The organism is Butyrivibrio sp. FC2001, from assembly GCF_000424125.1.
GTDB lineage: Bacteria > Bacillota > Clostridia > Lachnospirales > Lachnospiraceae > Butyrivibrio.
Map to the genome: position 1 here is coordinate 115,343 of NZ_AUJH01000014.1, position 57,671 is coordinate 173,013.

49 protein-coding genes and 2 tRNA genes (2 of these 51 running past the window's edge) are annotated in these 57,671 nt (G+C 43.0%); 47 read left to right on the plus strand and 4 right to left on the minus strand.

The genetic code is table 11. From position 1 onward, the window contains the following. Positions 1-426, plus strand: partial view of a DUF4364 family protein gene (locus G601_RS0108595; RefSeq protein WP_026491255.1) — the 3' portion only. It extends 90 nt beyond the left edge of the window; the window shows 426 of its 516 coding nt (coding positions 91-516); the start codon falls outside the window, past its left edge; the stop codon is at positions 424-426. Positions 427-634: 208 nt separating this feature from the next. Beyond that, on the plus strand, positions 635-2,164 hold the full coding sequence (locus G601_RS0108600) for a diguanylate cyclase domain-containing protein (protein ID WP_026665090.1): 1,530 nt from the start codon (positions 635-637) through the stop codon (positions 2,162-2,164). On the opposite strand, the gene G601_RS0108605 is transcribed toward G601_RS0108600, so the two are convergent. Next, positions 2,138-3,322, minus strand: a complete 1,185-nt coding sequence (locus G601_RS0108605; RefSeq protein WP_051205692.1) for a substrate-binding domain-containing protein — start codon at positions 3,320-3,322, stop codon at positions 2,138-2,140. The genes G601_RS0108600 and G601_RS0108605 overlap by 27 nt on opposite strands. 258 nt (positions 3,323-3,580) lie before the next feature. On the opposite strand from G601_RS0108605, the gene G601_RS0108610 reads away from it, so the two are divergent. The 22 genes from G601_RS0108610 (at position 3,581) to lgt (ending at position 24,326) form a co-directional block, all read left to right on the plus strand. Next, positions 3,581-3,653: transfer RNA gene (locus G601_RS0108610), tRNA-Thr, on the plus strand. 550 nt (positions 3,654-4,203) lie between these two features. Beyond that, complete coding sequence (locus G601_RS0108620; protein WP_026665093.1) at positions 4,204-5,292, plus strand: hypothetical protein; 1,089 nt, start codon at positions 4,204-4,206, stop codon at positions 5,290-5,292. A 182-nt stretch (positions 5,293-5,474) separates the two neighbouring features. Continuing rightward, entirely contained in the window at positions 5,475-6,110 is a 636-nt protein-coding gene (locus G601_RS0108625; protein WP_026665094.1) for a hypothetical protein, read from the plus strand. Positions 6,111-6,114: 4 nt separating this feature from the next. After that, positions 6,115-6,411 carry a hypothetical protein gene (locus tag G601_RS0108630; RefSeq protein WP_022760917.1) on the plus strand — a complete coding sequence of 99 codons (297 nt, stop codon included), beginning with the start codon at positions 6,115-6,117 and terminating at the stop codon, positions 6,409-6,411. 722 nt (positions 6,412-7,133) lie between these two features. After that, positions 7,134-7,298 carry a hypothetical protein gene (locus G601_RS26090; protein ID WP_207638034.1) on the plus strand — a complete coding sequence of 55 codons (165 nt, stop codon included), beginning with the start codon at positions 7,134-7,136 and terminating at the stop codon, positions 7,296-7,298. A 254-nt stretch (positions 7,299-7,552) separates the two neighbouring features. Next, positions 7,553-8,407, plus strand: coding sequence for a MerR family transcriptional regulator (locus G601_RS0108640; RefSeq protein WP_026665095.1), 855 nt, complete (start codon positions 7,553-7,555; stop codon positions 8,405-8,407). Positions 8,408-8,799: 392 nt separating this feature from the next. Continuing rightward, entirely contained in the window at positions 8,800-9,957 is a 1,158-nt protein-coding gene (locus tag G601_RS0108645) for a helix-turn-helix domain-containing protein (RefSeq protein ID WP_026665096.1), read from the plus strand. A gap of 40 nt (positions 9,958-9,997) precedes the next feature. Continuing rightward, positions 9,998-10,417: a GNAT family N-acetyltransferase gene (locus G601_RS0108650; RefSeq protein WP_026665097.1), complete on the plus strand. Its 420-nt coding sequence runs from the start codon at positions 9,998-10,000 to the stop codon at positions 10,415-10,417. A gap of 37 nt (positions 10,418-10,454) precedes the next feature. Next, positions 10,455-10,955, plus strand: a complete 501-nt coding sequence (locus tag G601_RS24910; protein WP_051205693.1) for an NUDIX hydrolase — start codon at positions 10,455-10,457, stop codon at positions 10,953-10,955. A 117-nt stretch (positions 10,956-11,072) separates the two neighbouring features. Then, positions 11,073-11,573, plus strand: coding sequence for an HAD domain-containing protein (locus tag G601_RS0108660; RefSeq protein ID WP_026665098.1), 501 nt, complete (start codon positions 11,073-11,075; stop codon positions 11,571-11,573). A gap of 494 nt (positions 11,574-12,067) precedes the next feature. Continuing rightward, positions 12,068-12,664, plus strand: a complete 597-nt coding sequence (locus tag G601_RS0108670) for a 5' nucleotidase, NT5C type (protein ID WP_026665100.1) — start codon at positions 12,068-12,070, stop codon at positions 12,662-12,664. 64 nt (positions 12,665-12,728) lie between these two features. Beyond that, positions 12,729-14,162: an MBOAT family O-acyltransferase gene (locus tag G601_RS0108675; RefSeq protein ID WP_026665101.1), complete on the plus strand. Its 1,434-nt coding sequence runs from the start codon at positions 12,729-12,731 to the stop codon at positions 14,160-14,162. 2 nt (positions 14,163-14,164) lie between these two features. Continuing rightward, positions 14,165-15,223, plus strand: coding sequence for a hypothetical protein (locus G601_RS0108680; protein ID WP_026665102.1), 1,059 nt, complete (start codon positions 14,165-14,167; stop codon positions 15,221-15,223). A 164-nt stretch (positions 15,224-15,387) separates the two neighbouring features. Then, a complete protein-coding gene (locus G601_RS24915; protein ID WP_026665103.1) occupies positions 15,388-17,454 on the plus strand; it encodes a hypothetical protein in 2,067 nt (688 codons plus the stop codon). Continuing rightward, entirely contained in the window at positions 17,451-17,903 is a 453-nt protein-coding gene (locus tag G601_RS0108690) for a hypothetical protein (RefSeq protein ID WP_026491245.1), read from the plus strand. Before G601_RS24915 ends, G601_RS0108690 begins: the two co-directional genes overlap by 4 nt. Before the next feature lie 76 nt (positions 17,904-17,979). Next, positions 17,980-18,621 carry an endonuclease III domain-containing protein gene (locus G601_RS0108695; protein ID WP_026491244.1) on the plus strand — a complete coding sequence of 214 codons (642 nt, stop codon included), beginning with the start codon at positions 17,980-17,982 and terminating at the stop codon, positions 18,619-18,621. A gap of 83 nt (positions 18,622-18,704) precedes the next feature. Then, positions 18,705-19,508, plus strand: a complete 804-nt coding sequence (locus G601_RS22580; protein WP_207638035.1) for a putative ABC transporter permease — start codon at positions 18,705-18,707, stop codon at positions 19,506-19,508. A gap of 14 nt (positions 19,509-19,522) precedes the next feature. Next, positions 19,523-20,812, plus strand: a complete 1,290-nt coding sequence (locus G601_RS0108705) for a M18 family aminopeptidase (protein ID WP_035790564.1) — start codon at positions 19,523-19,525, stop codon at positions 20,810-20,812. A 49-nt stretch (positions 20,813-20,861) separates the two neighbouring features. Continuing rightward, positions 20,862-22,166, plus strand: coding sequence for an SseB family protein (locus G601_RS0108710; protein WP_026665105.1), 1,305 nt, complete (start codon positions 20,862-20,864; stop codon positions 22,164-22,166). 122 nt (positions 22,167-22,288) lie between these two features. Next, positions 22,289-23,176 (plus strand): chemotaxis protein CheX, encoded by an 888-nt coding sequence (locus G601_RS0108715; RefSeq protein ID WP_026491241.1) that lies wholly within the window; start codon positions 22,289-22,291, stop codon positions 23,174-23,176. A 12-nt stretch (positions 23,177-23,188) separates the two neighbouring features. Further along, on the plus strand, positions 23,189-23,551 hold the full coding sequence (locus tag G601_RS0108720) for a response regulator (RefSeq protein ID WP_026491240.1): 363 nt from the start codon (positions 23,189-23,191) through the stop codon (positions 23,549-23,551). Between the two features lie 19 nt (positions 23,552-23,570). Continuing rightward, a complete protein-coding gene (gene lgt, locus G601_RS22585; protein WP_026491239.1) occupies positions 23,571-24,326 on the plus strand; it encodes a prolipoprotein diacylglyceryl transferase in 756 nt (251 codons plus the stop codon). Here lgt and ymfI read toward each other — a convergent pair. Next, positions 24,323-25,066 carry an elongation factor P 5-aminopentanone reductase gene (gene ymfI, locus G601_RS0108730; RefSeq protein ID WP_026665106.1) on the minus strand — a complete coding sequence of 248 codons (744 nt, stop codon included), beginning with the start codon at positions 25,064-25,066 and terminating at the stop codon, positions 24,323-24,325. The genes lgt and ymfI overlap by 4 nt on opposite strands. 167 nt (positions 25,067-25,233) lie before the next feature. On the opposite strand from ymfI, the gene trxB reads away from it, so the two are divergent. Together trxB and G601_RS0108740 are read left to right on the plus strand one after the other, a co-directional pair. Then, positions 25,234-26,169 carry a thioredoxin-disulfide reductase gene (gene trxB / locus G601_RS0108735; protein ID WP_026491237.1) on the plus strand — a complete coding sequence of 312 codons (936 nt, stop codon included), beginning with the start codon at positions 25,234-25,236 and terminating at the stop codon, positions 26,167-26,169. A gap of 299 nt (positions 26,170-26,468) precedes the next feature. Then, positions 26,469-27,797, plus strand: coding sequence for a C40 family peptidase (locus tag G601_RS0108740; RefSeq protein WP_026665107.1), 1,329 nt, complete (start codon positions 26,469-26,471; stop codon positions 27,795-27,797). 104 nt (positions 27,798-27,901) lie between these two features. On the opposite strand, the gene hpf is transcribed toward G601_RS0108740, so the two are convergent. After that, positions 27,902-28,429, minus strand: coding sequence for a ribosome hibernation-promoting factor, HPF/YfiA family (hpf, locus tag G601_RS0108745; RefSeq protein WP_026491235.1), 528 nt, complete (start codon positions 28,427-28,429; stop codon positions 27,902-27,904). 518 nt (positions 28,430-28,947) lie between these two features. Between hpf and G601_RS0108750 the strand changes: the two genes are divergently transcribed. The 13 genes from G601_RS0108750 (at position 28,948) to G601_RS0108810 (ending at position 49,653) form a co-directional block, all read left to right on the plus strand. Beyond that, positions 28,948-30,123, plus strand: a complete 1,176-nt coding sequence (locus G601_RS0108750) for an acetyl-CoA C-acetyltransferase (RefSeq protein ID WP_026665108.1) — start codon at positions 28,948-28,950, stop codon at positions 30,121-30,123. Positions 30,124-30,194: 71 nt separating this feature from the next. After that, positions 30,195-30,989: an enoyl-CoA hydratase-related protein gene (locus G601_RS0108755; protein ID WP_026491233.1), complete on the plus strand. Its 795-nt coding sequence runs from the start codon at positions 30,195-30,197 to the stop codon at positions 30,987-30,989. A 183-nt stretch (positions 30,990-31,172) separates the two neighbouring features. Beyond that, positions 31,173-32,048 (plus strand): 3-hydroxyacyl-CoA dehydrogenase family protein, encoded by an 876-nt coding sequence (locus G601_RS0108760; RefSeq protein ID WP_026665109.1) that lies wholly within the window; start codon positions 31,173-31,175, stop codon positions 32,046-32,048. A 108-nt stretch (positions 32,049-32,156) separates the two neighbouring features. Continuing rightward, positions 32,157-33,317: an acyl-CoA dehydrogenase gene (locus G601_RS0108765; protein WP_026665110.1), complete on the plus strand. Its 1,161-nt coding sequence runs from the start codon at positions 32,157-32,159 to the stop codon at positions 33,315-33,317. Between the two features lie 108 nt (positions 33,318-33,425). After that, positions 33,426-34,217 (plus strand): electron transfer flavoprotein subunit beta/FixA family protein, encoded by a 792-nt coding sequence (locus G601_RS0108770; RefSeq protein ID WP_022762769.1) that lies wholly within the window; start codon positions 33,426-33,428, stop codon positions 34,215-34,217. A 43-nt stretch (positions 34,218-34,260) separates the two neighbouring features. After that, on the plus strand, positions 34,261-35,307 hold the full coding sequence (locus tag G601_RS0108775; RefSeq protein ID WP_026665111.1) for an electron transfer flavoprotein subunit alpha/FixB family protein: 1,047 nt from the start codon (positions 34,261-34,263) through the stop codon (positions 35,305-35,307). A gap of 280 nt (positions 35,308-35,587) precedes the next feature. Further along, on the plus strand, positions 35,588-39,919 hold the full coding sequence (locus tag G601_RS24920; protein WP_051205695.1) for a hybrid sensor histidine kinase/response regulator: 4,332 nt from the start codon (positions 35,588-35,590) through the stop codon (positions 39,917-39,919). Between the two features lie 29 nt (positions 39,920-39,948). After that, on the plus strand, positions 39,949-40,716 hold the full coding sequence (locus tag G601_RS0108785) for a response regulator (RefSeq protein WP_026491229.1): 768 nt from the start codon (positions 39,949-39,951) through the stop codon (positions 40,714-40,716). Between the two features lie 16 nt (positions 40,717-40,732). Further along, positions 40,733-41,836: an S-methyl-5-thioribose-1-phosphate isomerase gene (gene mtnA, locus G601_RS22595; RefSeq protein ID WP_035790525.1), complete on the plus strand. Its 1,104-nt coding sequence runs from the start codon at positions 40,733-40,735 to the stop codon at positions 41,834-41,836. A 100-nt stretch (positions 41,837-41,936) separates the two neighbouring features. Next, on the plus strand, positions 41,937-44,459 hold the full coding sequence (locus G601_RS0108795) for a DUF342 domain-containing protein (protein ID WP_026491227.1): 2,523 nt from the start codon (positions 41,937-41,939) through the stop codon (positions 44,457-44,459). Between the two features lie 2 nt (positions 44,460-44,461). Further along, positions 44,462-45,604, plus strand: coding sequence for an HD domain-containing phosphohydrolase (locus G601_RS22600; RefSeq protein ID WP_035790527.1), 1,143 nt, complete (start codon positions 44,462-44,464; stop codon positions 45,602-45,604). Positions 45,605-45,737: 133 nt separating this feature from the next. After that, on the plus strand, positions 45,738-48,902 hold the full coding sequence (locus tag G601_RS24925) for a response regulator (protein ID WP_051205696.1): 3,165 nt from the start codon (positions 45,738-45,740) through the stop codon (positions 48,900-48,902). Further along, complete coding sequence (locus G601_RS0108810; RefSeq protein WP_026491225.1) at positions 48,892-49,653, plus strand: response regulator; 762 nt, start codon at positions 48,892-48,894, stop codon at positions 49,651-49,653. Before G601_RS24925 ends, G601_RS0108810 begins: the two co-directional genes overlap by 11 nt. Positions 49,654-49,773: 120 nt before the next feature. On the opposite strand, the gene G601_RS0108815 is transcribed toward G601_RS0108810, so the two are convergent. After that, a tRNA-Arg gene (locus G601_RS0108815) sits at positions 49,774-49,847 on the minus strand. A gap of 304 nt (positions 49,848-50,151) precedes the next feature. Here G601_RS0108815 and G601_RS0108825 point away from each other — a divergent pair. The 8 genes from G601_RS0108825 to G601_RS0108860 form a co-directional block, all read left to right on the plus strand. Further along, entirely contained in the window at positions 50,152-51,306 is a 1,155-nt protein-coding gene (locus G601_RS0108825) for a THUMP domain-containing class I SAM-dependent RNA methyltransferase (RefSeq protein WP_026491224.1), read from the plus strand. Then, positions 51,303-52,310 carry an N-acetylmuramoyl-L-alanine amidase gene (locus tag G601_RS0108830; RefSeq protein ID WP_026665112.1) on the plus strand — a complete coding sequence of 336 codons (1,008 nt, stop codon included), beginning with the start codon at positions 51,303-51,305 and terminating at the stop codon, positions 52,308-52,310. The genes G601_RS0108825 and G601_RS0108830 overlap by 4 nt, the downstream gene beginning before the upstream one ends. 21 nt (positions 52,311-52,331) lie before the next feature. Further along, positions 52,332-52,934: an RdgB/HAM1 family non-canonical purine NTP pyrophosphatase gene (gene rdgB, locus G601_RS0108835; RefSeq protein ID WP_026491222.1), complete on the plus strand. Its 603-nt coding sequence runs from the start codon at positions 52,332-52,334 to the stop codon at positions 52,932-52,934. 62 nt (positions 52,935-52,996) lie between these two features. Next, positions 52,997-53,488, plus strand: a complete 492-nt coding sequence (locus G601_RS0108840; protein ID WP_026491221.1) for a metallophosphoesterase family protein — start codon at positions 52,997-52,999, stop codon at positions 53,486-53,488. 181 nt (positions 53,489-53,669) lie between these two features. After that, positions 53,670-53,900 (plus strand): hypothetical protein, encoded by a 231-nt coding sequence (locus G601_RS0108845; RefSeq protein ID WP_026665113.1) that lies wholly within the window; start codon positions 53,670-53,672, stop codon positions 53,898-53,900. Positions 53,901-54,246: 346 nt separating this feature from the next. Beyond that, on the plus strand, positions 54,247-57,033 hold the full coding sequence (locus G601_RS26095) for a hypothetical protein (protein ID WP_026665114.1): 2,787 nt from the start codon (positions 54,247-54,249) through the stop codon (positions 57,031-57,033). A gap of 225 nt (positions 57,034-57,258) precedes the next feature. Continuing rightward, positions 57,259-57,633 (plus strand): GntR family transcriptional regulator, encoded by a 375-nt coding sequence (locus tag G601_RS0108855; protein WP_026665115.1) that lies wholly within the window; start codon positions 57,259-57,261, stop codon positions 57,631-57,633. Beyond that, positions 57,633-57,671, plus strand: partial view of an ABC transporter ATP-binding protein gene (locus tag G601_RS0108860; RefSeq protein WP_026665116.1) — the 5' end (the start) only. Its footprint extends 807 nt past the window's final position; the window shows 39 of its 846 coding nt (coding positions 1-39); the start codon lies at positions 57,633-57,635; its stop codon lies off the right edge, out of view. The genes G601_RS0108855 and G601_RS0108860 overlap by 1 nt, the downstream gene beginning before the upstream one ends.

Genomic DNA, 57,671 nt, shown 5'->3' on the forward strand with positions numbered 1-57,671 from the left:
GATTTTATTTTGGAAAAAGAATACACGAATTTCCTGACTCTTCAGGAGGTTTTCAGCGAGCTTGCAGATTCAGATCTTATAACTGAGAAAAACGAAGGCAACAGAACATACCTTAAGATGACAGATGCGGGCTCCGAGACTCTGGATTTCTTCGGAAACAGGATAAATCCTTCCATAAAGGAAGAGATAGATGAGTTCTTTAAGGAAAACGGCCTTAAGATGCGTGATGAGACCTCGATAGGCGCTTTTTATAAAAAGACCGGTGAAAACGAGTACACGGTCTACCTGTCTGCGACAGAGGGAGAGAGCAGTCTTATCGACATTTCTATCCCTGCCTGGACAGAGGAAGCGGCCATTTCCATGTGTGATAACTGGAAGAAAAAGAACTCGGATATCTATCGCCATCTGCTTACAGAACTTATGTAATTGGTACATTTATTAAAATAAAAATTATATGATTATAAATATATAATTAAACGATTTGCAGACTATTGTTGCAGCGCCTTTTAAGGTTTAAAATCGTATTATGAAAACTTTGCGGAATAGCATTTTAATTGTATATTTTGCAGTTTGTATTTTGTTTTCTTCCGTATTATGGGCTAATGCGGAGGATAGCTTAGAGCGGCAATTTCGCGTGCTTTTTATATCTTCGTATGGTTTTTCTAACGCTGCGGTTCCCGATCAGCTCAGTGGGTTTGAGAAGGGAATCGAGGGCGTCAATGTGGATATCAGCTATGAATTTATGGATTCCGATAAATATTATGGCAGTCTTGATATCCAGAATTTCGACAGATTTGTAAAATATAAGATTTTTTCAGTAAGAGCCTATGATCTTATCGTGGTTGCGGATGATTCTGCGCTTAGATATGCCATTAATAACAGGGAGGAGCTTTTCCCTGATGTTCCGCTGGTGTTCATGGGCGTAAACAATATGACGGAGGCTATCACTGCCTCTGCTATGAGCAATGCGACAGGTATCGCTGAGTCACCTGACTTTGAGAGTAATTACGCTCTGATGAAGGATCTTTTCCCCATGAGGACTCATCTGAATGTCGTGGTGGATTCCTCTGTCGCCGGTCAGGGTGACTATGTGGAGTTTATGAAATTCAGGGACAATCATCCCGAGATAAACAGCACGGTTATAAATACCTCATACTACACGGCAACAGGTCTTGAGGAGGTCCTTGGGGGGCTGGATGGAGACGACATTATTCTGTTCCTTGATTTCTCTGTTGATGGTGAGAAAAAGAACTATTCCCTGAAGCATGCCTCGGATTTTCTGTCAGCCTATGCGCCTAATGTTCCGATTTTCAGGCTTACGTCAACGGATGTAGGGCATGGTGTATTTGGCGGAATATCTTATTCATACTATAATGCCGGAGAAATAGCCGGTGATGTAGCAAGGAGAATACTTCTAGGAGAGCCTGCGGATGCTATTCCGCTTAAAAGCACCACCGTTTCAACTCCCTATTTTGACCAGGACTGCATGGATAAATTCGGAATTGTATATTCCCAGCTGCCCAAGGGCTCGGTTGTCATAAATGAGCACGAGAACCTGGCAAAATTCTATCGCGAAAATACACTTATCAGTAATCTGGTCATTATCATTCTGATTTTGCTGGTGGCTATTATAGGGATTCTCTATGCTACAAATATACGCAGAAAGAAGATTATCCGAACTGACTTTTTGACTCAGATGCCCAACAGAAAGAAGATCATGGAGGATATAAATCAGGCCATTACATCACTTGCACCTTATGGGCTGATAATGCTGGATGTGGATCGCTTTAAGCTTATCAATGACACATATGGGCATAAGGTTGGAGATGAGATAATAATCGGTGTTGGTGAGAGGCTTAAGAAGCTTTCGGGAAAAGATGTGACCTTTGCAAGACTTGGCGGAGATGAATTCTGTGGACTGTTTACGGCAGCGACTCCTGAAAAGGGTAAAAAGATCTGCGAAGATATCATTAAGAATGTTAAGGGCGTATTTAAGACTTCCGCAGGTGACATTTCACTCACGGTAAGTATCGGATGCGCGACATATCCTGAGGATACCAATGATGCTGGAAAGCTGATAGAATGTGCAGATACAGCCCTCTATGAGACTAAGGCAAATGGAAGAAACGGTTATACCTTATTTGGTAGCATAAATCAGTCCTGAGCTGTTTCTCTGATAATATCCTGTGACAAATAATTCTTTTTCAAGATTCTGATAATTGATAGTGATAGGCTTTAACAGATAAGAGGGCACTGCCTTGACGCCGTTGTCGTAGGTGGTGGTATCGTAGGAGCAGTCAAAGCTGAAATTGGCTGCTTCTATCAGATCCTCGGCGGGGGTGTTGCCATCTAAAATGGACGAACAAAGGGCAACAGTAACAACAGCCTCCTGATCAAGAGCCTTGTAAACTGTCATGTCCTGTGTTCCGTTTATAATATTGTATATATTTGCGATATCCGCATCCTGACCTGTTAATACTACATGATTGGTTCCGGAATAATCTGCCTCAATGGCCTTCGCTGCGCCGAGGGCTGTTGAATCATTGGCACAAAGAACAGCGTCTAATCTTGTTCCCTTAGGATAATAGGAATTCAATATGATCTGAAGCCTTTGCTGTGCGATATCTGTGGACCACTGTGCGGTAGAGGTCTCATAGAAGCCTGATTGGGTAGAGAGAATCCTTATCTTGTTCATTTCAAGGAAGGGATCAAGAGTGTCCATCGCTCCCTTATAAAAATATCTTGCATTATTATCTACAGGGTCTCCTGAAATAAATTCAATGTTGTAAATTTTATCGGAGTTTACCATAAGAAGAGCTCCGATGACGTAATTGGCCTGAAGAACTCCAACCTGATAATTGTCAAAAGAGACATAGTAATCCACGGCATCAGTTTCCATGATGAGCCTGTCGTAGGCTATGATCTTTACGTTGGCTGCTCTGGCTTCATTAAGAACCTTAGTGAGTGCGGCGCCGTCCACGGCTGTGATTACGAGAACGTCAGCACCGCCGGATATCATATCTCTGATGTCGTTTATCTGGGTATCTATCAGATTGTTGGCAAAGCGCAGAATTACCTCGCAGCCATCGTTTGCAAACTGCTCTTTTAGGAAGGCTCCGTCGCGATTCCAGCGCTCAAGCAGAACATCGGGCATGGAAATACCCACAACTGTACGCCCATCATTAGAATGGGTATCAACAATTGTGGTCTCCTCAGTTTCCTCAGTAGTCTGCTCCGTTACATGAGGCTGCGGTTCGCAACCTGACAGAACCAGCGAGAATAATATAATTGTTATAAAAGCTGTCTTGATTTGCTTTAACATAATGTTTTATACAAAATCATTTACGTTTATATTGAATCCTAACAGGAATAATCGTATTTCTGTTATTTATTGCTATACTAATATCATATATTTTGAGGGTGCTTAAAGCTATAATCATCCTATAAACTTTCTGAAAAGATAATAAAATCTGAGATTAATTATTCATTACTATAGGATGAGTCGATGTTTAAATATTGTGTTGACAATAGAGTTTGTGCTTGCTACAATATCTTTCGTGACTTACATAGGTCGCGGATTGCTGGCATAGCACAGTCGGTAGTGCGTCGCATTGGTAGTGCGGAGGTCACGGGTCCGATTCCCGTTGCCAGCTCGAATTGATAAAAGCTAGTAGATGAGCGAAAAGTAGTTTGAAGTCGCTTGTTTACTGGCTTTTTTAGCGTTAATAAATGATATTTAAAATCACTTTTTAACTCTGAAAAATCATTATTTAACTATAAAAGTTGACACGAAATTATGCTTCCTGAGACGGCTTAAAATTATCCTCGAGATATTTATTCGACAAGTGAGTGTGTTTCTTTCTGGAAGAGTCCAAAGTGTTGTCATATACTTTTTTCATGACTGATGAGCTTTTCCATCTTCCAATAGCACATACGTCAAAATTGATGAGTACTTACCGATGATTAAGGCAATTCTTAAGTCTGACAAATCTATCGACTTGATTGATATAGGGAGGAACTGAGGATGATTAAAACAGATAATCCAATAGCTGACGCGGAAGCGTGGGCGAGCAGAAAATTTTATTTTGAAGGGGTTAAGTTATTAGATTTATTGCCGATAACCTTAATGGAGCATTATCACTATCTTAGTCGAACATGGAGGTTGGCTATGATTATGTCTCGCTTACACGGAGGTATTGGGATATGAACATTAAAGCAACTAATCTTTCCATAAAAATGGATTCTAATATTAAGCAGCATATCGTAGGAATTCCTGATTCTAAATCCAAGTCACGTTCTCATAAGAAAAATGATTTGCCAATCATGGATGCAGAAAAGTCTGCTACTGTGGATATTTCAAAAGATGGTAGAGAACTTGCTAAAAAACTTCGTGAAGATAAGCGTAAGGAAATAAAGATCAATATTGAAGAGACCTGGAAGCAAATCGGAGAGGCCGACAGATTGTCAAACAAAATCGAAAGCGGTGAAGAGCTGACAGATGTTGATAAAGAGTTTATCAATGATAATCTTCAGAAGATTACATCTGAACGATACGTGTATAATAAAACACATATTATCACGAAAGATGAATTTGAAGTTATTCTCAAAGGTTTGAAGGAAAACTTCGAGGCACGTCTTAATATGTATGCCGATATGCAAAAAAAGTTGGATGCGCAGGGACTTGAGGATGAGCACAATAAAAATGCACAGTTTATAGCAAAGGCTAAGCAGGATGAAAATGAAAAACAGCGAATTATTGACATACTAAAAGAGACCCTTGATGTCGATGATGAAGATGAAGAGAGCAAAAAAACTGAATCTGATGAGAATCAGGATGATAATGCATTAGAATTTGATGAAACCGGTAAAACTGCAGACGAGCAACTGATTGACAGAGCTTTCGATTTAATTGATAAAAATAAGGAAGCTGTCGATGAGATGTCCTCTCGATATGTAGCGGCTGCTGAGAGTAAGAATGAATATGATAAGTTGATGGATGAAGAATTTCTTAGGATTTCCGATTTGCTGGCTAATGATGAACTATCTGAAGAAGAGAAATTGAAGGAGTTCAAAACATCAAATGATTATATGACAGAACTAAACGCGAATAAGATGAGACAGGAAGTGATTAACAGATTTGATTTTTCATCCTGGCTTATAGGAAAAATTGAATTTAATAACCATAATAGACTGAAGGATGTTCTTAATCTTGATGGTGTGGATTCTGGTATGGGTGGAATAGATATGGTAAGAGATTTTCTTATCAATGACAATTCATCACTTAGGAAATAATAGGTACATTTAAACCGTATCTAAAGCAACCATTGACCCTTTTATTAAGCCGAAAGTGGTCTTTTATATAAAATTGGGCGTGTGATTATTGCATGCTCTAATTTTATTTGTGTCTATTGGAGAATTATGAGGGAGACATTATGGTATAATTATTATAAATAGAAATATGAAAGAGTTAGAACATGGAAATAAAAATAAATGAAATCATTATTCCAGATGACATTGATTCGTTACCGGATTTTGATTGTTTTGACTCAGATGAGTGCAATGAATTAGTAAAAGGACTATGCGGTTATGTCTTATCTGAGTCTTCAAAAGAGATAAATAAGTATAGATATGGTGAAGTGGCCATTTCCTATAATACTGATAATGGAACACAAGCTACAATAAATGGTACATACCATCATATAGAACTAAATGAATTGTTGAATCCTTCGGCTAGATATTTTAACGACATCATAAGAAATTCTTCGTTCAACAGTGTGATTATTGTACATAATCATCCTAATAACCAGATTTTTTCATTTCAGGATGTAAGACTTTTTTATGGAAATGATTCGATTAGTGCCATTTTGGCCGTTGGGAACACTTCAGATATCTTTATCCTTGTAAATAATAATGTGGATGTGATGTCAAGGCGCAGGCTATACGCTCATATGGTTCGTATGAGGGCGGAAATTATTAAGAATAATTCAGGGATAAAAAGCTATCAGGTTGAGGATGCATTAAACCAGGAGGTCATGAGACTTCTTAGTAATCCAAAAGAATTATCTGATGAATATGGATTTAAACTGATTCATAAAAATAGAAAGAGGTGATTTTATGTCATCAGAAAAGGAAAGATGGGAAATACTAGATAAATTGGATATGGGATATAGTTTGGATGAAGATAATTCAGGACAAGTGATAGAAGATATTATTGTTGATGACAAGACTTTCCTTGAAGCATCAAATGGTCTTTATAGTAGATCAGAATATATGCAGGCGAAAACAGATGTTGAATTGTCATATGCACTTATGCAGGATCCACCTGAAGGGTTGGTAGAAAAACTGCTTAAGGCAAAAAGGAATGTTGAGGATTATATTAATTCCAAGCGAATTTTTATTCCAGCTAAGTAATGAAGGCGAATTAAAAGTGGTCTTTAAAGTGGTCTTTTTTATAAAAGAGAGCACCGAAATTCTACGCTCCGCTTCGGTCGGCGCTGAGCAATCGTCCCCTGGACGATTAGCGTCCTCCTTTCCATGCGGGTTTTCGTAACTGGCTATTATCCGATTCCCGTTGCCAGCTCGATAAAAACCTCAGATTTTATCTGAGGTTTTTGTGTTACTGTGTGTCATATTTTTGTTGTTTTAGATGTTGTAGTCCCTTGAGATTGGAGTTATCTGGTCTTGGGGGATTTTTTGTTCATTCAACCTGTAAGATAATTTGCTCGCGAGTAGACGTAACGGATAGCTGGGTGTTGCTCCCGCAGTTGGATCTATGGAAAGATTTGTTCGCGAGTAGACGTAACGACTATATAGAGGTTGTTCTCGCAGCTCAACCAGGAGTGGGAAATTTAGATATATAGACTGAATGCTGAAACATGGTGGCAAATATCATTTACGTCGGTGAAATGATAAAGGAGCAATAGGCGTAATGACGATTTAGCTTGCATATTTTCAGTGCAATCAGTATATGAGAATAATTCATATAGACTGAAATGATAAGCTGAGGGTATAAGAATCCTTCAACCTGTGTGAGAACTTGTTCGCGAATAGACGTAACGGTCACAAGAAAGTTATATCCGCAGATGAACCGGAATGGTTGAATTGTTGGGCATAGACTGACAGTCATTTATGGAATGATAATGCAGTTCATCCAGTTTGGAATATCAGGAGAAATAGACGTAGCAAATTGTGATAGAATACTCATCACAGGTGGCTTGTTTTGTGATGTACGTGAGACAGGAGAAGTGTCTGACAATATCGGAGTGTCAGCTACAGATTCTTCAGCGACATATGAATAATATTGTTGAAATAGAAATGTAAAAAGTGCATAGAATGGGGATTTTGCCTATTTCGATAGTTGCAATATGGTTAACTGCATGATAAAAATATCGTGTAAAAACCGAGAGAAGTCTTTATAAACAAAAGATTAACTAAGGCGTCAAAAAAATTTATTTTTTTTGTGATAAAATCGTTAGTGATAAAATCTCTATTGACTCTCACGTTACGTTAGGGCCTAAGATTTCTTATATCAAGAGACAGGAGGAACGCCATCATGAAAGCAGTAAAGGAAGTTTCAAAGATCACGGGTATCTCTGTGCGCACGCTTCATTACTACGATGAGATCGGGCTTTTCAAACCCACCGAAGTAACTGAAGCAGGATACAGGCTTTATGACGATAAGGCCATCGAAAAACTGGGACAGATTCTTGTTTTCCGTGAGCTTGAACTGCCGCTTGCTGACATTAAGCTCATAATGGATAATCCGGATCTTGATAGCAACACGATTCTGGCAAAACAGCGCGAAATGCTACTTCTTAAAAAGCAGAAGATAGAGCGCATAATCGCCAGCATAGATGATATGTTGAAAGGAGATCTTGATATGGACTTTGCGATATTTGATGAGGCAGAAATACATGGCATGGTTATAGAAATGTGTCGTAACATGAATGAGTCACGGAAGAAGATTTTAATTGATTATTATGGGAGCCTTAAGGAGTGGGAAAAGCACATGATGGATAGTGCTTCCGATGAGAAGGTTCAGAAAAACTTTGCTAAGATGGTCGAATGGTATGGTGATAAGGATTCAGTTAAGGAGACTGTGAAGAATCAGCCTAAGTCAGAGGTGTTTGCTGCATATCAAAAGAGGATGGATGATATTCAGAAGAGAATCGCTGCCAAGAAGGGGACGGATGTTAACACCTTTGAAGTCCGACAGCTGATAGGCGAGTACGATTTTGTTGCAAAACAGCTCTATCAGGTTAAGGATGCAAAGGCGCTTTTACTTGATCTGGCCAAGGGTTATCAGGAAGATGAAGCGCTGGCAAAGGGTGTGGATTCTGTTTATGGTGAAGGGTCTGCGAATTATATCGGAAAAGCGATAGAAGCTTTTTATTATTTGGATAAGTAATTATAGACGGATATTTTGAAATATTATGTAATCCGGACATACAAAAATCTCTACAAAGGCACGAAAAATGCTTGCGTAGAGATTTTTTTCGTATAGGCGCTGTGATATCATTAGCATATTACGGATTAGCGTATTGCTTAAAAAGAGAATACCTTAGAAGATATACAACGATTTTTGGAGCATTTTGATGAAAACTGAAGATTATATTTTTGATCCATGTAATGCGTCATCTCTGCCATATTGGAAGACGGAAAACATAACAACACACGCATATTTATCAACGCCAAGTTGATTTTTATCCAAAAACGAATTGTTAGGATACCACCTCGGTGTCTGATATAGTGGATTTATCAAAGATGCATCTATGAAATACAAATAAAGAGGTGGATTGTATGACATTAGGTAATAATATAAAAAAATATCGACGTGATTTAGGTATAACCCAGGAGGAACTGGCGGGAGTTCTTGGTGTTACCAGCCAGGCTGTCAGCAAATGGGAAAGCGGCTCAGGCCTTCCTGATATCACGCAGGTTATTCCTCTGGCGCAAGCCTTGAATGTATCAACAGATGCACTTTTTGGATTTAATCAGGATAACTATGATGTGAAGCTCGCTGAGGAAGTGAATAGGAAAGCGGACGAACTCAGGGATAGCGGAGAACAGGCCGAGGGAGCTTTAAATGCTGCAGAATATCTGGATCAGCAGTGTGAAGAGAACATTTTCAATTATGGGATTATGACCCGCTATGTGCAGGCGATCGCTCACATGAGCCGTTTTGTTAATCCTAATAATTCATACTACGAGGGCTTGCTTAAGGACGATAACAAGAAGTGGAAGCAGATAGTCAGAACTGCTGAAAACAGAGCCATGCAGGTTATCAGGTATTCGGACAGCAAGAAGCTTTCTGATGAATGCTATTATGCTCTTGCCTGGCTTTGCTGGCATACTTCGGATTGGGAAAAAGGCCGGCAGCATATTGAAGCGCTACCTTCAGTAAGCAACAACATGCTTCAGGAGACACTTCTTCCATATTACATCGACATAAGCACTGATGCTGGCAAGGAAAAATGGAAGGCCCAGATAAGGGACAATTACCAGGATTTTATACGAGTTATAAATAAGCATATTGTTTATACGGCAGAATCTATGATGTGGGTCAGTCCGCTAAAAGAAGTAGAGGAGAACTGTCTTTGGGGAATTTCCATAATGGACAAATTCATGGAAAATGAAAAGATGAAACCGCATTGTCAGGGCTTTTATCGGGAGACCTATAAGTTCCTGGTTGCTGCATATTTAAGAAATGATGAGCCGGTCAAGGCAGCAGAGAACTGGAAAAAGCTTCTATCCGTAATAGATGAATATGTGAAGATGTGCCAGAAGGTTAATGAAAAGGATCCGGAAGAAATCATCCGAAGCTTCGGAGAAAAGGCTGCAGGCAACATGCACACCTATACCAGGAAGTGGATCGATGGAAAATTGCAGTTTATGCTGGGACAGCTTAAGAGCTTGAGCAAAGAAGAAACTTTTATGGAGTTTGAAAAACTGATCTGAAATTGTTGTTTGATGGGAAAAGTGATTTTGGGGAGAAACAATGAGCTTAAAGGTTGAACTTGTTGAGAACATATTAAGTCCGGAAGATTTCGTGAGATTGCGCAACGCTACGTCGTTTGCGGATATTCCGATAGAGCATGCCAGAAGAGCGCTTGAAGGCGGACTCGTTAATGTTTCAGCAATGTATAATGGAGAGCTTATTGGAATGGGAAGACTTGTGGGTGATGGCGCCATGTACTGGTACCTGCAGGAAGTTATAGTTTTACCTGAATATCAGAAGAGGGGCGTAGGGACACAGATTGTAGAATATCTGTGTTCCTATGCTGTTAAGAATTCGTATACAGGAAGATTCACTACTATTGGCGGCGTTTCGGCCAGGGGAAAGGAGCCTTTTTATGAAAAGCTTGGCTTCGAGATCATTCCAAATGGAATAAGAAAAATGGTTGAGATTAAGAACTGAGTATGAAAAAAAGTTTGGTGATTAAAGGGAGTATTGGATGATGAAAAAGGTGGAAATATTAGGGGATAATAGATTTGAAACCTTCACCAAAACCCGTGATGGCTGTCGCGCTGTGATTATTGAGGATGGAAAAATCCTTCTTACACATGAATTGAATTCCGGTTGGTGGCTGATACCCGGTGGCGGCATGGAAGAGGGCGAGACACCCGAAGAGTGCTGCATCAGGGAGGTTGAGGAAGAGACCGGTGTGATAGTGCGACCTGTTCAAAGGTTTCTTCAGATGTACGAGTACTATGAGGAATACAGATACGGCGGCTATTATTTCATTTGTGAGGTTGTGGGTCAGGGCCAGATGAAGCCTACGGAAGCGGAGATTGAGCGTGGCATACAGCCGGAGTGGATTCCGCTGGAGGATGCCATAGATATTTTCTCAAAGCACCAGGAGTACGCGGCGACAAGCGAAGAAAAGAGAGGGTCATATCTTAGGGAGTATACAGCACTGCTGGAGTATATGGACTATGTAAAAAACGTGGGATAAAAAAACGTGGGGAAATCATTGAAGATATTTTGGGGAAAAGCTGGAAGAATTGGAAGCAAGAATAGACGAGGATTTGGATAGGCTTGATGGTTAAGGGATAATTGGGGGGATCAAAGAATGGAGAAAGTAATATTTTTAGATATTGATGGGGTTCTTAATTCAAATTTCTGGAATGCAGATCACCAGAGAGAAATCAGCGATGGAAAATATATAGATGTCGAAAAAGTGAAACTTCTGTCGAAACTTGTGGAAAGGGCGGAAGCTTCTATTATTCTGCATTCAGGTTGGAGATTCTGGTTTGGAGATGACTTAAAGCCACTTCGTCCGGAAGCGGGGTATCTGGCATCTCTTTTAGGCAACGAGGGAATGGAAGTTGCGGGAATGACTCCTGACCTTACAACTGAAGAAATTAGGAAAACTAAGAAATTCAGCAAGGTTAAAGCAGATGAAATTTTGATGTGGCTTAAGAATCATCCGGAGACGGAAAGATGGGTAGTTATTGATGACCTTGAGCTTCATAATGATGAAATTGCCAAGTACCAGGTTATGACTGATCCAGAGTGTGGACTTACTGATGCGGATGTGGAGAAAGCTTTGGAGATATTACGTCTGCCGTAGATAAAATGATGATACAGGCGTAACGGGTTATGATATTTCAAATACTTTTCAGAGAGCAATTACGTCTGTTTTGACTATAAAGACCAATAGGTTGAACTTTTTGATGAAAAATCTTCTGAGAAAAATGAATAAGAAAAATAAAGGGGTAAAAATTCATCCGGAAGAGTCAAAAATCAGGTAATAGGCGTAACACAAACGATATAACGATAACTTTTGAGGCAATACGGTAGTCCGGAAAGCCAAAAAAGACAAAACTGACGTAAAATGCCTCGGCCCACAGCCCCCAGCCCACAGCCCACAGCCCCCAGCCACAGCCCACAGCCCCCAGCCACAGCCCCCAGCCCACAGCCCCCAGCCCCACAGTCCTCAGTCAAAATTCAGAAAATCCACGGGGCTATAGTCTGAAAATCCAGAAAGCCCCACAAACCTCCCATTTATTTCTTCCCACAAACGCGGTATATTTGTATGGTACGAAAAACGAGGAGAGTATACCGATGAAGATTTATATTGATTTTGATGATTGCCTCTGTGAGACCGCGAAGCACTTCTGTAGCCTTGTGGAAGAGCTTTTTGATAAAAAGGTACCATACGAGGATGTGAAATATTTTGATTTGAAGAGATCCTACGATCTGACAGATGAGCAGTACGAGAAGATGATGATCCTGGGACACACACCGGAGGCGCTTCTGGAGCTGGAGGAGACACCGGGAGCATCCAAGGCTATCAACAGCTGGCTTGATGAAGGTCATGAGGTATCAATAATTACAGGCCGACCCAGCAGTGCCTACGAAGCATCAAGAAAATGGCTTGATCAGCACGGTCTTGAGCGTGTTAAGCTGTACTGCCTCAATAAGTATGGAAGAGATAGCTTCATTAAGAATAGTGATTTCAACTTAGAGCTTGAGGATTATTACAAGATGCATTTTGACTATGCTATAGAGGATTCACCGCTGGCGTTCAAGTTCTTTGAGCATTTGCCGGAGCTTAAGGTGCTGGTGTACGATCGCCCCTGGAATCATGAAGCTGAGCTTCCGAGAGAAGGCTTCAGGCGCTGCTTTGATTGGGAGACTATTAAAGGTATTGTGGGTTAAAATGCCATTTCCCCGCTCATCTGTGTTATAATTTCATCATTACACAGCTTATGGGGAGTAAAGCATGACATTTGAGTTTACGACACTTATATACCTTGTGGTGACGCTTGTAGCGTTCTATATTTCCGCGCCGAAGTACAGGAATTTCGTACTTATGGGTGCGAGCTTTGGATACATAATTATCCTTAGCAGAATGGCTTTTATTATCATGTTTGCGGTGGCTGTATTTACATATGCCATCGGATTTCTGATTCACAAATTCATTGATACGCAGGCGAAGCTGGCCGGAATTCTTACGTTTTTCGGTGTTCTTGCCTGCGCATTTTCTTTATGTTTTCTTAAGCTTGGGGATTTCCTCAGGGCAAGAGATCAGCTCCCTTCTTTTATGTCGATGGCTGTTCTTCCGATTGGTTTTTCCTATTATATTTTCCAGTCCATAAGCTTTCTTGTTGATGTTCGCAAGGGAAAAATGGAGCATTTTCCGTCAGTCATTGACTTCTTACTTTATCAGTCCTTCTTTGCAAAATTCATAAGCGGACCGATTGAGAGAGGAGAGAATTTCTTTTCACAAAAAGAAGCTTCTACTACCGGAAAATTCCTTAATGAGGAGAACTTGAACAGAAGCTTTGCATACATTCTTTACGGATTTTCCATGAAGCTGATTCTGGCAAACAGATTTGCACAGTACACATCAATACTGCTGGAGAACCCTGACTATCATTCTGCAAAGGCGCTTATCGCAGGAAGTCTTATGTACACCCTGCAGATTTATACTGACTTTGCGGGCTATTCCTCAATAGCGATAGGAATTGCACTTTTATTTGGAATAAAGCTCACACAAAATTTCAAGGCACCCTACACAGCTAAGAGTATGTCAGATTTCTGGAGAAGATGGCATATTTCCTTAAGTAACTGGCTTAGGGATTACATCTACATTCCGCTTGGCGGAAACAGAAAGGGAGCCTTCAGAAAGCACCTTAACACCGTGATAGTTTTCTTTGTATGCGGACTCTGGCACGGAAACGGTCTGAATTTCGTGGCATGGGGACTGATGCACGGCTTTTTGTCAGTTGTTGATAACATCCTTGAAAAGCTCCATGTTTTTGATACAAAGATCATGCAGATAGTAAGACGCGTTCTGGTTTTCATAAGTGTATCAATTGCCTGGGTACTCTTCGGATCAGAGAGCCTTAGCAGAGCGATCAGATATGTGAGAAACATGTTCCTTGGAAGCGGCATCAGCATGAGCTGGGGCGAGGAGATGGAATTTATCCAGATGAGTAATTATCAGCTCTGGATCATGATCATCGGAGTTATCGTGATGATCGTAATGGATGTCTTAGCTAGTAAAAAGAGTAAGGATTTCCCTGAAATTCTGATGGATATGGCACTTCCTGCAAGACTTTCAGTGTTCTTTGTTTTACTGATTCTTCTTCTTGTTTACGGAGTCTACGGACTCTCTGAGCAGGTAATCGGATTTATGTATATGGAGTTCTGATCATGAAAAAGATATTTACCTATTTAGCCTTTATACTGGCGTTTGTTATTACCATAAGCTGTCTTGACAGACTTCTGTCCGAGAAATCCATTCATGGAATCAATCAGGCCCGCAGCTTCTATGCTCAGCCCAAGGATTCCATAGATGTTCTGATGCTTGGCTCAAGCCATATTCACTGCGACGTGAACACAGCACTTTTGTGGGAAAACTACGGCATCGCAGCCTACGATTACAGTGCAGCGGAGCAGACCTTGTGGCAGACCTACTATTATTTTAAGGAAGCATTAAAAACGCAAAAGCCCAAGGTAGCAGTGCTGGATTTTTACGCAGCTGCATGCTTTAAGAATGATCATCAGTACGACTTTTTATATGAAAATCTCCAGGGACTTCGCCCGTCACTTAATAAGCTTGGACTGTTTGTGACAAGCTGCGAGTTCACAAGGTGGGATGACTATTTTCCGGACTTCTTCACCTATCACAACAGATATGAGAGTCTGACCCAGGAGGACTATGATGCTCTTTGGGGAAAAGAGGACCTTGCAGCATTTAAGGGCTACACACCCTACTGTGCGGTTAAGGAGCAGCCAAGACCTGTCTACGATGTGACTATCAGCGCAGACCTTACTCCCAAGTCGGAAAAATATCTGAACAAGATAATCGACCTTGCAAATGAAAATAATGTAAAGCTTTTCTTCATAGTTGCGCCGTACATTGTCGATGACAAGGAGGTTCTTACCTATAACAAGGTGGGACTTATCGCAAGGGACAATGGCATTGAGTACATGAACATGAATGAAGCCTATGATGAGATAGGCCTTGATTTTACCAAGGATTTTAATGACCATTCCCATTTGAATTACGAGGGAAGCTGCAAGTTTACAGAATATCTTGCGGATAATCTTAAGGAGCGATTCGGAGAGGATATTGTAGACAGAAGAGGCGATTCACGCTATAAATCCTGGGATGACAGCATAGAGGTTACAAGAAAAATGGCTGAGGAAGCAAGGGAGCAGGAGAGGCTAAAACAGGAAGCTGCCGCTGCCGAAGAAGACAACAACTGATAGCGGTTTGTGTATAGGAAGCAAACAAGTGATAGCGGTTGCTTTTAAGGCCAAAAACAGATAAAATTGATGTATTCAGAGTTTGGCTTGGAAGACAGGCTTTAATTCAGAATAGTTATATATGATGTAACTGTAGTTTCTATTTTTCTATGAGGGTATTTGTTTTGAAGGGGAATTTAATAAGAGTTTGTAAGAAGACAGTGCTTGCCTGCATTATGATTGCGGCGCTTACTTTTAGTACGACAAAGGAGTTATATGTCAGTGCTGAAGGGGGATCCGGTGATGATTTTGCCGCTATCGAGACAGGGCAGGAGCTGGATTCCGGGGGTGATGATTCCGAGGTTCCGGAAGATTCTTCCATTTCAACTATCCAGGATAATACAGATAATGATGAATGCGAGCCGGCAGCTGAAGAGGCTGACCAGGGCGGCGATGCAGAGGCGTCTGATGAGCAGAAGGATGCTTTAGACGTTCAGGATGATGCTGTGCCTTCTGAGGAAGTACAGCCTGCTGAAGATGAAGATGCTGTGACAGATGCAGCTCCTGCTGATGCAGAGAAGCCTGCTACTGAAGCGCCTGCAGAAGAGACTGCGCCTGTGGATGATCAGGCACCTGCAGAGGATTCACAGCCGACCGAGGAAGTGCCTCCTACTGATGAAGAAGCGCCGACTGAGGAAGCTCCCGTAGAGGAGAAAGCGCCTGCAGCTGAGAAAAGCGAGCCTGCGGCAACTGTTTCAGCTCTTACTGTTACAGGAACTACTGTAGAGTCCAAGGTTTATAACGGCGAAAGCCAGGATGTACAGATTTCACTGCCTTCTTCGTCAATAACTGTAGCGGGTCAGTCCAAGGATGTTGTTGTTGCAAGCTCTCCTGAGATTGGAACTGTTTATATCGCGGGAATCCCGAATAACACGGTTACAGTAAGTGCCGTTGATGCTACAAATGATAGCAATAACACTTTTGATGTTGCTCTTTCAGGCGTTACGGTTTATAACGAAGCAGCTGAGGATGTCAGTGCACCTTCAACTCTTACGGTTACAGCGGTTGATGTAATTAAGAAGAAAAATGTAGAGCTGGTTTCCATGAACATCGTTAAGCCTTACGATGGAACACCTCTTGAAAATGGCGCTATGCCACTTGCCAAGGAGGATGGCTGGGTAGGTAACCAGGGCGCATATTATACATTTACCAAGAGCAGAACCGACATCGGAACAGATGTAAATGAGTTCACGATAAGCTCCTACAAGGATGGCACTAATCCTGACAATTACAATATTAAATATACTTTTGGCGGATTATCTGTTGTAGACAGAACCGATGAACAGAAGTACATACTTACGGTAGAAGGTGCGAACAGCACAGTAAAATATAACGGACAGGTTCAGAGTATAAGTGGCTTCATGCTTGAGGGCAGAAGCGATTCTGAATACAGAGTTACAGGAAACGGCGATTCCTCGCAGGTTTTGCCTCTTACAATCGGTAATGCTAATTTTACAGTTGCCGGAATTGCTGCATACGGCTCAGGCAAAAATGCCGGCGAATATACAGTAAACATCACAGGCTCACCCGTGATAAAGGATTCTGAAGGCAATGTGGTTACTAACCAGTTCAAATTTGAATTCAGACCCGGTAAGCTCACCATTGAGAAGAGAAATGTAACTCTTACCTCCGGCAGCACTACAAAGACATTTGATAATAAGACTCACAAGAAGCATAAGGTTACCGTATCAGGTGACGGTTTTGCAGAAGGTGAGGGCGCAACCTATAAATATACAGGTAAACAGAAGGCAGTTGGACAGAGCTACAACTACTTCACCTATACACTTAATGATGGAACTCTCGAAGAGAACTATAATATTGAAAAGGTACCTGGAATCCTCAAGGTTAAGAACGCTGATAAAGCAGTAAACGAGACACCCGGGAATGATAAGAACGATGGATCAAATTCAAGCGATACATCTTCTTCAACACCTGCTACGCAGCAGAGTACAACGCCTGCTCCTAAAACAGAAAAGGCAGCGACTGTTGATCCTAACGTTCTTGGCGCTAAGAGAGTTACAGGCGATGTCACAGTTGATATAGCGAATCCTGCAGATGATAACGTACTTGGTGCCAGAAGATCATCAACTGATGACTATTCAGATCTTGGAAGACATATAGTAGTATTTGCGGCAGCAGTACTATTTATGGCAATACTAACAATAAAGAGAAGCAAGAGAATTAAAAAATGACAGAATCAGAATCACGTATTTTTGGAAAAAACTTAATTTGTGTCTGCGTTAATGAGGCGTCAGAAAGGGATATAAGCGGAATGCTGTGGACTCCTTATGAAGAGGAGCCCCTTCCCTTTGGCAGCGGATATGAAATGGTCATGCTGATGGACAGACTCTATGATAACTGGGATTTCCCGCAGAGGACTACATCCTACAGAACCTTTGGTCAGAAGGATAAGACCAGGGACTATCACAATCCCAACTCAATCAGAAAGAGAGAGCCCATCAGAAGCCTCAAGACATACAGAGGCGAGCAGGCAACATTTCTTGTTCAGGTTAAATTCAGGCAGAACAGCTCCTGGCAGGGACAGGTGCTTTGGTCTGAAAAGAAAAAGACAGTTCATTTTAGAAGTACATTGGAACTGCTCAAGCTTATGAGCAGCGCACTAGAGCAGATAGAGAATTGACAATAAGTCCGGGAGGCTTTTGCTTTTCGGACTTAATTAATGGGCAATTTTGCGATAGAATATATTGGTGTTTGCAATGACAAAAAAACAATTAGCGCAGGAAGTAATAGAGAGACTAAAAAAGGAATATCCCGATGCGGACTGTACACTTGACTACAGCGAGGCCTGGCAGCTTCTTGTCAGCGTGCGACTTGCTGCTCAGTGCACGGACGCCAGAGTCGATAAGACTACGCCTCTTTTATATGAAAAGTTCCCTACAGTGGAAGCTTTGGCAGAGGCTGATCCGGCTGACATAGAGGAGATAGTCCGTCCCTGCGGACTTGGTAAATCCAAGGCGAGGGATATCAGTGCATGCATGAAAATTCTTCACGAAAAGTATAATGACATGGTTCCTGACACCATGGAAGAGCTTTTAAAGCTTCCCGGTGTTGGCAGGAAAAGTGCGAATCTTGTCATGGGTGATGTTTTCGGAAAGCCTGCGATTGTTACGGATACGCATTGCATAAGACTTTGTAATCTTATCGGACTTGTGGATAATATCAAGGACCCCGCCAAGGTGGAGGCACAGCTATGGAAGATTGTTCCTCCCGAGGAGGGTAACAGCCTTTGCCACAGATTCGTATGGCACGGAAGGGCAGTCTGCGTAGCAAGAAGACCCCAGTGCGACGTATGCTGTCTAGGGGATATCTGCAAGCATGGGAAAAGTATTAAGGAGTAAAGACGCGTGACATTTTGCGGCAGATAATCCCGCCGAATGGAGAGCTTAAAGATATGTTTGTTAGTAAGATATTTATATTATTTATGGCATATAGCTTTATAGGCTGGATCTACGAGTGCATTTACTGCACAGTCAAGGAAGGCCATTGGAGAAACAGAGGATTCTTGTTCGGGCCGATCTGTCCAATATATGGGACAGGTTCCGTTGCCTGTGAGCTCGTTTTTGGATATCTTCCTGTGTTCAGAGGCATTCCCTACAATGAGATTCCGCTATGGAAGATATTTGTGATCTGTGCTTTGGGAAGCATGGTTCTGGAATATAGTACATCCTATTTTCTTGAAAAAAGATTCCATGCAGTATGGTGGGAATATTACGACATGCCCCTTAACATTAATGGACGTGTATGTGTGCCTGCGACACTGGGCTTTGGCGTAGCGGGAATCCTTGTTACAAGATTTGTAATGCCCTTCTCTGAAAAGGTACTGGGGATGATTCATCCTCTTGCGGCAGAGATCATCGCCCTTGTTCTGATGGCTTATCTTGCAGCTGACCTGGTGCTTACGGTATCAAGCTTGGTACACCTTCTTGATATGGTTGAAGGTGCCATGGCTGAGTTTGACGGTCGTATGGAGGATGTTTACAAGACAGCCGCTGCGACTCCCGGTAAGGCCAAGGAAGCTATCACTTCCGTTCCTATAATGGCAAAGAGTGCAATCGCATTTGCTGCTGAGCGCCTCGATTTCAGACAGAGGTATCAGCTTGGAAATATTAAAAACTTCAGGTTCAAAAGACCCGTTTTCAGAGGTGGGAAGAAACTTAATACTGAACGAATGTCTGAGTTTTACAAAGGACTTCAGGACAGAATTCGGATGGGAAATGATAAATGATAGAAGGTGAAGAAATGAAAAAAACAGTAAAAGGATTAACAGATTTTATCAAGAAGAGCCCCACAGCTTTTCATGCAGTAGAAGAGCTCAGAGTAAGGCTTCTCGAAGAGGGTTTTACAGAGCTTAATGAAAATGAGAAGTGGAAGCTTTCAAAGGGCGGAAAATACTTCGTTACAAGAAGCGGCTCTTCAATTATATCCTTTAAACTTCCTGCAAAGGATTACAAGGGATTTTACATGATCGCAAGCCACAGCGATTCTCCCTCCTTTAAGATCAAGGAGAATCCGGAGATCGAATCAGTAGGCGCTTATGTAACTCTTAATGTGGAGAAGTACGGCGGAATGCTCTGCGCACCCTGGTTTGACAGACCGCTTTCTATTGCGGGCCGCGTCATGGTGAAAAAATCCGGGGCAGCAGTTGGCGTAGATTCCAAGCTTGTTGATGTAGGAAGGGATCTTGTTATGCTGCCCTCACTCGCAATCCACATGGACAGAGAGGCTAACGACGGACACAAGTACAACGCCCAGAAGGACATGCTTCCGATTTTCGGAGATGTGACAAGCAAGGATACATTTATGAAGCTTATCGCAGAGTCTGCAGGTGTTAAGGAAAAAGATATTGTTTCTCACGATCTTTTCCTTTATAACAGAGTAGAGCCCACTGTATGGGGGGCAAACGATGAGTTCGTTTCCTCAGGACGTCTCGATGATCTCGAGTGCTGCTACGGTTCCTTCGAGGGCTTCGTAAAGGCTGAGAATAAGAAGAACGTTATCATGCATGTTGTATTTGATAATGAGGAGGTTGGCAGTACCACAAGACAGGGCGCTGCATCCACATTCCTTAAGGATACACTTGTGAGAATAAATGATGCTTTTGGTAAGAGCAAAGAGGATTATCTTGTATCACTGGCAGAGAGCTTTATGGTTTCTGCTGACAATGCTCACGCAGTTCATCCTAACTATGTTGAGAAGGCAGATCCTGTAAACAGACCTCAGATGAACAAGGGCATTGTAATCAAGTACAATGCTAATCAGAAGTACACAACAGATGCTGCTTCAGGTGCTGTTTGCAAGCTCATCTGTGAGAAGGCAAAGGTTCCTTTCCAGACCTTCACTAATCGCTCAGACGTAGCAGGTGGTTCAACACTTGGTAATATATCAGGTACACAGGTTGCGGTCAGAACAGTGGATATAGGTATGGCACAGCTTGCAATGCATTCGCCTTATGAGACAGCCGGCGTGCAGGATGTTGATTATCTGATAGCATTTTCAAAGACATTCTTTGAGGCTGACATTCAGGCGTAAAACGGCCTTATAAAGTTTTAAGTAGTATTAAGAACGGAGAGATATTTTAATGGGAATTTTAGATTTTTTGGGTGGTAAAAAGAAAGCGGAGGAGGCTGCACTTCTTGAAGAGCAGCAGGAGGCCGAGAAGAAGGCTGAGCAGATTGCTGAGCTTAAGGAAAAGCATAAGGAGCTTGACTGGCCTGTTCCCGGCAAGCTTAATCCTATAAAGATTGAGGGACAGGAAGAGGACGGAGAATTTGAGGATCCTCTCACAGAGGAGCGCAAGGCTGAGATTGGTGAGCTCATTTATGAAGAGGAGCTCAACATCGATTCAATCAAGTTCTTATCCATGCAGGAGCTTCTTTTCCTTCTGACAGTTCAGGAGAGATTCCAGAAGGTTGCGCCTATTCCTGGTTATGAAGCTAATCACAGAAAGGTGTACAACGAGATCCTCGGAAGAGTCCGCGATGCTAAGATGCTTTACGTGCTCTTTGATATGCAGACAGGCTATCCCTTCATTGATCACGGATATATCAATATCTATTCATCTCAGGAGTATGCTGAGGCTGCTGTTAAGGTATTTGCAAAGCAGTTCAGAAAACTGGCTGTCCGCGCATGCAAGGCTGATAACGAAGCAGAGTCTGCAAGCGAGAGAAGAACATTCTTCGATTATCTCTACTATCTTGGAATTGAGCACTTCATAGTTGATAACGGCTATTACAGAGCACACTTTAAGAGAAACGAGATCGTGGCAGCACCCGGAGACTGGGGTAACGGCGGAGACAAATCTCCCAAGAATCCTACTCTCGTATTTGCCATCCTTGATTTCCTCGGAGAGGTGAGATGGCCTGTTAAATATGAAAAGAGAAACGAGGTTCTCGCAGCTAAGGAAATGCGTATGGCTCAGGCTGCACAGGCAGCTAACTATATCGTTCCCATGCAGCATGAGGGACCTGTTGAAGTATTAGAGGATGGCAGATTTAAGTTCACTGCCGACACCAAGATCAGATTCCCTGAGATCAAGAGTCCTGATGAAAAGCACTTCCTTCCTGTTTTCACAGATGGAATAGAGTTCACCAAGGCCTTCAGGAATTCTGAGTACAAGGGAGCTGTTTTCGGGTTTGGAGATATTCTTAAGTTTGTGGGTGAGAAGGATGGTATCATAATCAATCCCGGCGGACAGAAGATTATGATTCCCAGAGACCGTATGCTTGCTCTTCAGATGGCTGCACAGGCTGCATCTGCAGGCAAGAACGTCGGTAAGAAGCCTGCAAAGAAGAAGCTCTCAGAGACAGAGGCAGCGGTTCAGTCAGCTATGAGCGGAAAAGGAATAGCAGCTAAGACGGAAGTGGAAGAAGAACCTGAAGAATAATTATCAAAAACAAAGGCATAGCTTCGCTCTATTAGGTATTATTCAAGGCTGTTTTGTGTTAAAATTGTTATTAACTTGATTGTGTTTTTTTCTTATGTTTTTCTTATGAATTGGAGGGTATTATGTTTGACCGAATAATGGGAAAATACCTCCTCGACAGGGGGACTATTACTAAAGCACAGTTATATACGGCTTATCAGGTTATGGAGTCGAGAAGAGCTAAGCTTGGAGTAATAGCGGTTACTGAGAAGCTTATGACGGTTGCTCAGGCTGAGGAAATTAATGCACTTCAGGCCACGAAGGATAAACGTTTCGGCGACCTGGCTATAGAGAGAGGCTATATTACTGAGATACAGCTTGGTTATCTGTTGTCTCTTCAGGGGAATGAATTCCAGACATTCACATCTGCACTTGTTGAGAAAGGCATTATGACACTAGAGGATGTGGATGATGTTCTTGGAGCTTTCCAGCAGGAGAAGAATCTTACAGATGAACAGATGTCTGCGCTTAAAAACGGAGATCCTGATTTTATAGTGCCGCTTTTTACAGGTACGGATGATCCGGAGTACAACGCTCTTTACAGATATGGAGTTAAAAATATATACAGACTAGTGGATACGCACCTTTCCATCGATCGTGTTTATACTACAAACAACATCAAGGATCAGTGCATTGCGTATCAGTCCTTTTCAGGGGATGTCAAAGCAACTGTTGCACTTATTGGCAAGAATGAGGATTTGCAGAAGCTGGCTAAGAGCTACACCAAGGAGGAATTTATTGAGACCGAGGAAGATGCTCTTGATGCTATGTGCGAGCTCATAAACTGCATAAATGGTTTGTATGCAACAGACAGGAGTAAACAGGGTAAGAAGATTGAACTTGATCCGCCTTATTTCATCACTAAGTTTGGTGAGATTTCAGGTGATGATATTCATGTAATGACTGTTAACTGCTGTGATGCAGATATTCGTCTTGTTGTCGCTGTGAATTCAGAAGTGACTGTTAAATAAGGAGAAGGGACTATGGCAAACATTCTAATAGTTGATGATTCCAGAACATCCAGAAGAGTGCTGAAGGACATGCTCGAGAGACATGGACATTCAGTTGTACATGAAGCTACAAATGGCCAGGAAGGCTTTGACGACTATGGCAAATTCAAGCCTGATATTGTTACTATGGACATTACAATGCCTGTAATGGATGGTATTGAGGGACTTAAGCTTATTCGCAAGGCTTATCCGGATGCAAAGGTGATAATGATTACAGCTGCCGGACAGAATGAAAAGGTTGTGGAAGCTGTGGAGAACGGAGCGGTTGAGTTTGTGACAAAGCCGCTTGATGAGAATACTGTTATCTCTGCAATAGATAAAGTGTTGAAGAGTTAACTGTTGGAAATGGAGAAATATGTTTAATGATATTAAGATAGGTCCTGTTACATTACACATGTACGGCCTTATGATAGCTGTTGGTTTTTTGGCAGCACTCATGATTGTACTTAAGAGAGGAAAAAAGAAGGGCTTATCTGAAGATACCATTTATGGCATTTTTTATTGTGCTATTATCGGAGGCCTGCTGGGATGCAGGCTTCTGTTTTATATTGTTGAATTTAAAGATATCCTGAAGGACCCTTCGATATTGTGGGATTTTGCAAACGGATATGTTGTGTATGGAGGAATAATCGGTGGAATAGTTTCTGCATATTTCTACGTGACAAAAAGAAGACATGAAGAGTTTTTGAAGTACTTTGATGTAGTTATGCCTGCGGTTGCAATTGCACAGGGCTTTGGAAGAATAGGGTGCTTCTGTGCGGGATGCTGCTACGGAGCAGAGACCACAAGTCCCTTTCATGTAGTCTTTACTCATTCCGATTTTGCACCGAACGGGGTTCCGCTTATTCCTACGCAGCTGATGTCATCAGCTGGAGACTTCCTTATTGGAGCGTTCCTTATCTGGTATTCCAATAAGACGGAGGTAAAGGGCAGAACAGCAGCCATGTACCTGGTGCTTTACGGCATCGGCAGATTCTGCATCGAGTTCTTCCGTGCGGATTACAGAGGAAGCATCGGAGTTTTATCAACATCACAGATCATCTCTATTGTGATGGTAGCAATCGGACTTATTCTTGCAAAAATTGCTCCGAAGCTTGAGATGAGATTTTAAATCCAACCACCATCGATGGTGATTATCTGTCCTGTGAGATAGGAGGGGGAGCGGGTGATGCTAAGCGCAAGTTCCGCCACTTCCTCGGGACGGCCCAGTCTGTCGGCAGGGATTTCCGATGCGAGCTCAGAAAGCTCATCCTCTGAGAGATGAGAGCTGTTCATTTCCGTATCGATGACTCCGCAGGCTATGGCGTTTACCTGAATACCGCTTGGTGCCACTTCCTTTGCAAGGGCTTTTGTGAAGGCATTTACACCGCCTTTTGAAGTTGAATATGCAACTTCACAGGAGGCACCTACCTGGCCCCATACAGAGGATATATTGATGATTTTTCCATGACCGTTTCTTATCATATAAGGAACGGCTTTTTTACAGATATAAAAAACAGAATCAAGGTTAGTACCGATCATCTGGTGCCATTCATCGGAGCTCATATCGGTCAAAAGTCCATACCAGGCTATTCCCACGTTATTTATAACAACCTCGGGAGCGCCTATGGGAGATTTATCTATTATGTCAAAAAGTGAGCTTACGTCCGCTTCATCAGATACGTCACAGGCTACGGCGATGGCTGTGATGCCATATTCGGCAGACAGCTCTGCGGTATAGGCTGTAAGTGAGTCTACATGGCTTTTGCAGCACAGATAAAGATTGTAATTATTTTTTGCAAACTCAGCTGCAATAGCTTTTCCAATGCCTCTTGAGGCGCCTGTGATCAAAGCAGTACATTTATCTGACATTATTATTCTCCTTAGGGAATGATATTATTTATAAGTATTTTTAATTCCAGTATCATCTTAACATAAAAAGCTATTTACAAATTTATATTTTGGGGTTATTATGTGTTCAATAAATGAATTGTACACAATCAAATTTATAAATAAAAGTATCGTAAGGAGGTTTTACAATGAGAGATTTAGTTATTATCGGTTCCGGACCTGCCGGACTTTCTGCAGCTGTTTACGCTAAGAGAGCAGGACTTGATACACTCGTGATCGAGAAGGATCCTGTCAGCGGTGGCCAGATTCTTATTACTTATGAAGTAGATAACTATCTTGGACTTCCCGGAATTAACGGTTTTGATATGGGAATGAAGTTCCGTGAGCATGCTGATAAACTCGGTGCTGAATTCGCAGAAGGATGTGTTTCTTCTATATTAAAGGTGAAAGAAGGAAACGAAAAAGAATCTTCTATATATAAAGTAGTAACAGACCAGGGCGAGTACGAAACGAAGACAGTTCTTCTTGCAACCGGCGCGACACACAACAAGCTTGGAGTAAAGGGTGAAGAGGAATTCACAGGACGCGGTGTTTCATATTGTGCTACCTGTGACGGTGCATTTTTCAGAAATAAGGTTGCAGTTGTTAACGGCGGCGGAGATGTGGCTGTTGAGGATGCAATTTTCCTGGCAAGAGGCTGCAGCAAGGTTTACCTTGTTCACAGAAGAGATGAGCTTCGTGCTGCCAAGATCCTTCAGGAGGAGCTTTTATCACTTCCTAATGTAGAAGTTATATGGGACAGCGTAATAGAAGAGGTTAAGGGCGATAACAAGGTTACTGCCGTATCTGTTAAAAATGTTAAGACAGGTGAAACTAAGGACGTGGAAACAGATGCCCTTTTCGTGGCAATAGGAATCCATCCTCTTACAGAGAGCTTCGAAGGACTTGCTGATATGGACGATAACGGCTATATAATCGCTGATGAGAGCGGTGCAACATCAACCCCCGGAATATTTGTTGCAGGTGACTCAAGAAAGAAGAGACTAAGACAAATTGTTACAGCTGTTGCAGATGGAGCTAATGCAGTGACCTCCGTGCAGGATTATCTGGTTGGTAAAAAATAAAATAACTATAAAATAAGTATAAAAAATATTGCACAAAAATCACTCTGCAAATTTTGTTAACTATTGCTTGTATTGAAAATTGTTCAGAACACAATATATTGAAAACAGCCAGGAGCCGCATGAACACTGGCTGTTTTCTTGTTTTAAATTGCTTTAATAGATTCGCCAATTTCAAAAATGGCTTTATTGAGCCACGCAATTTCGGACAAATTGGATATGTGAGGTTGACAAAATGATAATGACAATGTATATTTTTAAAAGATGTAACAAATTCGTAACATATATTTTGGAGGTTTGTTTTGCGAAAGACTAGAATGCAGTTAATAGCAATGGGGGTTGCTGCTGCGGTAACAGTTGGAGGAGCAGGTATTGATGCTAATGCTTCAGCATCTAAGGTAACAACGGTTTTGCCTTCCGCAGGTATCAGCTACGCGCTGACAGGAGATTCAGTATCTCTTTCTAACCTTGCAGGTGATAATACAGATGATAAGCTTGCAGAGAATGATATTCAGGATTCTGCAGTGACTATTACAGAGACTACACCTCTTGCATCAACATTGCAGGAGAACATCCTTAACGATATTCAGAAAGCTACCGGAGCTACAATCCCGGCTGAAGAGCCCGGAACCGGTGAGGACACTGAGGAATCAGAAGAGGAGCTTACAGACGAGCAGAAGGAAGAAGAGCGTTTCAAGTCTCTCGTTATTGCTAACGTTAATGATTATGTAAACGTACGTGATAACCCGAGTGAAGATGACGGCGAGATCATCGGTAAGCTTTATGATGATTCAGTAGGTACTTTCATTGAGGAGACCGACGGATGGTACAAGATTAAGTCTGGTCGAGTTGAGGGTTACGTTAAGGCTGAGTATTGTGTAACAGGTGAGGATGCAGTTGAACTTGCCAAGGAAGTTGGTAAGAGAATTGCTACTGTTACAACAACAACACTTAAAGTAAGAAGTGGCCCCAGCACAGATGATGAAGTGCTTGGACTTGTTCCGATAGAGGACGAACTCGTAGTAACCGAGGAGATGGATGGCTGGGTTAAGGTCAGCATCGAAGAAGGTGAAGGTTACGTATCAATGGATTACGTAGAGCTTTCAACAGAGTTCGTAGAAGCTGAGTCTAAGGAAGAGGAGGAAGCTCGTCTTAAGAAAGAGGAAGAGGCTCGTCAGGCAGCTCTTGCTCAGGCTAAGAAGAACACTAAGAGCTCTTCTGACAAGGGTGACGGAAGCTCATCCAAGAGCTACAACTCAGCTGCAAGTTATACTACACAGTCAAGCTCAATTGGTTCTGCAGTTGCATCTTATGCACAGCAGTTCGTTGGTAACCCGTATGTATACGGCGGAACCAGTCTTACAAACGGGGCAGACTGCTCAGGTTTCGTTATGAGTGTATATGCTAACTTCGGTGTAAGCCTTCCTCACTCAAGTGGTGCGGACAGAAGCGTCGGAGCAGCAGTTGATGGACTTGCTAATGCACAGCCCGGTGATATCGTATGTTACTCAGGTCACGTAGGTATCTACATCGGCGGAGGAAACATTGTACATGCTTCTTCAGCTAAGACCGGTATCAAGATTTCTAACGCTAGCTACAGACAGGTTCTTTCAGTACGAAGGATCTTCTAATAAGAAAAAATTGAGCCAGATGGATACTCACATCCATCTGGCTTTTTGATTCATAAAAAACAAAGAAAACCCCGGGATATATATCCCGGGGCGAATTATTCATATTAGTCGGGCTCAATCAAGCCGTATGTGTTCCCTTTACGTTTATAAACTACGTTAGGCTGATCAGTCTCAGCATTGATGAATACGAAGAAGTTATGTCCAAGAAGTTCCATCTGGATTGCAGCGTCCTCTACATACATGGGCTTAAGATCGAATTTCTTAACTCTCTCAATCCTGATCTCTTCATCATCAAACTCTTCGTTGTCAATGTACTCTTTCTTGAAGTTGCTGATCTCAGTCTGATGTTTGTTAACAAGCTTACTCTTATATTTTTTCAGCTGGCGTTCAATGATCTCCTCCACCAGATCTATTGAAACATACATATCATTGCTGACCTGTTCGGATCTGATTATCTTTCCCTTAACAGGAATAGTAACCTCGATCTTATGACGATCCTTGTCAGCGGTTAAAGTTACGTTGACATTGGTCTCCGGAGTGAAGTACTTCTCTAACTTTCCGATCTTTTCCTCCACAGCGGCTCTCAGTCCGGGTGTTACATCGATGTTCTTACCAATAATAGTGAATTTCATGCAATCATCCCCTTTGCAGTTTTATTGTATAGCCAAAGAACAAGCAGTTGGAAAATCAAGGACTTTGCTTATTCTTAATTGTTTAAATTATAACATTTATTTACGTGTATAATCAATTTATTCAACCTTAGTTTAGAAATCTTTAATCTTTGTGAAAGTCGTACAAAAAATATGTTTGCCTTTTGGTGGTGGAAAAATCTATTTTATTGTGGATAAAAGTGGATAATGTGGATAACTTCGTGTATAAGTCGTAAATTAGGCATTCCCATTTTTGAAAATGTGGATAACTCTTAAAATATTTCTAAAATTTATTTGAATTTTTTATATTGACTTTTTAATTTATGTGCAAATATGACAGCTTCACAAAAAAATCACAAAAAATAGATATATTGACTGTGCTTTTCCTTGCATAGAAAATCGCACACATGCTATAATATATTCGTTGTGACAAAAAAATAACAAGCAACAAAAAATAATATAAAATTGCGGACAGTTGTCCCGAAACGGAGGTAGCATCTATGGCACAAAAGGTAGTATTGGCAGGCGCTTGCAGAACAGCAATCGGTAAGATGGGTGGAGCCCTTTCAAACACACCGGCAGCAGAACTTGGTTCAATCGTAATCAAGGAAGCACTTAACAGAGCAGGCGTTAAGCCTGAGCAGGTAGACGAGGTTCTTATGGGTTGCGTTATCCAGGCAGGTCTTGGTCAGAACGTAGCACGTCAGGCTTCAATCAAGGCAGGTCTTCCTGTTGAGGTACCCGCAGTTACTATCAATGTTGTTTGCGGTTCAGGTCTTAACTGCGTGAACATGGCTGCAGAGAAGATTCTTTCAGGCAGCGCAGATATCGTAGTTGCAGGTGGTATGGAGAACATGTCTATGGCTCCTTTCGCACTTGATAAGGCTCGTTTCGGTTATCGTATGAATAATGGTGTATTAAAGGATTGTATGGTAAACGATGCTCTTTGGGATGCATTCAACGATTACCACATGATCAAGACTGCTGATAACGTAGCAGAGCAGTGGAAGCTTACAAGAGAAGAGCTTGATGAGTTTGCACTTAACAGCCAGCAGAAGTGCGAAGCTGCACAGAAGGCAGGCAAGTTCAAGGACGAGATCGTTCCTGTTCCTGTAAAGGTTAAGAAGGAAACAGTTATGTTCGATACAGACGAAGGCCCTCGTGCAGGTTCTACAATGGAAGGTCTTGCAAAGCTTCGTCCTATCAACGCTGATGGCGTAACAACAGCTGGTAACGCTTCAGGTATCAACGACGGTGCAGCAGCTATCGTTGTTATGAGCGAAGAGAAGGCTAAGGAACTTGGTATCACACCTATGGCTACATGGGTATGTGGTGCTCTTGGCGGTGTTGATCCTTCTATCATGGGTGTTGGCCCTGTTGCTGCAACAAAGAAGGTTCTTGATCGCACAGGTCTTAAGATCGAAGATATCGATATCTACGAAGCAAACGAAGCTTTCGCAGCTCAGTCTGTAGCAGTAGGTAAGGATCTTGGATTCGATCTTTCAAAACTTAATGTTAACGGTGGTGCTATTGCACTTGGTCACCCTGTAGGAGCTTCAGGATGCCGTATTCTTGTTACTCTTCTTCACGAGATGCAGAGATCTGACAAGAAGCGTGGTCTTGCTACTCTTTGCATCGGTGGTGGCATGGGTTGTGCAACTATCGTTGAGCGCTAAAACTAAATGCAAAAGGGAAACGGACTTGTCCGTTTCCTTTTTTAAGCAAGATATTAAAGGAGGCAAAGAAAATGGGATTTGTAAATGTTGAAGTTAAGGATAAGATTGCAGTCCTTACAATCAACCGTCCTGAGGCACTCAATGCTCTTAACAGCCAGGTTCTTGATGACCTTAACGCTGCTCTTGACAGCATTGATGTGAACACAGTAAGAGCTCTTGTTCTTACAGGTGCAGGCGAGAAGTCATTTGTAGCAGGTGCTGATATCGGAGAGATGAGCACACTTACAAAGGCAGAAGGTGAAGCATTTGGTAAGAAGGGAAATGATGTATTCAGAAAGCTGGAGACATTCCCGATTCCTACAATCGCAGCAGTTAACGGCTTTGCTCTTGGTGGCGGCTGCGAGATTTCAATGAGCTGTGATATTCGTATCTGCTCAGACAACGCTATGTTTGGTCAGCCCGAGGTTGGTCTTGGAATCACTCCCGGATTCGGCGGCACACAGAGACTTGCTCGTCTCATCGGTGCAGGCATGGCTAAGCAGCTTATCTATACAGCTCGCAATATCAAGGCTGACGAGGCTTACAGAATCGGTCTTGTAAATGCAGTATATACACAGGAAGAACTCCTTCCTGCAGCTGAGAAGATGGCGGGCACAATTGCAGCACAGGCTCCTATCGCAGTTCGTGCTTGCAAGAAGGCTATCAACGACGGACTTCAGCTTGATATCGATAAGGCTATCGAGCTTGAGGAGAAGCTTTTCGGTGATTGCTTCGAGACAGAGGATCAGCGTGAAGGTATGGCTAACTTCCTTCGCAAGAAAGACGATCCGAAGAAGGTTAAGGTTGTTGATTTTAAAAATGCGTGATCAAGGGGTTCAAAGTCGAAAAGTGCTTTGCTTGCAAAATGCACTTTGAGACCTTGAAGACCGGCATTTTTATGAGGAAAAAGCACGATAGTGCGGATTCCGAATGAAAATAGCATGACGAAAGCGAAGCGTAGTCATGCGGTGATCATTGATTATGTAAATTATTCATTAGGAGGAATTAAAATGAAGGTAGCAGTTATTGGCGCAGGTACAATGGGCGCAGGCATCGCTCAGACATTTGCACAGGCAGACACAGTAGATAAGGTTTATCTTTGTGACATTAAGACAGAGTTCGCTGAGGGCGGCTTTGCTAAGATCAAGAAGAGCATCGACAAGATGGTATCAAAGGGAAAGATCGATCAGGCTAAGGCTGATGCTATCATCGGCAAGATCCAGACAGGTCTTAACGACATCTGCACAGATGCTGATCTCGTAGTAGAGGCAGCTCTTGAGGTTATGGATATTAAAAAGAACCTCTTCAAGGAGCTTGAGGAGAACATCGTAAAGAATCCTGATTGCATTTTTGCATCTAACACATCATCTCTTTCAATCACAGAGATCGGTGCAGGACTTCCTAAGCCGGTTATCGGTATGCACTTCTTCAATCCCGCTCCTGTTATGAAGCTGGTTGAGGTTATCCAGGGTGCAAACACACCTGAGGCTGACGTTGAGAAGATCAAGAAGATCTCTGAGAATCTTGGAAAGACTCCCGTACAGGTTAACGAGGCAGCTGGTTTCGTAGTAAACCGTATCCTTGTTCCTATGATCAACGAAGGTATCTTCGTATATTCAGAAGGTGTTTCAGATATCCAGGGCGTAGACACAGCTATGAAGCTTGGCTGCAACCATCCTATGGGACCCCTTGAACTCGGTGACTACATCGGACTTGATATCGTTCTTGCAATCATGGACGTTCTCTACAAGGAGACAGGTGATTCCAAGTATCGTGCTTGCCCTCTTCTTCGTAAGATGGTTCGTGGTAAGAAGCTTGGTGTTAAGACTGGTATCGGTTTCTACGATTACAGCGATGGTGGCAAGGTGCCTACAGATAGAAAATAAAAGTAATCACTTGGCGCCGTCCTTTGGCGCCTAGTGTACTACTTTGTTCGATCGAGCGAAGCGAGAGTCGAACTTCCTTAAACAATTATTTCACAGGAGGATTTTTTCATGGATTTTCAGTTAGATCAGCAACATGAAATGGCGAGATCTCTTTTCAAAGAGTTCGCAGAAAAAGAAGTAAAGCCGCACGCAATTGATGTGGATGAGACAGAGAAGTTCCCTACAGAGACTGTTAAGTTAATGCAGAAGTACGGTTTCATGGGTATTCCGATTCCGAAGGAATATGGCGGACAGGGATGTGATCCCCTTACATACGTTATGTGCGTAGAGGAGCTTGCAAAGGTTTGTGGTACAACAGCAGTTATCGTATCTGCTCACACATCACTTTGCTGCGATCCTATCATGACATACGGTACAGAAGAGCAGAAGCAGAAGTACCTTGTTCCCCTTGCAAAGGGTGAGAAGCTCGGTGCTTTCGGTCTTACAGAGCCCATGGCTGGTACAGACGCTCAGGGCGTTCAGACAAAGGCTGTTCTTTCAGAGGATGGTAAAGAGTGGATCCTTGATGGTTCCAAGTGCTTCATCACAAACGGTAAGGAAGCTGATGTTTACATCATCTTTGCTTACACAGATGTAGTAGAAGATAAGAAGGGCAGAAAGCAGAAGAAGTTCTCAGCATTCATCGTTGAGAAGGATACACCTGGCTTCACCTTCGGTACAAAGGAAAACAAGATGGGTATCCGTGGATCATCCACATACGAGCTCATTTTCCAGGATTGCCATATTCCTGCAGAGAACCTTCTTGGTGTAAGAGGTAAGGGCTTCGCAATCGCTATGCACACACTTGATGGTGGACGTATCGGTATCGCTGCTCAGGCTCTTGGTATCGCTGAGGGTGCTCTTGATCGTACAGTTGAGTACGTTAAGGAGAGAAAGCAGTTCGGTAGAGCAATCGGTGCTTTCCAGAATACACAGTTCCAGCTTGCTAACATGGCTACACAGTGTGAGGCAGCTAGACTTCTTGTATATCAGGCAGCTGATGCAAAGAAGACTAAGGATTACTACGGAATCGAAGCTGCTAAGGCTAAGCTTTTCGCTGCAGAGGTAGCTATGGATGTAACTACAAAGGCTGTACAGCTTCACGGTGGTTACGGCTACATCAGAGAGTACGAAGTAGAGCGTATGATGCGTGATGCTAAGATCACAGAGATCTACGAGGGTACATCTGAAGTTCAGAGAATGGTTATTTCCGGTGCTTTATTGAAGTAAATCACTTGATGAGGTTTTATCGAATCTAGTGAGTTACTTCGTTCGGTCGAGTGCAAAGCACGAGAGCCGAACTTCCTTGTGAATAACAGAATAAAAAGGAGAATAAAAATGAAAGTTGTAGTTTGCATAAAGCAGGTGCCCGATACAAAGGGCGGGGTTAAGTTTAAACCCGATGGAACACTCGACAGAGGAGCAATGCTTGCAATCATGAACCCTGATGACAAGGCAGGTCTTGAGGCAGCTCTTCGTCTTAAAGATGAATACGGCGCAGAAGTTACTGTTGTAACCATGGGTCTTCCCAAGGCTGAGGCAGTTCTTCGTGAGGCTATGGCAATGGGTGCTGACAAGGCAGTTCTTGTTACTGACCGTGTACTTGGTGGTGCTGACACATGGGCAACATCTTCAACAATCGCAGGTGCACTCAGAAACCTTGAGTATGATCTCGTAATCACAGGCCGTCAGGCTATCGATGGTGATACAGCTCAGGTTGGTCCTCAGATCTCTGAGCACCTTGGTCTTCCTGTAATCTCTTACGCTGAAGAGATTAAGGTTGACGAGAAGGCTAAGACTGTTGTTGTTAAGCGTCAGTTCGAGGATCGTTATCACATGGTAGAGGCTAAGATGCCTTGCCTTATCACAGCTCTTGCAGAGCTCGGCGAGCCCAGATACATGACACCCGGCGGAATCTTCGATGCATTCGAGAAGGAAGTAACCGTTTGGGGCAGAGCAGACCTTAAGGATGTTGAGGATTCTAACCTTGGTCTTAAGGGATCACCTACTCAGATCGCTAAGGCTTCTGATAAGGTTAAGAAGGGCGCTGGTGAGAAGATCGTTGCTGATTCAGCTGATGAGGCTGTTGATTATCTGTTCGGCAAGCTCGAAGAGAAGCACGTGATTTAATAAACCTGCGTAAGCAGCAATATAGTATAAAGGAGAACAAAACATGTCTTTAGAAGAATATAAGGGTGTATTTATATTTGCTCAGCAGGTAGACAATGAGCTCTCAGGTATCGCATTGGAGCTTCTGGGCAAAGCAAAAGATCTTGCAAATGATCTTGATGAGAAGAAAGTAACAGCAGTCCTTCTTGGTGACAAGGTAGGCAATCTTGTAGATACTCTTGCAGAGTATGGCGCAGATCGTGTAATCGTTGTTGACGATCCTGAACTTAAGGATTATCGTACAGAGCCTTACACACATGCACTTGCATCTGTTATCGATGAGTTCAAGCCGGAGATCCTTCTTGTTGGTGCTACAGCAATCGGCCGTGACCTTGGTCCTCGCGTATCTTCACGTGTTCACACAGGTCTTACAGCTGACTGTACACAGCTTGATATCGGTGATTTCCCGCTTAACGCAGTTGAGGGTCAGGAGCAGAAGCATAAGCAGCTCCTTATGACACGTCCTGCATTCGGTGGTAACACAATCGCTACTATCGCTTGCCCTGACTTCCGTCCTCAGATGGCAACAGTTCGTCCTGGCGTTATGCAGAAGATCGCTCCTGTAAAGGGCGCTAAGGCTGAGGTTGTTGAGTTCAACCCTGGCTTCAAGGAGAACGCTTGCTATACAAAGATCCTTGAGATCGTTAAGGCAGTTTCAGAGGTTGAGGATATCCAGGAAGCTAAGATCCTTGTATCTGGTGGCCGTGGTGTTGGAAGCCCTGAGAACTTCAAGATCCTTGAGGACCTTGCTAAGGTTCTTCATGGAACAGTATCCTGCTCACGTGCAGTTGTAGATTCAGGCTGGAAGCCGAAGGATCTTCAGGTAGGTCAGACTGGTAAGACAGTTCGTCCTAAGGTTTACTTCGCAATCGGTATCAGCGGAGCTATCCAGCACGTTGCTGGTATGGAAGAGTCAGATCTCATCATCGCTATCAACAAGGATGAGAACGCTCCTATCTTCGACGTAGCTGATTACGGTGTAGTAGGCGACCTTAACAAGATCGTTCCTGCACTTACAAAGAAGCTTGAGGCAGCTCTTGCTGAGAAGTAATCAACTAATATAAAAGCTTATAAGGCACAGTTCAGAGATTTTCTTTGGACTGTGTCTTTTTATGATATAGGAATTTCTCCGAAATTCCTATATCATAAAAAGCGCTCCGCTATGGATGCGCACTCGCGCGATAGGAATATGTTGCCTTCAGCAACCGCGCTCAGCGCGAGAATGTCGCAAGCGACATTTTTTTTTATTTAAATGTTTATATAATATAGAGTCTTTTAATAATTGATATTCCATATATGTAATAGAATAAATATATGGAGGTAATTCCGCTATGTTAACGAAAGCCTCTGAAGTTAAGAGTCGTTATAAGTCGCAGGAAAAGCTGCAGGCGAAGGTTAAACGCCTGATGGTCTTGTTTCTTGCGGCTTTTTTTGCGTTAACTGTGCCGTTTTACGGGCTTCATACTAAGGCTGCAATAAAAGGTTTAGAGCCTGAATACAGGATATTTGACAGGGTCATAAGAGATGATATCGAGGCAGGAAGCTATGAAAAGAAAGATGACGAGACAGTAGACTATCTCGCAGAATATGAGGCAGTTCGCTATGATGCCACCGATGGCCTGGTTTCCAATGAAATAAATGACATAGCCCAGACTCCTGATGGATATATATGGATAGGTACATATTCCGGACTCTATAGATATAACGGAATCCTGTTTGAACCCGGAAATATAGATTCCAGAATTTGTAATGTAATGACCCTTTATGTGGACTCAAAGGGGAGACTCTGGATAGGTACTAACGACACAGGTTTATTCTGCTATGACTCAACAACAAAAGAAGTTAAATATTTTGACTACGAGACTGAAGTAGGGTCTGGTTCCATAAGGGCAATTGGCGAGGACGAAAAGGGAAATATTTACATTGGAACTGTATCCTATATGACTATCATCTATGAGGATTTTACTACAAAAATACTCGAAGAATACGATAGCGTGGTGTCGGTTATATCGCTTACATGTGTTGGTGGGACTACCATGGCAGGATGCACAAATGGTGGAAGTCTGTTCTTTTTAGAGGATGGTAAGCTGACTCTGGAACAGAAGGATTATGATACAGGAATATATTATACACAGGTGGCTGGTGCTGGCGCGGATACTATAGTGGCCGGAACAACAGATAATATACTTGTAAAATGCTTATATAAGGATGGCAGGTTTAAGATACTGCGTAAAGTGGAGACCCCGGGTATTGTTTTTTTCAATAAGCTTATTCAGGAACCTAATAGAAACGGGTGGTTTTTCTGTGCCGAAAATGGGCTTGGATATGTTGATTCAAGGGGTAAATTGACAAAGCTTATGAGAAATGGCTTTGACAGCTCTCTTACCAGCTGCATCATAGATAATCAGGGAAATATCTGGTTTGTATCCAATAGTCAGGGAATTATAGAGTTTTCAAAGAATCCCTTCTTAAATGTATTTGTGAAGGCGGGACTTGATAGTGCAGTTGTAAACTGTATTCTTATTGATCACGGGGAAATGTATATAGGAATGGATTCAGGTCTGGCCATTCTTGATGCAAATACCTATGAGCAGCGTAATTATGATTATATCAGTTACTTTGATGGCATAAGAATCAGACATCTGATGATGGATTCCAAAAATAATATATGGCTTTGTACCTATGGTAAGGATGGTCTTTTGAAGGTAGGACCGGATGGACATGCGATCTCCTTTACTGAGGCTACAGGTGCTCTTGGTGGCAGATTCAGATTTTGTATGGAACTGTCTAATGGTCAGGTTCTTGCCGCAAGTAATAAGGGACTAAATTTTATAGAAGGCGACAAAATAGTTGCTACTATTGGTAAAGCAGAGGGATTGAATGCACCGCAGCTCCTTACAATGGTTGAGGACGCTGATGGTACTGTGATTGTAGGCTCTGATGGAGACGGAATATATCTTGTTAAAGACGGGAAAATTATAGGACACATAGGTTCTAAAGAGGGGCTTCACACTCAGGTTATACTCCGCATCGTTCCTTATAAAGATGGCTATATCTATGTGACCAGTAATTCTATGTACTATGACGACAGAAAGACCATAAAACAGCTGGATCGATTCCCGTATACCAATTGCTATGATGTGCATATTACAGATGACAATATTGCATGGATCAGTTCAAGTGCAGGCTTATATCTGGTCAATGCAGACGATCTGATAGAGAATGAGCAATATAATGTAGCGCTTCTTGATTATTCAAGCGGATTTAATACTTCGCTTACTTCTAATTCATGGAATGCTCTCTACAATCAGGATGAGCTGCTATTGTGCTGTACAGATGGCGTGAGGCAGGTATCACTAAAAAACTATAATTCTTTTGATGATAATTATTTAATCGACGTAAATAAAATAATGGCTGATGATGCAGCTGTTCCGATAAATGAAAAAGGGGTTTATGAAATTCCTGCCGGCACAATGCGTGTGCAGATCAGAATTTCGATACTGAATTATTGTTTAAGTAATCCTCTTATAAAGTACTACCTGGAAGGTGCAAATGATGATGGTATGACAGTGGAGCAGGAGGGGGTTACGCCACTGAACTACACGAACCTGCCCTACGGTGATTACACACTTCATATTCAGGTTTTGGATAAGAACACCCATGCTGTTCTGCGGGATCAGCAATATCGTATATATAAAAATCCACGTTTCTTCGAGCGCAATTTGGTAAGGATGGGACTATCTATCATTGTTGCACTGCTGGTGGCTCAGTTTGTATGGTGGGTTTTGAGGTCCACAGTTATCAGTAAACAGTATGAGCTTATCAGGGAAGCCAAAGAGGAGGCAGATAGGGCTAACAGTGCCAAGTCAAGATTTGTTGCCAACATGTCGCACGAGATCAGAACGCCTATAAATACCATCATAGGTATGGGTGAGATGATTCTGAGAGAGGACAGATCCCTTCCTATCCGCGAGTATTCCAAGGCTGTAGTTGGATATACAACTACCATAAAAAGGGCCTCCGAGACTCTTCTTGCCATTGTAAATGACATTCTTGATATGTCAAAAATTGAATCCGGAAAGATGAATCTTGTGGAGAGAGATTATGATCTGGATGACTTGTTAAAAACCATAGTAGCAATGATCAGGGTAAGAAGTAACGAAAAGGATCTTCTTTTTGAGACGTCGATAGATCCCGAGATCCCACGTTATTTATATGGTGATGACGGAAAGATAAAACAGGTACTTATGAACCTTCTTACTAACGCTGTAAAGTACACCCAGGAAGGCTCATTCAGGCTGATAATGAAGCTTGTTAAAAAGGATAACGATACCTGCGTCATAGACTACAGCGTAATTGATACCGGTATGGGAATAAAGCCTGAGGATATGGAAAAGCTGTTTGCGCCGTTTGAACGTCTTGATGAGAAGAAAAACAGCGGAATTCAGGGAACCGGACTTGGACTTAATATTTCAAGACAGTTTGTAGAGCTTATGGGAAATGAGCTTAAATGCGAGAGTACCTATGGAGAAGGCTCTGAGTTCTATTTCTCACTGGTGCAGAAGATCAGTAAGGATGAACCCATAGGAGTATTTACGGAAGCAGAAACGGGAGATAGTGACAGTGCAGTTTATCTGCCGGCATTTGTAGCTCCTGAGGCGAAGATACTTGTGGTCGATGATAATGAGATGAACCTGCAGGTTCTTAAGGGACTTCTTAAGCCCACAAAGCTATGTATCGATACTGCGACCAGCGGAAAAGAGTGTCTTAAGAGGCTTGCAGAAGAGCAATATGAGCTGGTGCTTTTGGATCACATGATGCCCGAGATGGACGGCTTGGAAACCTTTAAGAGGATCAGGGAAGAGGGATATGAGCTTCCTGTATTTGCACTGACTGCGAATGCTGCTCACAACGGAGAAGCCTTTTATACAGATTTAGGCTTTAACGGATATCTGGAAAAGCCGGTGAATATGAAGGCTCTTGAGGATACACTCAAGAATAATATTCCTCCGGAGCTGTTAAAGGCTCCTGATCCAAATGATTACGTTCCGGAAGAGGCTGCGGATGATGGTAATGGTGCAGAAGAGATGGAATGGCTTTTCTCCGTGGACGATCTGGATGTGCGAACAGGACTTCAGAACTGTGGTGGCAAGAAGGAATTCATGGATGCACTAAATACCTTCTATTTCACAATAGATACAAAGGCAGAGGAGATTGAGAAGGCATTTAATGAGGGTGATTATGAGCTTTATACGATAAAGGTTCATGCCCTAAAAAGCTCTGCAAGAGTAATCGGAGCATCGAGATTATCTGATATTTCTGCTAAAATGGAAGAAGCAGGAAAAAGCGGAAATCTTGATGAAATCAAAAATGATACGCCAACACTTTTAACTCTTTACAGAGGATTTTCGGAAAAGCTCTCACAACTATCAGCTAAGGCTGAAACAGACGACAGACCGTCCTGTGATGAGGATACCATCAGGGAAGCCTACGATGCTCTAAAGGAATTTGCGGCCATGATGGATTATGATTCTTTTGAGATGGTTTTGAATGATATGTCGGCCTATAACTGCGGTAAGGAGCAAAATGAAAAATTCGAAATGCTGCAGAGAATGCTGAAGGAACTTAATTGGGATGGTATAAAGGAACAACTGTCAACATAAATTTCTTATGAGAATATGGGGAATGAAAAATGGCTTTTTTTGATGACGAATTGATGCTTATTGGGATGAAGGAAACCTTTGTTATCCGTGCGCTCGAAAAGAAGCTGGAGGAAGCAAGGATTGGATATTTCTTTGTGCATCCGGATATTGATGAGGTCAATAGGGAGCTGGACAGGGTTTCTATCATGGTCTACTACCTTGATCAGTCCGAGCGCCTGGAGAGTGCATTTTTGCATTATCTGAATGAGCATCTTACGGAGCATGACCGTTACATTATCCTGATCGGTGAAAAGAACGATACCGATGTGGCCAGAAATCAGCTGCCCTTTGGCAGGATTCTGGATGTCTTTGAAAGACCTCTTGATGTAGAGAAATTCATAGGCACGGTTAAGGAGCAGATGATAAATCTCCAGGATCCGCCTAAAATGAGCGTGCTTGTGGTGGATGATGATGCGACCTATGTGGGTCTTGTCAGGGACTGGCTTAAGGAAAAGTACAAGGTTTCCATTGCCATATCAGGACTTCAGGCCATAAGCCTTCTTGCGACCACCCATGTGGACCTCATACTTCTTGACTATGAAATGCCCATTACAAGTGGACCGCAGGTTCTTGAGATGCTTAGAGCTGATCCCACAACGAAGCATATTCCGGTCATTTTCCTTACAGGAAAGAGTGATAAGGAAAGCGTAATGAAGGTCGTAAGCTTGAAACCTGAGGGGTATCTGTTAAAATCAATAAGTCGCGAAAAACTTATAGCAGATATCCAGAAATTTTTCGCAGAAAGAAAAAATGTTTAGGAGGAGCTTTTAGTTAATGAAAAGCATATTGGATTACGAGACCGTCGCACTTATTGACGACGATGATGCGATGGAGATTATAGATCAGACGAAGCTGCCGGGGACTACCGAGATGATAAGGCTTCGTACGGGGGAGGAGATATGGAATGCGATTTACCTTCTGCAGGTTCGCGGAGCACCGGCTATTGGCGTGGCAGCAGGCTTTGGGCTTTACATACTGATGAAGCATTCACAGGCTCCTACCTATGATGAGTTCATGAAGGAGCTTAAGGAAAAGAGCGATTATCTCAATTCCTCAAGACCCACAGCAGTCAATCTGTCATGGGCATTAAAGCGCATGGAAGCACACGTTGTGAAGGTTGCAGAGGAGCTGGGAGATTATGACCGCGATGCTCTTATTACAGCAATGCGCGAGGAATCAGAGCGTATAAAGGCAGAGGATATCGATGTCTGCAGAAGAATTGGTGAAAACGGACTTACTCTTATAAAGGACGGCTATGGACTTTTGACACACTGCAATGCCGGACAGCTTGCGACCTGCAAGTACGGAACAGCGACAGCCCCCATGTATCTTGCTCATGAAAAGGGCTACAAGATAAAGGTGTTCTGCGATGAGACAAGACCGCTCCTTCAGGGTGCAAGACTTACTGCATACGAGCTTCATTCAGCCGGAATTGATACTACAGTCCTGTGCGATAATATGTCCGCTTCTCTTATGAAAAGCGGCGCTATAGACGCAATCTTTGTGGGCTGTGACAGAGTTGCTGCTAACGGAGATGCTGCCAATAAGATCGGAACCAGCGTTGTGGCTACTGTTGCCAAGCGCTATAACATTCCTTTTTATGTATGTGCACCGACTTCCACAATAGATATCAATACCAAGACCGGAGACGATATTAAGATCGAGCAGAGAAAGTCCGAGGAGGTTACCGAGATGTGGTATAAGGAGCGAATGGCTCCTGAGGGGGTGAAGGTTTATAATCCTGCCTTTGATGTGACGGATAACGAACTTATCACCGGAATCGTAACAGAATATGGTGTGCTCAGAGCTCCATACGATGTTAGCATCGGTAAGCTTTTTGATACAATGCAAGCACGCTTAAACAAAACGGATAATTAGTATAAAATCTTCATAAATTCGTTCAATTTCAATTGAGGGTTATTTTTTCAGATGTTAGAATAAATTTGAGATACAATTTTTTCTATGAGGGATGCTGGGGATGGCTGTTATCGCGAACGATGAGGATAAAAGTTTATATCAGCCGGATTTAATTGCAAACGAGCTTCTGTTGATTAGAAAGCAGGGCGGAGATGCTGATAAGTATAAGGAGCAGCATTTCAACATCTATCAGCTTGCGGAAATCAGAAAGGGGCTCTCCACTGGCGTGTCCGTGGATTTGTATGCAAAACCCGATGTCCCCTGGAATGAGATGGAAGAAATCAGGCTTGAGCTCCAGAGCGGAATAGATATGTCCGCTTATCGCGAAGCCGGTTTCGATATAATGCAGCTGGCAGAGATAAGAGAAGGGCTCGCTGAGAATCTTGATGTATCTGAGTATGCGAGACCTGAATACTTTTCAGATCAGATGAGGCAGATCAGGCTGGGGCTAAAATCCGGAGTGCCGGTTATTTTCTACCAGGATCCTAAATACAACTGGCTGCAGATGCAGGAGATCAGGATCGGTCTGGAGCACGGAACAGATATCTCACAGTATGCCAGTGTAGATATGCCCTACATGAAGATGAGAGTTGTCAGGGAAAGTCTTGAGGATGGGCTGGAACTTGACGATAAGCTTATTAGAAGAAAAGATGCGTCTACCCTTGAACAGATTCATATAGCCTTCAAGGAAAAGATAGACATAAAGGAATACATAGATAAAAACTTTGATGCTGAACAGCTCGAGCAGATTCGAATAGCAAAGCAGGCGGGAATAGAGGATATAAACCGTTATTTCCTTTTTGGCATGCGTGGAGAGTGCATGAATGAGGTGCGAAAGGGCTTGGAGCAGAACCTGGATGTCTCGGTTTATGCGGATGAGGCTTACAGCTGGAAGCAGATGCGTGAGCTGAGGCTCGGTCTTGAGCATCAGATAGATGTTACGCCCTATGCCAAGTCGCTTTACCGCGCGGATCAGATGCGCGAGATCAGAAAAGGCATCGAGAATAACGTCGATATAAACCTATATAAAAGTATGGTGCATCCGGCTCAGGAGATGCGCATAATGCGTAAATGGCTTGAGGATGGAAAAACTCTTCCCAGTAACCTCAGTAAGCTGTTTTCAGGACAGCTGGAGGAAGAGCTCCAGAAGCCTGCCGATGAAGAAGTTAAGGCGCTTCAGTTCCTGCAGACGGAAGAGGGACGACTTATAGATATCACTGAAGATCGTATGCAGTGCTATTTCACGCTTCCTCTTGGAGTCAAGGGCACGACCTATACACTTGAAAAGGTCATAAAGCTTTTATATAACGCGAGAGTAAGAAGAGGCGTCAGCAGAAAAGCCATCGAGGAGATGATAGAGAGTAAGAAGTACGGCAAGAAAACCCTTGTGGCGCAGGGTAAGCTCCCTGTTAACGGAGAAGATGCTTATTACGAATTTTTAATAAAACTAAGTGAAGAGATCCTTCCGGATATGGGAAGCGGTGAAAGTGCCGATTTTTCAAAGGTTAAGGTGTTCGATGAGGTTAAGCTCGGTGATAAGCTGGCTGTTTATCATCCCGCTACGGCCGGAGAGGATGGATTCGATGTTACCGGTAAGCTCCTTAAGGCAAAGGCCGGTAAGGGAAAGCCGATTCTGAAGGGACAGGGCTTCATGCTTCTTAGCGATAAGAAGACCTATGTGTCCTCGCTGGCAGGTGTGGGGCGCATCCAGAAGGGTGAGATCAGGATCGACAAGGCAAAGATATATGATTCTCTTATAAACGTTAAGGAAAAGATCGTCTGTGATGGAACCATCTGGGTCAAGGGCGATGTTGACAATGTTTATATAGAAGCAAAGGGCGATGTTGTTGTGGATGGCAGCGTATCCTGTGCGGATATTCACGCAGGCGGCCGGGTGGTTGTCAGAAAGAGCGTCGTCGGTAACGTAAACGACAGATCCTCAATTTCAGCCGGTGGTCTGGTGGCAGCAGCGCACCTTGATACCACCAATGTGAAATGTAAGGGCGACCTTATTTCAAACGATTGCATGAACTGCAATGTTTCGGCTGATGGAAAGGTTCTGATGCTGGGCGAAAAGGGACTGATAAGCGGAGGAGTTGTTACTTCACTTCGCGGCGTGGAGACAGCTGTTCTTGGAAGTAAGAGTGTAAAGGATACCGTTGTAAGAACCGGTATCACCGAGGAGCTTGACTACGAGTACCAGAGTCTTCTTCGTAACGTCAGCAGAATATATCAGGAATTAAAGGTATACGAGCAGCAACGCGGAAAACTGGCCCAGTTTAACGATAATACCAATAAGCAGGCGCTTCAGTTAAAGATTAAAGTCAATGCAGAGTCAGCTATAAAAGAAGCAGAGCTCGAAAAACTGAACATCAGGAAAAAGACCATTGAGGCCGAGATGGAATCGGTTAAGGATGCCAAGGTAATTGTTTCAAGGCTGGTGTTCATAGGAACGAGCGTAAAGATCGGAAACAGGATGCTAAGAGTTCATGAGACTCTGGAGAGTCCAAGAGGAATCACTTTTGCAACAAAAGGCATTGAATTGGCAATGTTTGATGGCGAGAAAATAGTCGCAAGGAGTTAAAGGTGGCTGACAAGAGTATTCTAATAGTAGATGATACCGAAATAAATAGAGGCATTCTAAGCGAGATTTTCAAGACTGACTATGCCATTTTGGAAGCTGAGAACGGCCGCAAGGCTCTGGCGCTAATTGCCCAGAAAAAGGATGAGATTGCGGCCATTCTCCTTGATATTGTTATGCCTGAAATGGACGGTTTCAGACTCCTTGAAGAGCTTTTCAAGCACAGGATCCCGGACAAGATTCCGGTTCTTATGATCACTGCAGACAGTTCAGCCGAGACAGAGAGAAAGTGTTATGAAAACGGCGCCAGTGATGTAATTCACAAGCCCTTTGATTCAGTTATAGTAAAGCATCGTGTAAAGAGAGCCATCGAGCTCAATATGAGCAGACAGGATCTCGAGCAGAAGGTAAGTGATCAGACCAAGGTTCTTAAAAAGCAGTTCCTGGTTCTTAAAAAGCAGGAAGAGCGATTGAGAGAGATGAACAGCAGAATCATCGATACCATCTGCACGATTGTCGAGTTCCGTAATCTTGAATCAGGCTATCATCTGAAGAGAATCAAGGGCTTTGTTCAGATTCTTGCCAATGTAGCTATGAGGAACTATCCGGAATTCGGGCTTACACCTCACAAGATTGAGGTAATCACCAATGCCAGCGCAATGCATGATATCGGAAAAATTACTGTACCTGACGCTATCCTGTTAAAGCCGGGACGTCTTACACCCGATGAATTCGACATCATGAAATCCCACACCACAAGAGGATGTGAGATCGTTAAGATGCTTGCAGACCTTCAGGATAAGGAATATCTGGAAGTCAGCTACGACATTTGCAGACATCATCATGAAAAGTACGATGGCAAAGGCTATCCTGACGGCCTTAAGGGAGAGGAGATATCAATAGCAGCACAGCTTACCTCCCTTGCAGACGTATACGATGCCCTTGTCAGCGACCGTGTATATAAATCGGCATTTGCACCCAGCAAGGCCTACGAAATGATCAAAAACGGTGAAAGTGGAATCTTCTCAACAAAGATGCTGGCTTGCTTCGATATTGCAAGACCTGAGATGGAAGCCATGGTAGCAAGAACCAAAGCAGAAGAGGAAGCCACTGAAAGTAACGGCGGAATTGGCCAATTAAGCCAGTGACGCTAGTTTGTCGTTGTCATTTGATATTGTAAGGGATAAGGTGGGATGACCTTATCCCATTTTTTCTAAAATGTTTTGATAATACCGGATCAGATAATAGTACGACATTGGCAATAAGAAAACGGGTGCTCATATGAAGCAAAAAAACGTGATCATAAGGAATATTGATGAACTTAGAGGTCAGCTTCCCGCTTTGGAAGAGGAGTTTTCTTCATGTGACTATGTAAGCGGATTGATCGAGATATATGTAGGAAACATACCTAAGGATGAACTTTCTGAGATACTGGGACTCCTTAAGAAATCATTCCCCAAACTGGAAATAGTGGGAATGGCATCAATAGTATCTCTTCTTGCTTTGTATAATGATCCCAAGGGAGCTGTGATTTCCTTCACACTTATGCAGCATGGTGGAGTGAAGGTTTTCAGCAGGTTTTTTGAATCTTCTAAAAGTGATTTTGAACTTTTGAATGAAGCCATCGATTATGCACGTTACATAAGAGAAGAAATACGAACTATAGATAATGCAAAAGGAATCGAGATGTTTGTAGCAGGACGCAGTGCGCCCTCTTCTGCATTTTTGAAGGAGTTCTCGATCGGATTAGAGGATATACCTATTTATGGCGCTGCCGCTAGTTCAAACATGCTTGATATGCGTAATGTTGAAAAGGATTTTCTATCTAAGCACGATACCTTTGCGATTGCAGGGGAAAGCTTTGGGAGAGGCCTGGCTTTTGCTGTATTTTGCGGCAAGGATCTGCATGTATACGTTGAATATCTGTTTGGATGGGAACCTGTCGGACGCTATATGGATATAACGACTGAAAATGAAACCGTTAATGGATCCATATGTGTGACATCCCTTGATGGTGATAGCCCTGTGCATATCTATGAAAAATATCTGGGCGTTAAGCATGATAGAGCATTTATTGCAAATATAGGTGAATTCCCGCTGATAATAGAAAGAGACGGACTTCTGATAGGACGTACGCCTTCTTCCTGTAATAAAAAAGGAGAGGTCTATATCGAAGGGGATATTCTTGAAGGAGAAAAGGTAAGATTTTCCTTTGGAGACGCAAAAGAGATATTGGCTAAAACAAAGAATGCGGCTGCAAGAATGAAAACCTTTGGAGCACAGTATATAAATCTGATTATCTGTGGCAACCGTCTTAATTTCCTCAAGGATGATTATCATTTTGAAGTCGATTGTTACACTGAGGCGCTAAATGCCACACCTATGTACTGCCTTGGACTCGGAGAGATCTACAGATATGGAGGAAGAGGCGGTCTGCTTAACAGTGCGCTTATTGCGGTCGGAATGAGAGAGGGAATAAACATTGAAAGGTCATATTCCGTGGCAATTAAGAAACTGGAGCCTAAGTATAAGAATGACATTATTCCGCTGGCCAGCAGACTTTCCCATTTTTTGCGGGCACTTACTGATGAACTGAATGAAACAGTAAAAAAAGCTGAATCTGCCAATGATGCAAAGTCAGCGTTTTTATCCAATATGTCCCATGAGATCAGGACTCCTATAAATGCGGTTTTGGGCATGGATGAAATGATACTGAGAGAGTGTGAAGACCCGCGGATTTTAGAGTATGCGCAGAATATTAAGTCAGCAGGGAGCACGCTCCTTGGACTGATAAACGATATCCTGGATTTTTCCAAGATAGAATCGGGGAAAATGGATATTATTTCAGTAGATTATGATTTTTCATCACTGATAAATGATCTGGTTCATATGGTAAAACCCAAGGCGCAGGAAAAAGGACTGGATCTTATTGTGGATGTGGATAATCAGATTCCAAGTGTTCTCTGCGGTGATGAGATCAGAATAAAGCAGGTTGCTACGAATCTTTTGTCAAATGCAGTTAAATACACAGAGAATGGTTACGTCGATCTGAATATTAAGCATGAAATGATAGGTGATGGCAAGGCGGTTCTTACTTTTACCATAAAGGATAGTGGGATTGGAATAAAGGAGGAAGATCTTGGCAATCTGACTGAAGCTTTTCGCAGAGTTGATGAAGAGAGAAACAGGACAATAGAAGGAACAGGACTGGGGCTGAATATTACGAAAAAGCTTCTTGAGCTTATGGGAAGCGAGCTCAAGGTGAAAAGCGAATACGGAATGGGCTCTGAATTTTCATTTGATATCGTTCAGGGAGTGAAAAAAAGCGAACCTATCGGTGATTACATGGAGACCTACAAAAAGGCTCTGATAGAGCAGATAAAATATCATGAGAGATTTGTAGCTCCTGATGCGAGAGTTTTGGTAGTTGACGATACGCCGATAAATCTCGATGTGTTTGAAGGACTTCTTAAAACAACAAAGGTTATGATTGACCGCGCAGAGAGTGGATTCGAGTGCCTTGAACTGACCAGAGAAAACAGGTATGACATAATCTTCCTTGATCATAGAATGCCGGATATGGACGGTGTAGAGACGCTGCAGAGGCTAAAGGCTGATGAGGATAATAAGAACAGAGAGGTTCCTGTAATCTGCCTTACTGCAAATGCAGTTTCCGGAGCAAGGGAGACTTACATTCAGATCGGCTTTGATGAGTACCTTACAAAGCCTATAATGGCGGAAGAGCTTGAGAACATGATGACTAAGTTCCTGCCATCTGAAAAGGTGAAGATAGAGCGCACGGAAGTAGGTGCGGATGATCAGGCGGAGATTGATTTTGATGCTCTTCCTTCATGGATTAAAAATGCTCCCCTTCCTGTGCTTGAGCAAGGTATTAAAAACTGCGGTTCACAGGAAGCATATGTGACTGCGGCAATGACTTACAGAAACGGACTTGAAGACAATTATAATGCAATAAAGGAAGCATTCGAAAAGGGTGACATTAAAAACTTTACAATTAAAGTTCATTCTCTTAAGAGTTCATCAAGGATTGTTGGAATTAACAATCTGGCTGAGCTTGCAGAGAAGCTGGAAAAAGCCGGAGATGAAAACGACATTGACTTTATAAATAAAGAAACACCAAGACTCCTTGCGGTATTCAAGACCATATGGGAAAGAATCTTGTCTGTACCTGAAAGTGAGGAAGAAGAGGATGACAATCTTACTTTGATGGATGAGAAGGGTATTTCAGATGCGAAAAATACGCTTAGGGAGCTGGTTCAAAGCTTTGACTATGACAGCATAAATTATGTAATGGAAACCATAAATGGGTACAAGGTTCCTGCGGAACATCGAGAGTTCTTTAAACTCATGAAAAAGGCAATTTCCGATGCTGATTGGGACAGGATGAGGAATCTGCTTGAGGAAGGAGGAAACGATGGACAATAAAATTCTTCTATTAAGTAGAGATTCGACATTTATGGTAGATGCAATCTGTAAGAATCTTACCGAAGCAGGACTTCAGATAATAAAGACTTCACCAAAAGTCAATGAGCTTGGCAAGTACAGAAATGAACCGAATGTTTTTCTGTTTTATCTGGGACCATATGTTGACGAAATTACCGATGCTCTTATCTATTTGAGGGATATATGCCTTGAAAATGAAAAGATACTGTGCATGATAGGAGATGCTTCCGAGTATGACATTGTCACGAAAAGTATTCCTGCAGATATGATCGCCGAGAAATTTGAGAGGCCGCTTGATATAAAAACAGTGGCTCAGCGTATGAGGGAGCTTTGCCTTTTAAATGATGAGCTTTCAAGAAGGAAAAGCATTCTTCTGGTGGATGATGATCCTACTTTTTTAAAGCTTGTAAAAACCTGGCTTGATGAGGAATACAAGGTAACAATTGTTAATTCCGGAATGCAGGCAATCACATATCTTGCAAGCAATAATCCCGACCTTATTCTGCTCGATTATGAGATGCCGATTACATCAGGGCCGCTGGTTCTGGAGATGATGCGGACCGAAGCAACGACTCAGAGCACTCCGGTAATGTTCCTTACAGGCAAGGGGGATAAGGAGAGTGTGATGAAGGTCGTAGGGCTTAAGCCCAACGGTTATCTTTTAAAAACGATGCCTAAAGAAGAATTATTGCAGGCTGTGCGGGATTTTTTCGTAGCCAATAAAAAAATATGATGGCGGGAGAGAAGATTAGAAGAAGATGACCGTAGCGAAGATCGAACCCGTTCGAGTCCGACCGGACTCGAACAAAAAAGAGAGACAAGACTAAAAGTCTTATCTCTCTTTTTTAATCGACGTGTGTGAAAGGATTCGAACCCTCGACCTTCTGGTCCGTAGCCAGACGCTCTATCCAGCTGAGCTACACACACATACGCACTACAAAAGTTGTGCAACGAAAATAATTATAACATTGAATGAATATAAGTCAAGCGAAAAATATAAAAATTTTATAAAAACTTTTTCGGTCCTCATTTTACCCCATTAATGGGAGGAGACCGGCATGGGTGGGGACGCCATACCGGTCATTAAGAAAAGGAGATTGTCCTTTTTGTTCTGCAATATATATATCGACAAAAGTGCTTTGGACTTTATAGTCTAAAAAAATTTTTTTATTTTTTTGTATGTGGTAAAATAAAACGGATTGTATTGACACAAATTAATAGAAGGAAAACCATGCAGAGATTTGATTTGATAGCTCCCTGCCATTTCGGGCTGGAGTCAGTATTGAAAAAAGAAATAATAAAACTGGGATATGAGATTCGCGAGGTTGCTGACGGAAGAGTTACCTTCATCGGAGATCCTGATGCGGTGGTGCGCGCGAATATCGGACTCAGAACTGCAGAGAGAGTTCTTATTAAGGTAGGTTCTTTTAAGGCCATCACCTTTGAGGAGCTCTATCAGGGAACCAAGGCGCTTCCCTGGGAACAGTTCATTCCCAAGGACGGTAAATTCTGGGTTAAGAAAGCCAGCAGTGTAAAGAGTAAGCTTTTTAGCCCCTCAGATATCCAGTCCATAATGAAAAAGGCCATGGTTGACAGATTAAGTGACATATATGGTATCCGTAGATTTGAGGAGACGGGAGAAATTTTCCCTGTCCGAGTTTTCCTGATGAAGGACGAAGTCACAGTAGCCCTTGATACCACAGGTGAATCGCTGCACAAGAGAGGCTACAGGAAGCTGGAGGCGAAGGCACCCATAGCAGAGAACCTGGCGGCAGCACTTTTGATGCTGACACCCTGGAGACCTGACAGGATACTTGTCGATCCCTTCTGCGGAAGTGGAACCTTCCCTATCGAAGCTGCTATGATCGCGGCCAATATCGCACCCGGAATGCACAGACATTTTACAGCTGAAAAATGGTCACATATCATCACTCCCATGAACTGGAAGGATGTCAGGGAGGAGTGCGCCGAGGAGATTAACCACGGCATAGATGTTGATATTCAGGGCTATGACATCGACCCTGAGGTAATTGATATTGCGAGAATAAATGCCGAGAAGGCCGGCGTTGAGAAGTTGATCCATTTTCAGGCGAGACCGGTGGCAGAGCTTAGTCACAGGAAGAAATACGGCTTCATCGTGACGAACCCTCCCTACGGCGAGAGAATCGGAGAGATGAAGGAGCTTCCGGAGCTCTATAAGACTCTGGGCGCGAGATACAAGGCACTGGATTCATGGTCCATGTATCTCATCACGGCTTATGAAAAGGCAGAACGTGATATAGGTAAGAAGGCGGACAAGAACCGTAAGATTTATAACGGTATGATCAAGACCTATTTTTATCAATACATGGGTCCCAAGCCGCCTAGAAGGAATTTTGAGCAATGATTGAAAAAAGACTTAGATTCACAGCGATATTGACGGGGATTTTTGTCCTGATATCGCTGGGCGTCATGTTTTTCAGGACTGTCACTAAAAGCGTAATCATCGCTGCGGCAGAAAATGCCAGCTTTTATAAGGAAGTGGATGGCAAGGAGTATCTGCTTGAGGTGAGCGCGCCGACCGGTGACAAGGGACAGGGCACACTTGTCATTCCGCTTGAGGGCGGTGTTAATTCTGACAGGATCACCCTTGAAGAAAAGCATGGACAACATCAGTTTGTATTATATATAGATGGAAAAAGTGCAGATTTTTACAGCAAAAATGCGGTAATAACAGATCTCGAATGTGTTCAGCAGGGCACCTTTACACCACTTAATGAGAAGGGGCTTGTACGACTTACTTTTCAGCTGGATGGACTTTATGAAAATGAGACATCTATGGGTGACAGAGAGATTGTGGTCAGCTTTAAGGAGCCTTCTGACGACTATGAAAATGTGGTTGTGATCGATCCTGTTGATGAGATCGGCCTTGAGATGATACCGTATATTCGTAATTATCTAAATGATAAAGCGGATATTAAGATCTACTACACCACACTTGATGAGAGAAGGTTAAATGCAGAGGAGCTTAAAACTCTGCTTGCAGATTCTCATGCAGATTACTTTATTCAGCTGGGAATAGATGAGACGGTTGAGAGTGAATCGGGAATCAGAACTTATTACAATGATAAGTTTTTCATAAGAGGTTTCGGTAATATTCAGCTGGCTGATAAGCTTGAGATGGGAGTTGTGTCTGCTACCGAGTATAAGGCTCTCGGGCTGGCGGCAGCTACCGACAATGAGGAATTGCAGGCATCTGTTGTTCCTTCAGCATTTGTTACGATCGGGAATCTTAACAACAGAGTTGATCATGATAAGCTGGAGAAAAGCAGTTATATAGAAAAGTGCTCACAGGGTGTGGCTGATGGAATCATAGCCGCTTTTAATGAGACTAATCTTGAACAACAATAAAAAACGATACGGAGAGAATTCATGAAGATTATTTTTGCCACAGGTAACAACAACAAGATGAGAGAGATCAGGGAGATCATGGGTGATCTTACTTCCGAAATAAATTCAATGAAGGATGAGGGGATCGACCTCGATATCGTTGAGGACGGAAGCACCTTTGAAGAGAATTCGATGATCAAGGCAAGAGCTGTCGCTGAGGTTTGTAAGGAAAAGGGCATGACTGATTACTGCGTTATGGCAGATGATTCAGGTCTTGAGATTGATTTTCTTGATAAGGCACCCGGCATATATTCAGCTCGTTTCCTTGGACACGATACACCCTACTCTGAGAAGAACAAGCAGATCCTTGAGAAGCTTGAAGGGGTACCGGATGAAAAGCGCACAGCAAGATTCGTTTGTGCTATCAGTGCTGTACTTGCTGACGGCAGAGAATATGTTGTGAAGGCTACAATGGAAGGCATTATCGGTCACGAGATAGCAGGTGAGAATGGTTTTGGCTATGATCCGATTTTCTTCCTGCCTGAATATGGAAAGACCTCAGCTGAGATTTCACCTGAAGAGAAGAACGCCATCAGCCACAGAGGCAAGGCACTCAGACTTATGGCAAAGAAGCTTAAGGGCTGATTGGATTATCTGCCATAAGTGTTTATGGCAGGCAAAAATATAGAAGTAGACAGGAACTTTATATGCATAAGATTTTGGTTGTTAGTGATACTCATAGAAAGGATGAGAATTTTTATAGGGTTGTTGAAAAGGAAAGCCCGGTAAATCTTATTATCCACTGCGGAGATACAGAAGGAAGTGAAACACAGATGCAGCAGCTTGCAGGTGCACCCATGCGCATTGTAAGAGGCAATAATGATTTCTTCTGCAATCTTCCTGACGAGCAGGTTTTTGAAGTCTGGCCTCACACATTTTTCGTGACACATGGTCACAGATATCTTGTGAACATGGGCAGTGATGAAGTCCAGCGTGAAGCCTTTGCCAGAGGCGCAGATGTAGTCATTTATGGGCACACCCACAGACCTATCGCCGCAGAGATTGATGGCATGTACGTGTTTAATCCCGGCAGTCTCTCATATCCCAGACAGGAAGGCAGAAAGCCTTCATATATTGTCATCACGATCGATGATGAGGGAGAATTATCATTTGAGCTTAAATATCTGGATTTGTTTTAAGTGATGTGAGTGTATTGCTATTATTGGTAGCTTGGTACTACTGACACTGGATTATTATGAATGTAACTGGATAAATGGTTGCTGTTTTGTGGTAGTGGTTTTAAGGCACTCTTCGATTGAAGGGTGTCTTTTTTATGCACATTTCTCTTTGATCTGTGGCTCTGGGGGGATGGGCTGAATTATGCGCTCGATTAGTGGATTTTTGGAGGCTTTTTGCGACTGGCATTTTGTTAGATTTTGCTGGCTTTTTTGGTGGATTTTTGCTGGCTTTTTGCGACTGGCTTTTTGGAGGATTTTGCTGATTTTTGCAGCTGATTTTTGCAGCTGGAATTTTGCTGCTTTTTTGGCTGTTTTTTGGATGTTCCAGGGTGGTTTTCAACCAGGTGGTCTAACATGTGCTGGATTGACGTAAGGGATTACGAAATACAACTCATTTTTTGATGGGTGTTCAACCGGAAGTGATCTAGTCAGGGCAATCGGCGTAATTTTTCTGCATATTTTTTACTTGATAGAACCTTTTGGAAATATTTCAAGAGGAAAAAGTAAGTCTAAAGGTTAGGAGATGAATGAATAGACTTAACACAAACGAAATTACGATAATTTTTAAAGCTGAGTGGTGAACCAGTTATAGGAAAAATGTGATAATCGATTGATAACAAAGAATTTAGTATTTTTATAAGAAGTTAATTTCTCATTTGAGTAAGTTTAAAAGATAATATATATGTAGGGTTATTGGTTCTTCTCAAAGGAGATTGATTATGGGAAATACAAATGAACAGGAACAGGCTCCCGTGCCTGAAAAGGAACCCAGAGCTACAAGAAAAAAGGCTACACCAGCAACAGCTGAGCAGGCTCCTGAGGCTGTGGCTACAGCAGCTGATGTAGATAAGAATTTAGAGAAAATTGCGTTTGCTGAGGAAGTTGCAGCTTTCGAGGCTAAGGAAGCTGCGGTAGCAGCTGAGGCAGCCGCCATGGCAGCGGCAGCAGAAGCAGCACCTGCGGTTGAGGAAATTCCTGTAGTAGAAGAAGCAGCGACAGTAGCTGAGGAAGTTCCTGTGGCAGAAGCGGCTCTGGCAGTAGAGGAAGCACCTGTGTCAGAAGCAACAGTGGCTGAAGAGATACCAGTAGTAGAAGAAGCTGCTCCAGTAGTCGAGGAAGTTCCTGTGGCAGAAGCAGCGCCTGTAGTTGAGGAAGTGCCTGTAGTGGAAGAAGCAGCACCAGTAGTTGAGGCTGCACCTGTAGCAGAGGAAGCGCCTGTGGCAGAGGCAGCTCCGGCAGTAGAGGAAGCTCCTGTGGCAGAGGCGGCTCCATCAGTAGAGGAAGCACCTGCGGCAGAACCAGCACCTGTAGCTGAGGAAGTGCCGGCAGTAGCAGAAGAACCAGCACCTGTGGTTGAGGAAGTGCCTGTAGTGGAAGAAGCAGCGACAGTAGCTGAAGAGATACCAGTAGTAGCAGAGGCAGCGCCTACAGCTGAGGAAGCTCCTGTAGTGGAAGAAGCAGCGACAGTGGCTGAAGAAGCTCCGGTAGTAGAAGAAGCGCCTGCAGTTGAGGAAGTGCCTGCAGTAGAAGAAGCAGCGACAATAGCTGAAGAGATACCAGTAGTAGCAGAAGCAGCGCCTGCAGTTGAGGAAGTGCCTGCAGTAGAAGAAGCAGCGACAGTAGCTGAAGAGATACCTGTAGTAGCAGAAGAAGTTCCTGTGGTAGAAGAAGCTGCTCCAGTAGTCGAGGAAGTTCCTGTGGCAGAAGCGGCTCCGGCAGTTGAGGAAATACCTACAGTAGAAGAAGCAGCAACAATAGCTGAAGAGATACCAGTAGTAGAAGAAGTAGCGCCTGTAGCTGAGGAAGCACCTGCGGCAGAAGCAGCACCTGTGGCTGAGGAAATACCTGTAGTGGAAGAAGCCGCACCAGTAGCAGAGGAATCTCCTGTAGTGGAAGAAACAGCGACAGTAGCAGAAGAAGTTCCTGTGGCAGAAGCCGCACCTGTAGTTGAAGAAATACCAGTAGTAGAAGAGACAGCGCCTTTAGCAGAGGAAATCCCCGTAGTAGAAGAGGCAGCACCTGCGGTTGAAGAAATACTTGTGGCAGAAGCAGCGCCTGTAGTAGAGGAAATACCCGCGGCAGAAGCAGCACCTGTGGCTGAGGAAATACCTGTAGTGGAAGAAGCAGCGACAGTAGCTGAAGAGATAGCAGTAGTAGAAGAGGCAGCACCTGCAGCAGAGGAAGTACCTGTGGTTGAGGAAACTCCTGCGGCAGAAGCAGCGCCTGTGGCTGAGGAAATACCCGTAGTGGAAGAAGCAGCGACAGTAGCTGAAGAGATACCAGTAGTAGAAGAGGCAGTTCCTGCAGTTGAGGAAACTCCTGCGGCAGAAGCAGCGCCTGTGGCTGAGGAAATACCAGTAGTGGAAGAAGCAGCGCCTGCCGCTGAAGAAATCCCTGTAGTGGAAGAGGCAGTACCTGTAGCAGAGGAAATGCCCATAATGGAAGAGGCTGCCCCTGCGGTTGAGGAAATGCCAGTAATGGAAGAAGCTGCTCCTGAAGTTGAAGAAATACCAGTAGTGGAAGAAGCAGCGCCTGCCGCTGAAGAAATTCCAGCAATGGAAGAAGCTCCCGCACTTGAGGAAGCACCTATCCCGGAAGAGCCCGCACCTGAGATTTCCTTGGAGGAAGAGCGCGCGATTCTTGATGCTCCTATCGAAGTGGAAGCACCTTCTGAGGAAGAGTTTACAGATGATATTCAGATCGAAGAACCTGAGCTTGACCTGGATCTTCCTGATGTGGAGATACCCGAATCGGATATGCTGCTTAGTGAAGAAGATATGGGCGGTGAGGAAGTAGCGGATATCGTCACCGAAGAAATATCAATTCCTGAGATGGAAGCTGAAATAGCTGCGGAAGAAATGGCACCTGAAGCAGAAGCTGAAATAGCTGCGGAAGAAATGGCACCTGAAGCAGAAACTGAAATAGCTGCGGAAGAAATGGCACCTGAAGCGGAAGCTGAAATATCTGCAGAAGAAATGGCACCTGAAGCAGATATCGATATATCCATAGAAGAAGCAGCACCTGAAATACCCGAATCATCCGAAGCAGAGATGTCATTTGGCGAGACTGCTAAACTCGAGATGACCAGTGATGAAGCAGCTGAAGATACAGGTGAGGATATGTCTGAGCTTGATCTTGACATCTCCATCGAGCAGGATGCATTTTCAGAGAGCAAAACCGGTGACACCATCGATCAGGCTACAGAAGCTATGCTTGGCACAATCGAGGATATGACAAGCTTCCTTGAGAGTGAGGACTTCGAGTACACCAGAATAACCACTGACGGAAACACAGAGTACATTTTGGTAAAGACAGAGGACGAAGAAGTTCTTTATATAGAGTATGTGGATGATGAGTTTATGTCGCTTATATCTCATTATGAAAAGGACGGAAAACGCGGTTATAAGGACGTCATGGACTGCTATATAAAGAGCACCATAAGTCAGGGTATAGATTACAAGATCAGCCGATATAAGGGCAGCAGAGCAGTTTGCAAATACAACTAATAAGAGTAAGGGCAATCCTTGAGACATCTCAGAACTGCAGCTGAAAACCAAATAAAAATAGTTTAATGAACCGACCTTCCAACTAGTCAGATCACGGGCTGACTGCTGGAGGGTCGGTGTTTTTATGCCATGAAGCAGAAAAACTAAAAAAATTTTTAAGTAAACAGTATATAACAGTTGACAACAGTTATATACTGTTATATGCTGTTTGTGGAGGATGAAGATATGCATATCATTTTGAACAATACCTCAATGGTGCCTATATACGAACAGCTTATGAATCAGGTGAAAAACAATATCATAAGCGGAGAGCTCGCGGAAAATGAGGCACTTCCATCTGTAAGAGCACTTTCAGCTGAGCTGCGAATAAGTGCGCTGACTGTCAAAAAGGCCTATGACAAGTTGGAAGAAGAGGGCTTTGTAATCACTGTTCACGGGAAGGGCACATATGTTGCCGCAACCGATAAACAGCTTGCTATGGAAGCCAGGAGGAAGACAGTGGAGGATGACTTCGCTGCTGCGGTTGAAAACGCGAGAGCGGTTGGGCTCACCAATGAGGATATACTTGAGATCGTACAGATCATTTTGGAGGAAAACTGATGGTTAAGGTAGATAATCTTGTAAAAAACTACGGTGAC

Coding starts and splice junctions, on each gene's coding strand:
- G601_RS0108650 (WP_026665097.1), top strand. CDS start 9,998: ATGAGCTTAAAGGTTGAACTTGTTGAGAACATATTAAGTCCGGAAGAT.
- G601_RS0108760 (WP_026665109.1), top strand. CDS start 31,173: ATGAAGGTAGCAGTTATTGGCGCAGGTACAATGGGCGCAGGCATCGCT.
- G601_RS26090 (WP_207638034.1), top strand. CDS start 7,134: ATGATAATGCAGTTCATCCAGTTTGGAATATCAGGAGAAATAGACGTA.
- G601_RS0108720 (WP_026491240.1), top strand. CDS start 23,189: ATGGCAAACATTCTAATAGTTGATGATTCCAGAACATCCAGAAGAGTG.
- G601_RS0108680 (WP_026665102.1), top strand. CDS start 14,165: ATGAAAAAGATATTTACCTATTTAGCCTTTATACTGGCGTTTGTTATT.
- G601_RS22580 (WP_207638035.1), top strand. CDS start 18,705: ATGGCATATAGCTTTATAGGCTGGATCTACGAGTGCATTTACTGCACA.
- G601_RS0108660 (WP_026665098.1), top strand. CDS start 11,073: ATGGAGAAAGTAATATTTTTAGATATTGATGGGGTTCTTAATTCAAAT.
- G601_RS0108620 (WP_026665093.1), top strand. CDS start 4,204: ATGAACATTAAAGCAACTAATCTTTCCATAAAAATGGATTCTAATATT.
- G601_RS0108710 (WP_026665105.1), top strand. CDS start 20,862: ATGGGAATTTTAGATTTTTTGGGTGGTAAAAAGAAAGCGGAGGAGGCT.
- G601_RS0108755 (WP_026491233.1), top strand. CDS start 30,195: ATGGGATTTGTAAATGTTGAAGTTAAGGATAAGATTGCAGTCCTTACA.
- G601_RS0108830 (WP_026665112.1), top strand. CDS start 51,303: ATGATTGAAAAAAGACTTAGATTCACAGCGATATTGACGGGGATTTTT.
- G601_RS0108810 (WP_026491225.1), top strand. CDS start 48,892: ATGGACAATAAAATTCTTCTATTAAGTAGAGATTCGACATTTATGGTA.
- G601_RS0108855 (WP_026665115.1), top strand. CDS start 57,259: ATGCATATCATTTTGAACAATACCTCAATGGTGCCTATATACGAACAG.
- G601_RS0108695 (WP_026491244.1), top strand. CDS start 17,980: ATGACAAAAAAACAATTAGCGCAGGAAGTAATAGAGAGACTAAAAAAG.
- G601_RS24910 (WP_051205693.1), top strand. CDS start 10,455: ATGATGAAAAAGGTGGAAATATTAGGGGATAATAGATTTGAAACCTTC.
- G601_RS0108630 (WP_022760917.1), top strand. CDS start 6,115: ATGTCATCAGAAAAGGAAAGATGGGAAATACTAGATAAATTGGATATG.
- G601_RS0108845 (WP_026665113.1), top strand. CDS start 53,670: ATGCGCTCGATTAGTGGATTTTTGGAGGCTTTTTGCGACTGGCATTTT.
- G601_RS24925 (WP_051205696.1), top strand. CDS start 45,738: ATGAAGCAAAAAAACGTGATCATAAGGAATATTGATGAACTTAGAGGT.
- G601_RS0108690 (WP_026491245.1), top strand. CDS start 17,451: ATGACAGAATCAGAATCACGTATTTTTGGAAAAAACTTAATTTGTGTC.
- G601_RS0108625 (WP_026665094.1), top strand. CDS start 5,475: ATGGAAATAAAAATAAATGAAATCATTATTCCAGATGACATTGATTCG.
- G601_RS0108770 (WP_022762769.1), top strand. CDS start 33,426: ATGAAAGTTGTAGTTTGCATAAAGCAGGTGCCCGATACAAAGGGCGGG.
- G601_RS0108750 (WP_026665108.1), top strand. CDS start 28,948: ATGGCACAAAAGGTAGTATTGGCAGGCGCTTGCAGAACAGCAATCGGT.
- ymfI (WP_026665106.1), bottom strand. CDS start 25,066: ATGTCAGATAAATGTACTGCTTTGATCACAGGCGCCTCAAGAGGCATT.
- G601_RS0108675 (WP_026665101.1), top strand. CDS start 12,729: ATGACATTTGAGTTTACGACACTTATATACCTTGTGGTGACGCTTGTA.
- G601_RS0108715 (WP_026491241.1), top strand. CDS start 22,289: ATGTTTGACCGAATAATGGGAAAATACCTCCTCGACAGGGGGACTATT.
- G601_RS0108645 (WP_026665096.1), top strand. CDS start 8,800: ATGACATTAGGTAATAATATAAAAAAATATCGACGTGATTTAGGTATA.
- G601_RS0108840 (WP_026491221.1), top strand. CDS start 52,997: ATGCATAAGATTTTGGTTGTTAGTGATACTCATAGAAAGGATGAGAAT.
- G601_RS0108670 (WP_026665100.1), top strand. CDS start 12,068: ATGAAGATTTATATTGATTTTGATGATTGCCTCTGTGAGACCGCGAAG.
- G601_RS0108785 (WP_026491229.1), top strand. CDS start 39,949: ATGGCTTTTTTTGATGACGAATTGATGCTTATTGGGATGAAGGAAACC.
- lgt (WP_026491239.1), top strand. CDS start 23,571: ATGTTTAATGATATTAAGATAGGTCCTGTTACATTACACATGTACGGC.
- G601_RS0108825 (WP_026491224.1), top strand. CDS start 50,152: ATGCAGAGATTTGATTTGATAGCTCCCTGCCATTTCGGGCTGGAGTCA.
- hpf (WP_026491235.1), bottom strand. CDS start 28,429: ATGAAATTCACTATTATTGGTAAGAACATCGATGTAACACCCGGACTG.
- mtnA (WP_035790525.1), top strand. CDS start 40,733: ATGAAAAGCATATTGGATTACGAGACCGTCGCACTTATTGACGACGAT.
- G601_RS0108705 (WP_035790564.1), top strand. CDS start 19,523: ATGAAAAAAACAGTAAAAGGATTAACAGATTTTATCAAGAAGAGCCCC.
- rdgB (WP_026491222.1), top strand. CDS start 52,332: ATGAAGATTATTTTTGCCACAGGTAACAACAACAAGATGAGAGAGATC.
- trxB (WP_026491237.1), top strand. CDS start 25,234: ATGAGAGATTTAGTTATTATCGGTTCCGGACCTGCCGGACTTTCTGCA.
- G601_RS24920 (WP_051205695.1), top strand. CDS start 35,588: ATGTTAACGAAAGCCTCTGAAGTTAAGAGTCGTTATAAGTCGCAGGAA.
- G601_RS26095 (WP_026665114.1), top strand. CDS start 54,247: ATGGGAAATACAAATGAACAGGAACAGGCTCCCGTGCCTGAAAAGGAA.
- G601_RS0108775 (WP_026665111.1), top strand. CDS start 34,261: ATGTCTTTAGAAGAATATAAGGGTGTATTTATATTTGCTCAGCAGGTA.
- G601_RS0108640 (WP_026665095.1), top strand. CDS start 7,553: ATGAAAGCAGTAAAGGAAGTTTCAAAGATCACGGGTATCTCTGTGCGC.
- G601_RS0108795 (WP_026491227.1), top strand. CDS start 41,937: ATGGCTGTTATCGCGAACGATGAGGATAAAAGTTTATATCAGCCGGAT.
- G601_RS0108765 (WP_026665110.1), top strand. CDS start 32,157: ATGGATTTTCAGTTAGATCAGCAACATGAAATGGCGAGATCTCTTTTC.
- G601_RS0108605 (WP_051205692.1), bottom strand. CDS start 3,322: ATGTTAAAGCAAATCAAGACAGCTTTTATAACAATTATATTATTCTCG.